Here is a 56,886-nt window from a genome sequence, read left to right on the forward strand (position 1 = left end):
CTGATCGGGAACCGAGTCGACGATCGCGATGTGGAGCGTGTCGAGGTAGACGTCGCCCGTCGCGGCCGCGGTGGGGTCCTCTCCGCGCGGCGTGCCGACGTCCAGGCCTGCGACGTCCTTGAGCTCGCGCATCGCGGTGTCGTCGTCCACCGGGGCGAACGTGATGATCTGCCGGCCGGTCGGGCCCTCGGGAACCCGTCCGGCGGCGCTGTCAGTGTTCATGATCGGATCCTTCGATTGATCACGGGCGCCGACGGGATGCCCGGGGCTCGGGACACGTCGCCCGCAGTGGCCACAGTCTCGATCTGGATGGAGCGCGACGCATCGGGGGCTGCACTGAGGCAACCTCATATTAGTGCTCGCACGGGTGCGCGGTCACGTCGATTTGGACGCGCCCGCGGCATCCGCTACCCTTGTCGGAGCCGAAGACCGTTGGTCGTCGCGCCCGGAGTGATTCGGGCCGACCGAAGTCTTGCGAAAGCAAGAGCCCACGCAGGTGTGACGAAGACTTCCCGATCGAATCGGGCCGAGCTCCGCGCGTCTGCGCCGGAGCTCTTTTCTTTCCTCCGAATTCTTCCAGCGCTCCGAGGCCGTGCACCGCCACCGCGATGCACGTTGAAGACACAAGGAGTGGCCATGGCGAACAAGGAAGCCGCGGTTGCCGAGCTCACGGAGAAGTTCGAGGGCTCGACCGCCGTTCTGCTGACCGAATACCGCGGCCTCACTGTTGCGAAGCTCAAGGAGCTGCGCAAGTCCATCAGTGGGGACGCGAGCTACGCCGTGGTGAAGAACACGCTGACCAAGATCGCGGCGAACAACGCCGGGATCACCGCCTTCGACGACGAGCTCAAGGGCCCGTCGGCGATCGCGTTCGTGCACGGCGACCCGGTCGCCGTCGCGAAGTCGCTGCGTGACTTCACCAAGGCGAACCCCCTCCTCGTGGTCAAGGGCGGCTATTTCGATGGCAAGCCCCTGACCGCTGAAGAGGTAGGCAAGCTCGCCGACCTCGAGTCCCGCGAAGTGCTCCTGGCGAAGCTCGCCGGTGCCTTCAAGGCCTCGCTGTTCGGAGCCGCATATCTGTTCAACGCACCGCTGTCGAAGGCCGTTCGCACGGTCGACGCGCTGCGTGAGAAGCAGGAGTCCGCTGCGTAGGCGCGAGCCTCTCAAGCGGTGAGTAACGAGAAACCAAGGAGAAGAAATAATGGCGAAGCTGTCCACTGAGGAGCTGCTCGAGCAGTTCAAGGGCCTGACCCTCATCGAGCTCTCGGAGTTCGTCAAGGCGTTCGAGGAGACCTTCGAGGTCACCGCCGCCGCCCCCGTCGCGGTTGCCGCTCCGGCTGCCGGTGGCGCTGGCGCTGCTGCTGAAGAGGTCGAGGAGAAGGACTCCTTCGACGTCGTCCTCGAGGCTGCCGGCGACAAGAAGATCCAGGTCATCAAGGTCGTCCGCGAGCTCACGTCGCTCGGCCTCGGCGAGGCCAAGGCCGTCGTCGACGGTGCTCCCAAGGCCGTGCTCGAGGGCGCGAACAAGGAGACCGCCGAGAAGGCGAAGGCCGCCCTCGAGGAGGCCGGCGCGACCGTCACCCTCAAGTAGTGGCCGCCCTCGAGGAGGGCAGCACACACTGAGTGCGACCGTCACCCTCAAGTAATCGCGGCGCCCGCTCGGGCGCAGCAGCTTGAGGTGACCCGCGTCACCTGAACACACGGATGCCCCGTGCCGATTCGTTCGGCGCGGGGCATCCGTCGTTCACCTGTTCGACGGCCCGGAACGCTGATACCGTGGCCCTCGTGGCTGTTCGCGCGGGCGAGTTCCGCGGCGCCGGTCCAGTCGGGGCTCGATCATGAGGTCTCCACGAGCGTTCATCGGGGCGGCCATCGTCGTGGTGTCGTATCCACTCGCCATCGGGGTGCAACTGCTGTTCGGTGGCGGTGCCGACACCGTCATCCACTTCGTTCTGGGCGCGGGCTTCGTCGTCTTCGCCACCTCGGTCTTCGACTTCGGTCTGCCGCGATGGATCAACGTGATCGGCGCGGTTGCGGCGGGTGCGTTCGGCCTGATCTTCATCCTGCAGGGCGTCGCCGACGTGACGCGCCTCGAAGGCATTCGGGACATCGCCTTCGGCGTCTTCGGGCAATGGCCGGAACGGATCCTGCCGTACTTCGTCTACGTCTGGTTCATCGCATTGCTGCTGCTCGACAGCAGGGGGAAGTCGCGCATCCTGGGCTGGGTGATCATGCCGATCGTCGTGGTGGTCGAGCTCGCCACCCTGGTCAGCCTCCTGCTCGCGATTCCGATGGTGAACCTGAAGGTGGTCCTGCTCCTGCCATTCGTGTGGCTCCTCTTCGAGAGCGCCGAGCGGGAGCCCGCGCCGTCGTCGGACCCCTCAGTCGTGCTCGCTCCGAACCAGGAGCGCCGCGAGTCCTGAATAGGTGTTGGGGCCCGGCACGCCGTCGACCGGCCCGGCGTAGCCGCCTCGCTGGGCGATGCGCTGCAGCGCCTTCCAGGTGTTCGGCCCCGGGACGCCGTCGATCGGGCCCGTGTACCCGGCGCCGGCGAGCACGGTCTGCACGCCCTTCCAGGAATTCGGGCCGAGGACGCCGTCGTACGGGCCGAAGTACCCGCCGATGCGGGCCAGGACCTGCAGCGCCGCGTTCGTGGCGGGTCCCGGGATGCCGTCGATGGCGCCGGCGTAGCCGAAGCCAGTGAGGATCTGCTGCACGCCCTTCCACGACGCGACCGTCATCACGCCGTCGATCGGCCCGGTGTACCCGCCCTTGGACGCGAGCCGCTGGACGGCCTTCCACGTGATCGGTCCGGGCAGGCCGTCGATGGCGCCGGTGTAGCCGTAGCCGGTGACGAGCTGCTGGAGGCCCTTCCAGGTGTTCGCGCCCGGGACGCCGTCGTTCGGGCCCTGGTAGCCGCCGCCGCGTGCGATTCGCTGCAGCGTGATGCCGTCGGCGGAGCTGATCGCCGCGCTCGGGGCGGCGGCGGATTCGGTGGTCATGATGTCCTCCCTCGTCGATGCGGGCCGCCCTCGATCGGCATCCGCGCCGCAGGGCCGCCGATGCGGAGGCTACGACTGCGCCCCACCGACCGTCACCGGGCTGGCACTGAGTCGCACCGACACGCGGATGCCCCGTGCGGGTCGTCGGCACGAGGCATCCGTCGTCACTGTGCGGAACCGCACGCCTCAGCGATCGAACCGCGCGCCCTCGGGCTTCGGCTCCATCAGGAAGAAGACGAGCAGGATGATGGGGCCCACGATCGGGATCAATCCGATGAACCACCAGCCGCCCGACCGGTTGGTGTCGTGGAGCCGGCGCCACGAGAGGGCCAGCCACGGGATGAACGTCGCGAGGCCCCAGAGCACGGACGGGAGGTACGCGACGCTCCAGACCGGCGTGGGAACGCCGTTCTCGTTGACCATCATGGGATTGCCCATGGTGTACGTGAGGCCCGAGAGCACGCCGCTGATGATGGCGTTGGCCAGGAACCACCACCAGAACTCGCTGCGGCTCGCGCGGCCGTGGAAGGTCGCGTACTTCTTGAAGAATCGACTGAAGGCCTGTCCGAAGGTCGCTCCGCGGAGCGGGGCGTCCAGCGGCACCTGTGCGCTGTCGGCGGTGACGTCGGTCACGATGACTCCTTGCATCGAGTGGATACGCGCCCCGACGTGGCTCGCGGAGCTCAGGGTCATGATGGCGCTGATCGGTCGGCCTGCGCCAGATCGGCGCGCCGATGGACCGCAGTGCTCCCGATTCGTTACATAGCCAAGCTATGTATAATCGACGGGTGCACGAAGAACTTCAGCTCCACTCCGTCCTCGGCGACCTCGTCTCGGTGAACCACCGGCTCACGAGGCTCGCGGCATCCGTCACCGGCAGCACCGAGTCGCCCGCGGTCTGGCGCACGATCGCCGTGCTGCGCGACCTCGGCCCCATGCGCCTCGGCGAGCTCGCCCGGGTCAGCCGCGTCTCGCAGCCCACGATGACGAAGCTCGTGCACACGCTCGACGAGCGCGGGTGGATCCGGCGCATCGTCGACGCCAGCGACTCGCGCGCCTGGCTCATCTCGGCCGATCCGTCGGGGCTCGCGGCGCTCGACGCGTGGCGCGAGGAGCTCGCGGCCGCGCTCGAGCCCACCTTCGCCGGCCTCGCCGACGACGAGCTCGCCACCCTGGCCGCCGCCGTCGACATCGTGCGCGGCCGCCTCGAGCTGGTGCGCGCCGCCGCCTCGACCGGAGCGGTCGCGTGAGCGCCGGCCACGGCGCGTCCGGTTCGATCCTCCGGCAGCCGAAGGCCGTCTGGGCCGTCGCCTTCTCGTGCGTCATCGCGTTCATGGGCATCGGGCTCGTCGACCCGATCCTGCCCGCGATCGCCGCGAGCCTGCAGGCGACGCCCACCGAGACCGAGCTGCTCTTCACGAGCTACCTGCTCGTCACCGGGCTCGCGATGCTCGCCACGAGCTGGGTGTCGAGCCGCATCGGCGCCAAGAAGACCCTGCTCATCGGCCTCGGACTCATCGTCGTGTTCGCTGCCGCTGCCGGCCTGTCGCAGAACGTCGAGTCGGTCATCGGCTTCCGCGCCGGCTGGGGCCTCGGCAACGCCCTCTTCATCTCCACCGCGCTCGCCACGATCGTGGGCGCCGCGGCCGGCGGCTCGGGCTCGGCGATCATCCTCTACGAGGCGGCGCTCGGCCTCGGCATCGCCATCGGCCCGCTGCTCGGCGGCCTGCTGGGGCACCTCAGCTGGCGCGGCCCGTTCTTCGGCACGGCCGCGCTCATGGCGATCGGCTTCGTCGCGATCGTCGTCTTCCTGAAGGACGATCCCACGACGGATGCCGCGACTCGCCCCGAGCCGACCCGGCTCTCCGCGCCGCTGCGCGCTCTACGGCAGCCGGCGCTCGCCGTGCTCGCCGGCGCCGCGCTGTTCTACAACATCGGGTTCTTCGTGCTGCTCGCGTACTCGCCGTTCCCGCTCGGGTTCGATGCGATGGGCCTCGGCCTGACCTTCTTCGGGTGGGGCGTCGCCCTCGCGATCACCTCGGTGTTCGTCGCACCGCTCCTCACCGCACGGATGCCGCGCACCCGCGTCCTGTGGATCGCGCTGCCGCTCCTGGCCGTCGACCTGGCGGTCGCCGGGATCGTGATCGACGATCCCGCGCTGCTCGTCACGTGCATCGTCGCGGGCGGACTCGTGCTCGGCGTGCTGAACACGGTGCTCACGGAGTGCGTCATGGAGGCGACCGACCTGCAGCGCTCGGTCGCGTCGAGCGCCTACTCCGCCGTGCGGTTCCTCGGCGGTGCGATCGCGCCGCCCGCCGCCGCCGAACTCGCCCGCCTCATCTCGCCCGAGGCGCCGTACTACGCCGCGGCGGGCTCCGTCATCGTCGCGCTCGCGGTCGTCGTGATCGGGCACCGCGCGCTGCGGCGCGTGGACGGGCCGGCCGAGCCCGCCGCCGTCGAGGCGGAGTCGATCGCGGTCGGCGACGCGGCCTGAGGCATCCGCTCGGCCGCGCTGCGGTGCGTCACCGCTCGCTCAGCGCGGCGCGCTCGTGGTCGCTCGAACCACCAACCGAGTGGGCAGGGGGGCGCCCGAGTCGGGCAGCGGATCGGCCGCGCCCTCGTCGAGCAGCAGCGCCATGACGACGTCGACCGCGAGCCGGCCCTGTTCGCCCGGGTACTGCTCGATGGTCGTGAGCTCGAACATCTCGGCGTACTCGTGCCCGTCGACGCCGATGATCGAGAGGTCGCCGGGCACGTCGATGCCGAGCTTCTCGGCGGCGCGGATGGCGCCGATGGCCATCTCGTCGGATGCCGCGAACAGGGCGGTCGGGCGTGCGGCCGGATGCCCCAGCAGTTGCAGCGCGCCGGTGTACCCGCCCGGCAGGCTCACGTCGGCCTCGAGGATGACCGCCCGGTCCTCGGGCGGGATCCCCGCCGCCGAGAGCGCGTCGAGGAACCCCTGGCGGCGCTGCCCCTGCACGCTCAGCGGCAGGTCGCGCGCGCCGAGGCCGGCGAGATGGGCGATGCGCGTGTGGCCGAGGTGCAGCAGGTGCTCGGTCGCGAGCTGGCCCACCGCGCGGTCGTCGACCGAGAGTCGGGCGTCGGCGCCGCCGCTGCCGCCGAGCGCCACGAGGGGCTTCTCGCGCTTCTCGAGCGCCGCGACCTCGTGGTCGTCGAGGTCGACGCCGACCGCGATGACGGCGTCGACGCGCTTGCGCGCGAGGAAGAAGTCGAAGACCCGCGCCCGGTCGGGGCCGGGCTCCGAGAGGTTGTAGAGCGTGAGGTCGTATCCGGCGGAGAGGAGGGCGCGCTCGATGCCCTCGAGCACCTCGCCGAAGAACCATCGGTTCACGAACGGGATGATGACGCCGACGTTCTTCGTGCGACCGGTGACGAGGCTCGCGGCATCCGGCGAGGCGATGTAGCCGATCTCCTTGGCCGCGGCCTCGACCCGGCGGCGCGTGTCGTCGGCGACGTAGCCGCCGCCGGAGAGCGCCCGCGACGCGGTGGCCTTGGAGACGCCCGCCAGCCGAGCGACGTCGCCGATGGCTGCCATCGCCGCCTCCCTCCGTCGGGCTGCTCCGATGCAGAGTGTAGTGCGCGCGGGAGCGAATGTGGAACCGTTTCCCGGTGCGGTCCTCGCGTGTCGGTGGTGCCCGGTATGCGGATGTGGGAGCGCTCTCCCACAGATGCCCCGGCGATCGTCCACGGTGTCCGAACCGTGACCTCGGGTGTCTTGTGAGGAATCGCTCCGGTGTCATACCGTGGGTGCTGGAACCGGTTCCCGGTCCCCTGCCTGCACCACACTCAATGAGGAGAAGACATGAGACTCACACGGCATCGCCGCTGGGCGGTCCCCGTCGTGGCGGCCGCGGCGGTCGGCCTGGCGCTCACGGCCTGTACTGGCGACATCGCGAACGAGACCGCGGCCGACGTCGACTGCGGCCCCTACGAGGAGTACGGCACCTTCGACGGCGCCGAGGTCACGGTGGCCGGCACGATCCTCGACCTCGAGGCCGACCGGCTGAACGAATCCTGGGCCGACTTCGAAACCTGCACCGGCATCTCGGTGGAGTACCAGGGTTCGAGCGAGTTCGAGGCGCAGATCGCGGTCCTCGCCGAGGGCGGCAACGCCCCCGACGTCGGCATCGTCCCGCAGCCGGGTCTGGTTCAGCGGCTCGCCGACGGCGGCTGGCTCATCCCGGCCTCCGAGCCGGTCGAGGCCAACGTCGATGAGTTCTGGTCCGAGGACTGGAAGAAGTACGGCACGGTCGACGACACGTTCTACGGAGCCCCGCTCATGGCGAGCATCAAGGGCTACGTCTGGTACTCGCCGTCGGAGTTCGAGGAGAAGGGCTACGAGATCCCCAAGACCCTCGACGAGCTGAAGACGCTCTCCGAGAAGATCGCGGCCGAAGGCGACCACAAGCCGTGGTGCGTCGGCCTCGAGTCCGGTGACGCCACCGGCTGGCCGGGCACCGACTGGGTCGAGGACTACATGCTCCGCCTGCACGGCGCCGACGTGTACGACCAGTGGGTGACCCACGGCATCCCGTTCAACGACCCGCAGGTCGCCGAGGCGTTCGACGCGGTGGGCGACTACCTGAAGAACCCCGACATGGTGAACGGCGGCATCGGCGACGTGTCGACGCTGGTCACCGAGGCGTTCCAGACGGCCGGTCTCCCGATCCTCGACGGCGCGTGCTCGCTGCACCACCAGGCCTCGTTCTACGAGACCTTCTGGAACCCCGAGGGCGGCGACGAGGTGAAGGTCGCCTCCGACGGCGACGTGTTCGGCTTCCTGCTCCCGCCGGCCAACGCGGATGACCCGCTGTCGGTCACGGGCGGCGGCGAGATCGTCGTGGCCTTCCGCGAGGCCGACGAGGTCGAGGCGTTCCGCGCGTACCTGTCGAGCGACACCTGGGCCAACAACCGGGTGAGCCTGGGCGGCGTGATCAGCGCCAACCGGGGCCTCGACCCCGAGAACGGCTCGAGCGAGCTGCTCGTGCAGTCGATCGAGATCCTGCAGGATCCCGAGACGACGTTCCGCTTCGACGGATCCGACCTGATGCCCGGTGCCGTCGGCGCCGACTCCTTCTGGAAGGGCATCGTGGCGTGGGTCGGCGGGCAGAGCACCGAGCAGACCCTCGACGCCATCGAGGCGAGCTGGCCCGCCAGCTGACCGTCCGCGCGTCGCACGCGGCGTGAGCCGGCGAGGCGACACAATCGAGGGGCGGGGTTCGACACCCCGCCCCTCGGCACCCCAGCTTCAACGACGAACCCGGGAGGCACGATGACCACGGCCGATCTGCTCGGCAAACTTCTGCAGGTGGTGATGGGCCTCGCGATCCTCGCGGCGGTCGTCGGCCTGCTCGTCTTCTTCATCGACAAGGCGCCGAAGAAGGGCCGAGACTACTGGCAGCTCGCCGGCTTCCTCGCGCCGGCGATGCTCTTCGTGCTCGTCGGACTCGTCTATCCGGCGATCCGCACGAGCATCCTCGCGTTCCAGAACTCCAGCGGCGACTGGACGATGGACAACTTCATCTGGACGTTCACGCAGCCCGCGGCGATCCGCACGCTGATCAACACGATCGTCTGGGTGCTGCTGGTGCCGACGATCGCGACGGGCATCGGCCTGGCGTACGCGGTCTTCATCGACCGGTCACGTGGGGAGAAGTACTACAAGGTCGTGCTCTTCATGCCGATCGCGATCTCGTTCGTGGGCGCCGGCGTGATCTGGCGCTTCGTGTACGAGTACCGCTCCGGCGATCGCGAGCAGATCGGCCTCCTGAACGCGATCATCGTCGCGTTCGGCGGTGATCCCGTGCAATGGATGCAGACCGATCCGATCAACACGTTATTGCTGATCATCGTGATGATCTGGATCCAGACCGGCTTCGCGATGGTCCTGCTGAGCGCCGCGATCAAGGGCGTCCCGACCGAGCAGATCGAGGCCGCGCAGCTCGACGGCACCAACGGGTGGCAGCGGTTCGTGAACGTCACGGTGCCCGGCATCCGAGGAGCCCTCGTGGTCGTGGTCACGACGATCTCGATCGCCACGTTGAAGGTCTTCGACATCGTCCGCACGATGACCGCCGGAAACTTCAACACGAGCACGATCGCGAACGAGATGTACACGCAGGCGTTCCGCGCCAGCGAGATCGGACGAGGGTCGGCGCTCGCGTTGATCCTGTTCGTGCTGGTGCTGCCGATCGTCATCTACAACGTCAACGTCCTCCGGAAGCAGAGGGAGATCCGATGAGCAGCGTCGCCCCGGCCGATCTTCCCGTCGGCAAGGACATCGGCTCGATCGAGCAGGCCGAGCAGGTCACGTACGGCGACAACACCAAGGCCGGACGAGTCAAGAAGCGCCTCACGTCGCGCACCGCGACGATCGTGTCGCTCATCATCGCGGTCCTCTGGACGATCCCGACCTTCGGACTGTTCCTCTCGTCGTTCCGACCGGCCGAGCTCATCCGCACGACCGGTTGGTGGACGTACTTCGCGAACCCCGGGCTCACGCTCGAGAACTACTCGTCCGTGCTGTTCTCGACCTCGTCGTCGTCTCCACAGCTGGGCGCGTACATCGTGAACTCGATCGCCATCGCGCTGCTCGGCACGCTCATCACGCTCGTCTTCGCGTCGATGGCGGCCTACGCGTTCGCGTGGATCAAGTTCAAGTGGGTGAGCTGGCTGTTCATCTTCGTGTTCGCTCTGCAGATCGTGCCGCTGCAGATGGCCCTCGTGCCGCTGCTGCAGGTCTTCTCGACCTTCCTGCGGCCGCTGCAGGCGTGGTTGCACGACGTGGTCCCGATCATCCCCGAGCAGAACTACGCACCCGTGTGGCTCGCGCACGCGATGTTCGGCCTGCCGCTGGCGATCTTCCTGCTGCACAACTTCATCGCGGAGATCCCGGCCGACGTGATCGAGGCGGCTCGCGTCGACGGTGCGACCCACGGCCAGATCTTCTTCCGGATCGTGCTGCCGCTCGCCACCCCGGCGCTCGCGTCGTTCGCGATCTTCCAGTTCATCTGGGTGTGGAACGACCTGTTGGTCGCCCTGATCTTCTCGGGCGGCACGCAGGACGTGGCACCACTCACCCAACGATTGGCGGAGCTGGTCGGCACGAGAGGCCAGGACTGGCAGCTCCTGACGGCCTCGGCGTTCATCTCGATCGTCATCCCGCTGATCGTGTTCTTCAGCCTGCAGCGCTACTTCGTGCGCGGTCTCCTGGCGGGGGCGACGAAGGGGTAGCTGCAACCGGCCCGAACGGGGCGGGGACACGGATGCCGCGTGCTGGGGGGCGCGCGGCATCCGCCTGTCTGGGGGGTTGCGCGGCGTCAGCCGCGGGCGGCGGCGCGGCGCCGTCTCGGCGGATTCGGTTCGGTTCTCGTGCGCAATTCAGGTGCGGAGGTGTGTCGCGCCGCGGTCGCTCGGCGTGTCGGAGCGACGCGCCGGGTGCGCACCTGAATTGCAGACGACGCGGGCATGCGAGAGTGACGATGCGGACGTCGGGCGAACGGATGCCGCGAGTCAGGGCCGCGCGAGCGCGGTGCGGATGGCGGCGATGACGATGTGCCACTCGTCCATGACGAGGCGGTAGCCGAAGCGCAGCACGTGGTACCCCATCGAGGTGAGCAGTGCGTCACGCCGGCAGTCCTCCTCGTGCGAGGACTCGTGCTGGCTGCCGTCCCACTCGATCACGATGCGGCCATCGAGCACGAGATCGACTCGCCCGACACCCGGGATCTCGACTTGGTGTTCCCCATCGATGCCGGCCCGCTCGAGGCGGATGCGGCCGATCGTCTCGAGGAAGCTCTCGCACAGTGCCGAGCGTGATGCGAGGAGCGCGAGGACATGCGCCGGAAGCGACGTGAGCCAGGCTTCGAGCTGCTTGGAGCGTGCGGGGTCGGAGTGCAGGAACGAGTCCAACGCCGCGACGGCGTGTTCGGGGTCGAGGCAGCTCACGAGGTGAGCGACGGTCTCGAAACGAGAGGTGATGAGCCGATGGACGACCGTGCCGAGGCACGGGCGAACCCCAGTGCAGCACCGGCGCACATGATCCAGCCGTTGTGGAATCGGGCTGCGCGGGTCGACGCAGACGACTCGCGTTCTCGGCGACGCAGACATGCACGCCGTGCCGCTCGGGCGTCGCCCAGCCGTACTGCGCCGCGGCCGAGACGCACGCCAGTCGTCCGCCGATGCGCACCGCGGTGAGGAGATCTGGATTCGTGGTCGGAAGCGCGTACCAGCCGCGCCGCACTCGGATCACGTCCCCAGCGTGGACTGCGGCTGCCAACTGGGTCGGTCGTCTGCCCCGGACCCGGAGCTCGCGGGTCTCGGCGACGCCCCCGACGCGGTGAAGCGCGGGGACGAGGAGCGGCATCCCCCAGAAGTAGCCGCCCTCGCGGCATCCGGGCGCCCCTGGAGTCTCGATGTGAGCCCTCGAGCGCCCCAGGTACGTGTGGAGGACGAGTCCCCGACCTCTCGTCGTGCGCAATTCAGGTGCGGAGGTGTGTCGCGCTGCCGGAGTCCCGTGTGTCGGGACGACACGCCGTGTGCGGACCTGAATTGCACACGAACGCGAGGAGCGCGACTGCGCCCAACGAGAACGCCGGTCAGCGCGGCGGGCGGTCAGCGAGGCGGAGAGGCGCCGGCGCAGCGACAGCGCCGCACGGCGTAGGAGCCGCGGCGGCGCGGCGTCAGCCGCGGGCGGCGGCGCGGCGCCGGCGCAGCGACAGTGCCAGCAGCGCCGCACCCGATCCGGCGAGGAGCAGGCCGGCGAGCAGCGCCGGACCCGTGCCGTCGGGGCCGGTCGCCGGGAGCGTCGTCGGGGACGACGCCGGCGTCACGGGCGCGGCCGGGCAGGCCGCGAGCGAGACGTCGGCGCTCGTCGTCAGGTCGACCGTCGTGAGCGGCACGAAGTTGCCGCCGCCGAGGAAGGGCGGCTCCTCGTAGGGCTCCGCGGTCCACGTGCCGTCGACCCAGACCGTGTAGCTGCGCCCACCCGGCAGTGACGCGAACGAGGCGCTCGCCTCGGCGAACCCGTCGCCGGTCACGATCTGCGGGTCGCCATAGGGCGTCCCGCCGGCGTCGCCGGCGTCGGTCACCCAGACCGCGTACTCGACACCGGCGACCAGGCGCGACAACGTCACGTCGACGCCGCCGGTGCCGCCCGCCACGGTGCACTGCGTCACGGCGACCTCCATCGCCGGCTGGCACGGCTCGACCGCGAAGGCGATCCAGTCGTAGTTCGGCACCGTCTCCTCTTCGGGCGGGAAGCTCTCCTGGACGTACACGTAGTAGTTGCCCGGCGGCATGCCGACGAACTCGCGCTCCTCGACGTCGCTCTCGGCCTCGAACGGCGCGCCGACGGAGAAGGCGGGTCCCTCGACATCGAAGAGGTACTGGTTGCCGGGGATGAGGTTCGTGAACGACACGAACGTCACGCCGTCGCGGCTCGTGCTGCAGCTGAGCGGCGTCACCTCGACGCCGATGTCGGAGGTCACGACCGCGGCGACCTCGACGGGGTCCTCCTCTGCCGATGCGGGACCGGCGGCGAGCCCGGCGAGCCCGCCCGCCAGCACGACGGCGATGGTCGTCGCCGCCGCTCGTCGGAGGACGTCTCGCCAACGTCCGTCGCGGTCGCGGGTCTCGGGCACGCTGGATCGACGCATGGCGGTACTCCCTCGGGTTGGAAGCCGAACAATGCCCAAGCTACTGGCCGTCACGCCCGTGGCGAACGTCCCCGTTCGGGGCGGCGCATCCGGCCGGGCCGTCGCACCCCCGGCTTAGGCTTGAGCGCGTGACCATGCACGCCAGCGCGCCGGGCGGTCAGTCCGGCAGGATGGGCAAGCCGCGCACGCGCATCAGCGGAGCCGACGAGAACGCGCAGCGCGCGGAGAACGCCGACGCGCCCAAGATCCCGCACCTCCTGCGCCGCATCTCGGAGCTCTTCACGCCGCACAAGGCGGCGCTCACGACGACGGTGATCCTCGTCCTCGTGGGGGCGGCGCTCAGCGTCATCCCGCCGCTGCTGACGGAGCGGGCATTCGACGACGGCCTGTTCCCGGTAGGGGCCAACGGAGAGCTGCTGCCGCCGAACCTGCCCGTGCTCACCTCGATCGTGATCGCCATGATGGCGGTCTTCATCGTGTCGTCGCTGCTCGGCGTCTGGCAGACGTGGCTCACCGCGAACGTGGGCAACAAGGTCATGGGCGCGCTCCGTGTCCGCATGTTCACGCACCTGCAGGGCATGGAGCTCAGCTTCTTCACGCGCACGAAGACCGGCATCATCCAGTCGCGCCTGCAGAACGACGTGGGCGGCGTGGCATCCGTGCTCACCAACACCGTCTCGAGCGTGCTCGGCAACACGGTCACGGTCATCTCGGCGTTCGTCGCCATGCTCATCCTGAACTGGCAGCTCACGATCATCGCGCTCATCCTGCTGCCCGTCATGGTCATCGCGCAGCGGCGCGTCGGCCAGGTGCGTGCGCGCATCGCGGCCAAGACGCAGGAGTCGCTGTCGGAGATGACCGCGATCACGCAGGAGACCCTGTCGGTGTCGGGCATCCTCCTGTCGAAGAGCTTCACACGGCAGGGCAGCGAGATCGGCCGTTACGCCGACGAGAACGCGAACCAGATCAACCTGCAGGTGCGCCAGCAGATGACCGGCCAGTGGTTCTTCGCGATGGTCGGCATCTTCATGTCGGCGATCCCCGCGATCGTCTACCTCGTCTCGGGCTGGCTCATCCAGGGCGGCACCACCGACATCACGGCCGGCACCATCGTCGCGTTCACCACGGTGCAGGCGCGACTGCTGTTCCCGCTCATGGCGCTCATGCGCGTGGCGCTCGACCTGCAGACCTCGGGCGCGCTGTTCGCGCGCATCTTCGAGTACCTCGACCTGAAGCCCACGATCACGGATGCCCCCGGAGCCCGCGACGTGCGCGACGGTGCAGCCCTCGGGCGCGTCGAGTTCGACGACGTGACGTTCCGCTACCCCGACGCCGACGGCGAGTCCGCGCCCACGCTGGACGGCGTGAGTTTCACGATCGAGCCCGGCCAGTACGCGGCGTTCGTCGGCCCGTCGGGCGCCGGCAAGACGACGGTGTCCTATCTTGTGCCGCGGCTGTACGAGGCATCCGACGGCTCGGTGCGGTTCGCCGGCGACGACGTGCGCGACCTGCGCCAGGAGTCGCTCATCTCGAACATCGGCATCGTCAGCCAGGAGACGTACCTGTTCCACGCGTCGATCGGCGACAACCTGCGGTACGCGAAGCCCGACGCGACCCCCGACGAGCTCGTCGCCGCAGCGCGGGCGGCCAACATCCACGAGACGATCATGTCGTTCCCCGAGGGCTACGACACCGTCGTGGGCGAGCGCGGCTACCGGCTTTCGGGCGGCGAGAAGCAACGGATCGCGATCGCCCGGGTGCTGCTCAAGGACCCGCCCGTGCTCGTGCTCGACGAGGCGACGAGCGCCCTCGACACGATCTCGGAGCGCGTCGTGCAGCAGGCCCTCGATGACGCCGCGCGCGGCCGCACGACCATCGCGATCGCGCACCGGCTCTCGACGGTCGTGGCCGCCGACGTGATCTTCGTGGTCGTCGCCGGGCGCATCGTCGAGCGCGGCACGCATGCCGAGCTCGTGCTCGCCGACGGCGTCTACGCCTCGCTCTACCGCCAGCAGGAGGAGCGCCCCGTCCTCGAGGCCTGAAGACCGGGCGGCAGACGCCCGGAGGCCATGCCCCCAGTTCAGGGCTGACCATGTGGTCCTGAGGCTTCCTCGGACAATACGATGTGGCTCACCGGGCGTTCCGGGGCGCGACCGCGCCGGAATTCGGGGGAGGTGCTCGTGTCCCACGCTGCGGCGATGAAGCCCAAGGAGGGCGGCCGCCTCTCCGCGCGGTTCGCGGGCCTCAGCATCTTCTCGATCCTGCTGATCGTGCTGCTCGCGTCGACGGTCGTGGTGAGCATCGTCGTCGGCCTGATCGGCTACGTGAACGGCGCCGCGTCGCTCACGGATGCCGCGGCGAGCCGCCTCGTCGAGGTGCGCGACGCGCGCGCCGACCGCATCGACGACCTCTTCGGCTCGATCGACAGCGCGGTCGCCCTGGCCGCGTCGGGCGCCGGCACGAAGGCGGCGCTGCGCGACTTCTCGGCCGCCTACGACGAACTCGACGAGCAGGGCCAGGACACCGATGACGAGACCCTCGTCGACGACTGGTACCGCGACAGCTTCGGCCCCGAGCTCGCGGCGGCGATGGGGGAGACGAGCGTCGCCGACGTGTCGACGTTCCTGCCGACGAGTCCCGCCGAGCGCTACCTGCGGGCCCATTACACCGTGCCCGTCGACTCGTTCGAGGCGGCGATCGCCGTCGACGACGCGGGCGACGGCAGCACCTGGTCGGCCGTGCACCGCGAGGCGCACCCGTACTTCCGCGAGATGACCGAGCGCATGGACTACGAGGACGTGCTGCTCATCGACCGCGAGGGCCGAGTCGTCTATTCCGCGTTCAAGGGCGTCGACCTCGGCACCGACCTCGTCGAGGGCCCGTACCGCCTCTCCGACCTGGCCGACGCGTTCCGGCGCACGATGAACCGCAACGTGCCGGGCGACGTGGCGTTCACCGACTTCGCGCCCTACGTGCCGTCGCTCGGCGTGCCCGCGGCATGGGCCGTCGCGATGGTCGCCGACGAGGGCGAGGTCCTCGGCGCGATCGCGGTGGAGATGCCGATCGAGGCGATCAACGACGTCATGGCGGTCGGCGACGACGAGGCGACGGGACTCGGCATCCAGGGCGAGACCTACCTGGTCGGGCCCGACAAGCTCATGCGCTCGAACTCCCGGCAGCTCACCGCCGACCCCGAGGTCTACGTGCAGCGCGCGGTCGACGCGGGCACGCTGCCCGAGGTCGCCGAGCTCGCCGCGGTGAACGGCGACACGATCATGCTGCAGCCCGTGACGACAGCGGCCGTCGCCGCTGCGCTTCGCGGAGAGTCGGGCGTGATGCCCGCCGAGGGATACCTCGGCGGCGAGCAGCTCACCGCGTACGCACCCGTTCGCGCGGGCGGGCTCGACTGGGTCGTGATCGCGCAGGTCGACCGCGCCGAGGCGCTGCGGCCCGTCGACGACTTCACGCGCGGACTGTTCCTCTCGACGGCGGCGATCGTCATCGTCGTGAGCCTGCTCTCGGTGTTCCTCGCGCGGCTCATCGTGCGTCCGCTGCGGCACCTGCGCGACGGCGCGCTCGCGATCGCCCGCGGGGAGGAGGGCGTGCAGGTGCGCGCCGGGTTCGGCGACGAGCTCGCCGACGTGGCATCCGCGTTCAACGAGATGAGCCGGAGCCTCGAGGCGAAGTCGGCCGTGATCGCCGAGAAGGAGCGCGACAACGAGCGCCTCATGCTCGCGTTCATGCCCGAGGAGATGGCCGAGCGGTACCGCAACGGCGACCACGACATCGCCGCCGACCACCAGGACGTGACGGTGGTGTTCGTCGACCTCGTCGGCTTCGAGAAGGCGAGCTCCGATCTCGACTCGACCGCTGCCCTGCACCTGCTGAACGACATCTTCCGCGACTTCGACGAGGTGGCCGAGCGCGTCGGCGTCGAGCGCGTGCGCACGACCCGGCAGGGCTACCTCGCCAGCTGCGGCCTCGCCGTGCCGCGCGTCGACCACGCGCGCCGCGCCCTCGAGTTCGCGCTCGCCCTCTCGGAGGTCGTCGACCGGTGGAACGACCGCAACGGCACCGAGCTGTCGGTGCGCGCGGGGCTCGACTCGGGGCACGCGACGAGCGGCCTCGTCGGCCAGGCTCGCGTCGTCTACGACCTGTGGGGCGACGCCGTGAACCTCGCGTTCCGCGTGAGCGGCGACCAGGGCGGCTCGGGCGTGTTCGCGACCGACCGGGTCATCCAGCGGGCGCGCGGGCACTACGACGTCGAGCCCGCCGGCGAGGTCGAGACGACGGCCGGCACGCAGCGCGTGTGGCGCGTGGAGGCGACATGAGCATCGTGCAGGAGCCGTGGTTCTGGCCGACCGTCCTCGTCGTCGTCGGCCTGCCGATCGCGATCGTGATCCTGTCGGAGGCCATCGTCATGCTCGACCGGCGCGGCAGCCGCGCGGTCGGCGTGCTCACGCTGGTCCGCAACTGGGTGCTCCCGACGGGCGCACTGCTCATCCTGCTGTGGCAGGTCGAGGACCCCGAGCTCGAGCTCAGCTGGGGTCGCATCGTCGCGACCGTGTTCGGCTTCGTCGTGATCCTCGTGCTCGTGAACGGCATCAACCACCTCATGTTCACGCGCGCCGCGAAGGGCACCTGGCGGGAGCGGATCCCGTCGATCTTCGTCGACATCGCCCGGGTCGTCGTGGTCGTCGTCGGCATCGGCCTGCTCATGTCGTGGGTCTGGGACGCCGACGTCGCCGGACTCTTCACCGCCCTCGGCGTGACGTCGATCATCGTCGGCCTCGCCCTGCAGCACGCGGTCGGCGGCGTCATCTCGGGGCTGCTCCTCCTCTTCGAGCAGCCGTTCGAACAGGGCGAGTGGATCGACACGGGCGACGTGCGTGGCCGCGTGGTCGAGGTGAACTGGCGCTCGGTGCACCTCGAGACCGGCGACGGCCTGCGCATCGTCCCGAACGCGGTGCTGGCGGATGCCCCGTTCACGAACCTCTCGCGCACGCCCGGACCGCAGTTCGCCGAGGCCACGGTCGAGTTCGACCCGTCCGACCCGCCGAACGACGTCAAGCGCCTGCTCGTCGCGACCGCCGCCGACCTGCCCGACCGCCCGGCCGATGCCGTGCCCGAGGCGACGACCGACGGCGCGGGGGCGTACAGGGTCGCCATCCCGGTGCATTCGCCGGGCGAGCGGTCGGGCGCGGTCGAGCTGTTCCGCACGCGCCTCTGGTACGCCGCCCGCCGTGCCGGCCTGACCCAGTCGGGCGTCCCGCCGGTCGACGAGGGTGCGGCAGCCGATGTCGCGGCGGCGCTCCGCGGCGAGGCATCCGTGCTCAACCTCGACCCGACGCAGGCCGAAGCGCTGGGCGGCAGCGCCCGCCTCGAGCGGTACGCCGCGGGCGAGACGATCCAGGCGCACGGGGTCGTGCCCGACGCCGTGCGCATCGTGGTGGAAGGTCGCGTCGTCATGCGCGCCGCGCCCGAGGGCGACTCGGGGGCGCTCGCCCTGTTCGAGCTCGGCCGCCACGATCCGATCGGCCTGACCGCGATCATGCGGCGTCCGATCGACGCGAGTGCGGCCGCGCTGACGGATGCCACGATGCTCGTGATCCCCGGCGACGTCGCCGCCGGCCTGGTGCACGACGACCCCGACCTCGCCCGCGAGTTCGGCGAGGAGCTCGAGCTGCGGATGCGCCGCGCCCGCACCGCGTTCGCCGGCGCGGGCGTCGAGGCGCCCATCGCGCTGCGCGTCGCCGGCTGAGCGCCTGGGCCCGCCCGAGCTCGGCCCGAGCCCGAGAGGGCGACCGCGTCAGCTCCGCTCGGCGAGCATGCCCTCCATGAGCTCGATCTCCGCCTGCTGCGAGTTCACGATCGACTGCGCGAGGCTCAGCACCACGCGCGACTCGGCGCGCGCGAGCACGGCGTCCGCCATCTCCACGGCGCCCTGATGGTGGGCGATCATGAGCTCCAGGAACTGCCGCTCCGCCTCGACGCCCGTCGAGGCCTGCAGAGAGGCGATCTGCTCGGCCGTCGCGAGGCCGGGCATCGGGGCTCCGGGCTCGTGCGCGGATGCCGCGGCATCCGTGCCCGTCGCGTCGTGCCCGCCGTGCTCGTCGGCGCCCTCGAGCGGCGGTCGCGTCATCCACGTCATCGACGGCTCCGAGCCCGCCTGCGAGATGTCCCACTCCTCGAGCCAGCCGTACATCTGGCCGGCCTGCTGCGACTGGGTCGTCGCGATGTCGTACGCGAGGCGGCGCACGTCGGGATCGTCGGTGAGGTCGCGCACGATCATAGCGAGCTCCACGCCCTGCAGGTGGTGCACCTGCATGTCGCGCGCGAAGCCCGCCTCGGCGCTGTGGTCGCCAGGGGTCGGCTCCGCGAGCGTCGAGAGGCGTCCGAGCGAGAACGCGACGACGGCGACGACGACGAGCGCGAGGCCGGCGGCCACGAGCACCGCGATCCGGCCGGCACGCGACGGTGCGCGCTCGGCGGCGACGTCGGGGTCGGGGTCGGTGCGTTCCATGTCGTCGTCGTGCCCCACGGCGTCGGCCGCGTCCAGCGTCGGATGTCCCGAGGTCACGCCTTGCCCGGTGCGTCCACGCCGCCCGTGCACAGGGCGCCGGGCTCGGGCACGAGGTCGCTCTTCCAGTACTCCTCGAAGAACTGGGCGATGCGGGGGTCGTCGGCCTCGTCGACCTGGAGCTGCACGTTCCAGCCGCTCAGCACGATGGGGGAGGGGAGGCCGTCGAACGGCGAGAGGATGACGTACGTCGACGGCAGCTTCGCCTTCAGTGCGTCGAGATCGGACGACGAGAGCGACGGGTCGTACGTGACCCAGAGGGCGCCGTGCTCGAGCGAGTGCACCGCGTTCTCGTTCGGCACCGACTCCGTGTAGACACCGCAGTTCAGCCAGGCGGGGTTGTGCTCGCCGCCGGCGGGAGGGGTCTGCGCGTAGTCGACCGCGCCCGTGACGTGCGCCGACGTGTTCTCGAAGGTCTCGACGCCCTCGACATCGGCACCCGAGCCGCCCGCCGAGTACGACGCCGGCTGGGGGATGAGCACGAACGACACCACGAGCAGCGCCACGACGACCACGCCGCCGACGATGGCCGACCCGATCGCGATCGTGCGATTCCGCTTGCGGCGCGCCTCCTGCTTGCGGAACTCGGCGAGCTTGCGCTCCCGCTCCGCCGCTCGCTGCTGCTTGATCGTGGGCTTGCCAGAACTCACGTGGGGGCCTTCCGGTCGCGTCGAGTGCGCAGGGAGCGCGCAGGGGCAGCATCAATACGAGCGCATGCACCTGTGAAAGCACCGTACCGAGGAACCTTCGACCGCGCGAACGCGGGCGTGAGTAGAGTGAGCACCAGTTGCCGGGGGCCAACGGGGGCGGCCCGGTCCAGCGCGAGGGGGCGAGCGCGATGACGAACGCGGCAGGCGATCCGGCGGGCGGAAGCGAAGCGGGCGGAGTGGTCGACGGCGGGCCGCCGTCGGCGCCGCCGAAGCACGTCACCGGGCGCGTGATCGGCCTCGCGGCCGCCGGCGCGGTCGGCGGCTTCCTCTTCGGGTTCGACTCCTCGGTGATCAACGGCGCGGTCGACGCGATCCAGCAGGAGTTCGCGCTGTCGTCGGTCGTGACCGGCTTCGCCGTCGCGAGCGCCCTGCTCGGCTGCGCGCTGGGCGCGGAGCTCGCCGGCCGTCTCGCCGACCGGTTCGGGCGCATCCCCGTCATGGTCATCGGCGCGATCCTCTTCCTCATCTCGTCGATCGGGTCGGGCCTCGCGTTCAGCGTCGTCGACCTCATCGTCTGGCGCGTCATCGGCGGCGTCGGCATCGGCATCGCCTCCGTGGTCGCGCCCGCGTACATCGCGGAGATCTCGCCACGGCTCATGCGCGGGCGACTCGCGTCGCTGCAGCAGCTCGCCATCGTCTTCGGCATCTTCGCGGCCCTGCTGTCGGACGCGTTGTTCGCGAACGCCGCGGGCGGCGCCGCCGAACCCTTCTGGCTGGGTCTCGAGGCCTGGCGCTGGATGTTCATCGCGTGCGTCGTCCCGTCGGTCGTGTACGGAGTGCTGGCCCTGACGCTGCCCGAGTCCCCGCGCTACCTGGTGAAGGTGGGCAAGGAGGACCAGGCGCGGACGGTGCTGGCGCGCATCCAGCCCGGCGAGGAGGACCGCGCGGTCCGCGACATCCACGCGTCGATGGAGCAGGACGAGCTCGGCAAGAAGAAGGGTGCGCTGCGTGGGCCGGTGTTCGGCCTCCAGGGCATCGTCTGGATCGGCATCCTGCTGTCGGTGTTCCAGCAGTTCGTCGGCATCAACGTGATCTTCTACTACTCGACGACCCTCTGGCAGGCCGTCGGCTTCGACGAGTCCGACTCGTTCACGATCAGCGTGATCACGTCGATCACGAACATCGCGGTGACCTTCATCGCGATCGCGCTCGTCGACCGCGTCGGGCGTCGTCCGCTGCTGCTCATCGGCTCGGCGGGCATGGCCGTGAGCCTCGGCACCATGGCGTTCGCGTTCGCGAACTCGGTCGAGGTCGACGGCGCCGTGACCTTGCCCGGCGCCTGGGCCCCGATCGCCCTCGTCGCCGCGAACCTGTTCGTCGTGTTCTTCGGCTTCTCGTGGGGCCCGCTCGTCTGGGTGCTGCTCGGCGAGATCTTCCCGAACCGGTTCCGGGCGCGTGCGCTCGGCCTCGCGGCGGCGGCCCAGTGGATCGCGAACTTCCTCATCACGGTCACGTTCCCGTGGCTCGCCGACCTGTCCCTCTTCTTCACCTATGGCATGTACGCGTCGTTCGCGGTGCTCTCGTTCCTGTTCGTCTTCTGGAAGGTTCCCGAGACGAACGGCATGTCGCTCGAGGAGTCCGAGGTGGTCTTCGCGCGCAAGGGCTCGGCCAAGCGCCCGGCCGTGCAGTCCGGCTAGGCTGGGCGCGTGAGCGCACCCATGCTGTGTTGTCGTCGCTGAGACAGGCGACCCCTTCCGACGCGTCCGCGCAGCATCCGCTCGCTGTTCGACGCACTCCACCAGAGGAATGAACACGGCATGAAGTACGCAGAGTCGATCGTCGACCTCGTCGGCGACACCCCGCTCGTCAAGCTCCAGCACGTCACCGAGGGGGTGACGGATGCCACGGTGCTGGTGAAGCTCGAGTACTTCAACCCCGGCGGTTCGGTGAAGGACCGCATCGCGAGCCGCCTCATCGACGCCGCGGAGCGCGAGGGCAAGCTGAAGCCCGGCGGCACCATCGTGGAGCCGACCTCGGGCAACACCGGGGTGGGGCTCGCCCTGATTGCGCAGCAGCGGGGGTACAAGTGCATCTTCGTCTGCCCCGACAAGGTCAGCGAAGACAAGCGCAACGTGCTCATGGCCTACGGCGCCGAGGTCGTCGTGACGCCGACCGCGGTCGCGCCCGACAGCCCCGAGTCGTACTACGGGGTCTCCGACCGACTCGCACGCGAGATCCCGGGCGCCTTCAAGCCCGACCAGTACTCGAACCCCAACGGCCCGCGCTCGCACTACGAGACGACGGGTCCCGAGATCTGGCGCGACACCGACGGAACGGTCACGCACTTCGTGGCCGGCGTCGGCACTGGCGGCACCATCACGGGCACCGGGCGCTACCTGCGGGAGGTGTCGGGCGACGCCGTGCGCATCATCGGCGCCGACCCCGAGGGTTCCGTCTACTCGGGCGGCACCGGCCGTCCGTACTTCGTCGAGGGCGTCGGCGAGGACTTCTGGCCGAAGGCGTACGACCCCGCGGTGCCGCACGAGATCATCGCGGTCTCCGACGCCGAGTCGTTCGCGATGACGCGCCGGCTCGCGCGCGAGGAGGGCATCCTCGTCGGCGGGTCGAGCGGCATGGCCGTCGTCGCGGCGCTCAAGGCGGCGGCATCCGCCGGACCCGACGATGTGTTCGTCGTACTGCTGCCCGACTCGGGCCGCGGCTACCTGGGCAAGATCTTCAACGACAAGTGGCTGCGCGCCTACGGCTTCGGCAACGCGCCCGCGGGTCACACCGTGCGCAACCTGCTCGACGCGAAGGCCGACCGCACCGCGCCGCTCGTCTACGTGCACCCGAGCGACACCGTGAAGGACGCGATCGACCGCATGGCGGCGACGGGCGTCTCGCAGCTCGTCGTGCTGTCGGCCGAGCCGCCGGTCGTGCTCGGCGAGGTCCTCGGCGCGCTGCATGAAGAGGAGCTGCTCGACCTCGTGTTCTCGGGGCGGGCGAAGCTCACCGACGACGTCTCGACCGTGGTCGGCGACGCGCTGCCGCTCATCGGCGTGAACGAGCCCGTCGCGACGGCGCGAGCGGCCTTCGGCGACGCCTCCGCGATGCTCGTCACCGACGGCGGCAAGGCGCTCGGCGTCATCAGCCGCACCGACCTGCTCTCGTACCTCTCCTCCTGATCCATCGGATGCCGCCGCGGCATCCGTCATGAAAGGCCCATGCACCATGCACGACGACGCGCGCTTCGACACCCGTGCCATCCACGCCGGACAGGCGTTCGACCCGACCACCGGCGCGGTCATCCCCCCGATCTACCAGACCTCGACCTACGTGCAGGACGGCATCGGCGGACTCCGCGGCGGCTATGAATACTCGCGCGGCGGCAATCCCAGCCGCACGGCGCTCGAGACGCAGCTCGCGGCGCTCGAGGGCGGCATCCGCGGCCTCTCGTTCGCGTCGGGCCTCGCGGCCGAGGACGCGCTGCTGCGCACGGTGCTCGCGCCCGGCGACCACGTCGTGATCGGCAACGACGTGTACGGCGGCACCCACCGCCTCGTGCGTCGCATCTTCGGCGCGTGGGGCATCCGGCACACCACCGTCGACACGAGCGACCTCGACCAGGTGCGCGCCGCCGTCGAGCTCGGCACGACCAAGGTGCTCTGGGTCGAGACGCCCTCGAACCCGCTCATGAAGATCTCGGACATCGCCGCGCTCACCGAGCTCGGCAACGAGGCCGGCGTGCTCGTCGTCGTCGACAACACGTTCGCGTCGCCCGCGCTGCAGCAGCCCATCGGGCTCGGCGCCGACGTCGTGATCCACTCGACGACGAAGTACCTCGGCGGCCACTCCGACGTGGTCGGCGGCGGCCTCGTGTTCGCGGCCGGGCAGGAGGAGCTCGCCGAGCGGGTGACGTTCACGCAGTTCGCGGCCGGTGCGGTCTCGGGGCCGTTCGACGCGTTCCTCACGACGCGCGGGATCAAGACCCTCGGCATCCGGATGCAGCGGCACAGCGAGAACGCCCTCGCGATCGCTCGGCGGCTCGAGGAGCACGACGGCATCGCCCGCGTGCTCTACCCGGGCCTCGAGTCGCACCCCGGACACGAGCTCGCGGCCCGGCAGATGTCGGCGTTCGGCGGCATGGTCTCGATCGACCTCGAGGGCGGAGCTGCTGCCGCGCGCCGGTTCGCGGAGTCGACGGAGCTGTTCCAGCTCGCGGAGTCGCTCGGCGGCGTCGAATCGCTCGTGAACTACCCGTCGGAGATGACGCACGCGTCGGTCCGCGGTACCGAGGCCGAGGTGCCCGAGTCGATCGTGCGCCTCTCGGTCGGCATCGAGGACGTCGAGGACCTGCTCGAGGACATCGACCGGGCGCTCGCGCGGCTGTAGCTCCCGGTCGTCGAGTAGCGCCCGGCGGAGCCGGACGCGTATCGAGACGCGGCCGTCCCTTCGAGGACGCTGAGCGCCGGGCCTCCGCCCGGATCGCGGTGTCACAATTGAGGTGACGGCGCGCGGCACGTCACCGGCGCCGAGGAGATGAGCGCCATGGTCTGGCTCTGGGTCACCATCATCATCGTCGCCATCATCGCCATCGTGCTGTTCTTCATGTCGGTGAAGATCGTGAAGCAGTACGAGCGCGGTGTCGTGCTGCGGTTCGGACGGCTGCACCGCGTGCGCGATCCCGGCATCCGCTTCATCATCCCGTTCGTCGACGTGATGACGAAGGTGTCGTTCCGCATCGTCACGCTGCCGATCCAGTCGCAGGGCATCATCACGCGCGACAACGTGAGCGTCGGCGTCTCGGCCGTCGCCTACTACCGTGTCGTCGATGCGGTGAAGTCGGTGATCGCCATCGAGAACGTGCAGTCCGCGATCGACCAGATCGCCCAGACGACGCTGCGCAAGGTCGTCGGGCAGCACCACCTCGACGAGGCGCTGTCCGACACCGCGACCCTGAACGCCAACATCCGGCAGATCCTCGATGTGACGACCGCGGAGTGGGGCGTCGAGGTGACGCTCGTCGAGCTGAAGGACATCCTGCTGCCCGACTCGATGAAGCGGGCGATGGCCAGGCAGGCCGAGGCCGAGCGCGAGAAGCGCGCGAAGATCATCGCCGCCGAGGGCGAGGCGATGGCCGCGGCCCAGCTCGGCGCCGCGTCGGACACGATGATGTCGCATCCGCTCGCACTGCAGCTGCGGACGCTGCAGAGCATCGTGGAGGTGGGCGTCGACAAGAACACGCTCGTCGTGTTCCCGGCGCCGCTCATGACCTCGATCGGCGAGCTCACGTCGTTCATCGACCGCGAGGCGGCGGTGTCGCAGGTGCGCGGGCACTGACTCCGGGGAGCGCCGCGGCGGACCGGCACAGCCCGCCGCGGCCCGGACGATGCCCGGCGTCGGCTCGGGTCGTGCCCGTTGTCGCTCGGTGGCAGGAATTCGATGAAGTGTGTCGATCCTGCCATCGCACGTGTCGGTGGGATGCCCCAGAATGAGCGGGTGACATCGAATCAGGCGGGCGCCGCGATCGGCGCGCAACCGGCGACCGCGCCGGGCGCTGCGGGCGCTCCCGCGACCGACGGCGGGCAGGCGCACCACGGCACGCTCGGGCTCGTGCAGGGCACGGCGCTCTACATCGCGAGCGTGCTCGGCACCGGCATCCTCGTGCTGCCGGGACTCGCCGCGGCGGCCGCCGGCCCCGCGTCGATCGTCGCGGTCGCCGCGGTGCTCGTGCTCTCCATCCCGCTCGCCGGCACCTTCGCCGCGCTCGCCGCGCGCTACCCCGACGCGGGCGGCGTCGCCAGCTACGTGCGCCGCGCGCTCGGCGCCACGGCCGCGCGCATGACGGGCTACTGGTTCTACTTCGGCGTCTGCGTGGGCGCCCCGGTCGTCGCGATCCTCGGCGGCGAGTACGTCGTGGCGGTGCTCGGCGTCGACCGCGCAGCCGTGCCGATCATCGGCTTCGCGGTCTTCGTGCCGCCCTTCATCGCGAACTGGTTCGGCGTGCGCGTGGCGGGCTGGGTGCAGTTCGTGCTCACGGGCCTGCTGCTGTCGGTCGTGGTCGGTGTCGTCGCCGTCACGTTCCCCGCGGTCGAGGCGTCGAACTTCACGCCGTTCCTGCCCAACGGGTGGGCCGGCGTCGGCCTCGCGATCAGCCTGTTCGTGTGGGCGTTCGCCGGCTGGGAGGTCGGCACCCACATCGCCGGCGAGTTCAAGAATCCGCGCCGCACGATCCCCATCGCCACGGCGATCGCGATCGTCGTCGTCGGCCTCGGCTACCTGGCCCTCCAGTTCGTGACCGTCGCGGTGCTCGGCCCGCGCGCAGGCGAGGGCCAGGTGCCCCTGCTCGATCTCGTCGAGTCGACGGCGCCCGGCATCGGGTCGGTGCTGGTGGCGATCGTCGCGGCCGTCGTGACGCTCGGCGTCGTGAACGCCTACCTGCCCGCGTTCGGCAAACTCGGCGCGGCGCTCGGCCGCGACGGCGACCTGCCGCGGTGGCTGGCCAAGGGTGCTGCCGACGGCGAGGTCCCGCGTCGATCGCTCGCGCTCACGGGTGTGCTCATCGTCGTCTACTTCGGCCTCATGCTGGTGAACCGGCTCGACCTCACCGGGTTCATCCTCATCCACACGAGCAACATGGTCGCCATCTACGCGGCCGGCATGCTCGCCGCCACGCTGCTGCTCAAGCGCTGGAGCCTCGGCTGGTGGCTCGCGGTCGTCGCGACCGTCATGACGGCCGGACTGCTCGTGCTCGCGTGGGCCAACCTCATCGTGCCGCTCGTGCTCGCCTTCGCCGCGGTGCTCCTCACCCTGGTGCGCCGGGTGCGGCGCAGGCGGGCCGCCGTCCGGGCCGGTCGTGCCGCCCGGGCCGACGGCGATGCGGCCGACGCCGATGGCGACGATGCCGACGCCGACGCCCGCGTCTCCGAACCCGTCCTCACCGCCACCGCCCGACAGGAGCCCCGTTGACCGAGTACCGCGCTGCCTTCGACGCCGACATCGACTTCGTGAACGGAGGCGGGCTGCAGGCCCAGGGCTTCCGGCTCGACCTTCCGTCGGCCGCCCTCACCGAGACGCAGATCGGCGAGCTCTTCGTTCGGCACCTCGGCCTCGCCATGGTCGGCCGAGTCGCGCTGACGAACCTCGAGATCGTCGAGGAGGCGCACAAGGGGTCGCGCGGCGTGGCCGACACGGCGACGGATGCCGCGGCATCCGCTGCCCGCACCGGCGCCGCGGGCGCAACGCGAGGCGAGCTCGTCGACCTGAGCCACCCGATCCGGGCCGGGCTCGTGACGTATCCGGGCATCCCGGCGCCGACCATCACCCCGCATCTGACCCGCGAGGCATCGCGCGACCACTACGCGCCCGGCACCGAGTTCGCGATCGACATCATCACGATGGCCGGCAACACGGGCACCTACCTCGACTCGCCGTACCACCGCTACGCGGAGGGCGGCGACCTCGCGAGCCTCGACCTCGCGACGCTCGTGGGCGTGCCCGCCGAGGTCTTCCGGTTCACGGATGCCACGACGCGCGGCATCCCCGCCGAGGCCCTGCTCGACCGCGACCTCGCCGGCACCGCCGTGCTGCTGCACACCGGCTGGAGCCGCCACTTCGGCACGCCCGAGTACGCGCAGGGAGCGCCGTTCCTCACCGAGGCCGGCGCGCAGCACCTCGTCGACGCGGGTGTCGCGATCGTCGGCATCGACTCGCTGAACATCGACGACACCGAGTCGGGCGGCACGCGCCCGGCGCACTCGATCCTGCTCGCCGCCGGCGTGCACGTCGTCGAGCACCTCACGGCGCTCGACCGCGTACCCGTGCACGGCGCGCGCTTCACGGCGGTGCCGCCGCGGGTCGAGGGCTTCGGCACGTTCCCGGTGCGGGCGTTCGTGGAGCTGCCGGTCGGCTGAGCCGAGGGCCGGGGTCGGCGATCCGACGGTCGCGGCGGCCGACCCGTACCTGATAGGACACGTGGCGACCCACGGCGTCGTGCGGTGGCATCCGCCGAGTTCGTGCGTGAGGATAAGGGAATGATCGCTCCCGAGTACTCGCTTCGCGACGGCACGTCCCTCCCGGCGATCGGGCTCGGCACCTACGGGCTCAACGAGCAGGCCGGTATCGAGGCGATCGTCTCGGGCATCGCCGACGGGTATCGCCTGCTCGACACCGCGTACAACTACGGCAACGAGGACGTCGTCGGCGAGGCCGTGCGCCGCTCGGGCGTCGACCGCAGCGACCTCGTGATCACGACCAAGCTCCCCGGCCGCCACCACGGGTACGACGAGACGATCGCCAGCCTCGAGGAGTCGCGCCGGCGCCTCGACGTCGAATGGGTCGACCTCTACCTCATCCACTGGCCGCTGCCGCGCATCGACAAGTTCATCGACAGCTGGCGGGCGATGATCCGACTGCGCGAGCGCGGAGTCGTCCGCTCGATCGGCGTCTCGAACTTCACGGCCGACATGCTCGACCGCCTCGACCGCGAGACCGGGGTCGTGCCGTCGGTCAACCAGGTCGAGCTGCACCCGTACTTCCCGCAGGAGGAGCTGCGCGCCTACCACGACGAGCACGACATCCGCACCGAGAGCTGGAGCCCGCTCGCGAAGCGCTCCGAGCTGCTGCAGGAGGGGGTCATCACCGAGCTCGCGGCGGAGAAGGGCGTGTCGCCCGCGCAGATCGTGCTGCGCTGGCACGTCGAGCTCGAGGCCGTGCCGATCCCGAAGTCCGCGGATGCCGAGCGCCGCCGCGCGAACCTCGACGTGTTCTCGTTCACCCTGGAGCCCGAGGAGGTCGAGGCCGTCTCCGCGCTCTCGCGCGGTCGCCTCTGGGGGGCCGACCCCGACACGCACGAGGAGTTCTAGCCCGAGGTCCGACGGGGCGACCGCGCTCGTTCGCCGGGAGGTCGCCGGGGCGACGATCCGTCGGTGGCCGGGGATAGTCTGAATCGAGTGAGCGACTCGACGACGAACCCCGGACCCGACACCTCCGGGCATTCGGTGGAGCCGGTCGTCGAGACGGTCGCGTCGGCCGAGGCATCCGCTCGAGTCGGGTCGGATGCCGCGGCGAGCACCGAGCCCGACGCCCTCCATCGGGTCGACACCGGCGCAATGGCCGAGGCCGGCGCCGCCGCGGCCGCACCGCCGGCGCGCAGCACGTTCTCGCTGCCCTACCGGTGGCTCTCGATCGGCATGTACTCGATCATCTTCCTCGCGGCGTTCGAGGCCATGGCGGTCACCACGATCATGCCGCTCGTCGCGCGCGACCTCGACGGCCTCGAGTTCTTCGCGCTGGCGTTCGCCGTGCCGCTCGCCGCGGGCATCATCGGCATGGTGCTCGCCGGCAACTGGACCGACCGATCGGGCCCACTGCCATCGCTCATCACGTCGGCGGTGCTGTTCGTCGTCGGCCTGCTGATCGCCGGCACGGCCGTGACCATGCCGATGTTCATCCTCGGGCGCTTCGTGCACGGCATCTCGGGCGCCGCGGTCATCGTGCCGCTCTACGTCATCGTCGCGCGCATCTATCCAGAAGCGCTACGGGCGCGGGTGTTCGCCGGCTTCGCGGCGGCCTGGGTGATCCCGTCGATCGTCGGTCCGGCCCTCGCAGGCCTCGTCGCCGAGACCGTGAGCTGGCACTGGGTGTTCCTCGGGGTGATCGCCCTCATCGTGCCGGCCGCGGCCATGATGCTCCCGCCGATCCTGCGCGTGCGCGACCAGGTGCAGGGCGATCCGGCGGTGCGCTGGAGCGTCGCCCGGGTCGCGTGGGCCGTGCTCGCGGCGGCGTCGGCGCTCACGCTGTCGCTCTCGAAGGAATTGCCCGACCCGTGGCAGTGGGTCGTCGCGATCGCGTCGATCGCGCTCGTGGCCGTCGCCGCCCGACCGCTCATGCCGGTCGGCACCCTGCGCGCCGCGCGGGGGATGCCCGCGACCGTCCTGCTCCGGCTCATCGTGGCGGGCGCGTTCTTCGGCAGCGAGATCTACCTTCCCTACCTGCTCATCGAGCGCTACGAGTTCTCGCCGAGCCTCGCCGGCGCGGTGCTCACGGGCGCGGGCGTGACGTGGGCGGCGGGCTCGTGGCTCCAGGGTCGCCTCGGCGATCGGATGTCGAACACGCAGGCGGTGCAGCTCGGCGCGAGCGTGCTCGCGGCGGCGCTCGTCGTGGTGCTGCTCGTGTCGGCGTTCACGTTGGCGCCGGCCATCGCGTTCGTGGCCTGGACGATTGCCGGCGGCGCGATGGGCATCATGTACCCGCGCTTCTCGGTCGCCGTGCTGAAGCTGTCGCCCGTGTCGTCGCAGGGCTTCAACAGCGCCGCGCTCTCGATCGGTGAGTCGCTCGGCGCGGCCGTCGCGCTCGCGCTCACCGCGCTCGTGTCCAGCTCGCTCGCGGCGGGTGCGTTCACCGCGGACTTCGCCGTGACCGTGGCGATCGCAGTGCTCGCGGTCGTGCTGGCGCCCCGGGTACGCCCTCGAGGGGCCGTCGCGGCATCCGAATCGGCCTGAATCCAGCGCGACGGCGCCGTCGCGGCATCCGAGTCGGTCTCTGGGCGTTGTCGGTCGTGTGACGGCACACGCATACGGGTCGTGGCCCGTGCCCTCGCGGATGTGACGTCACATCTGTGACCGTCACATTCCGGCGGAGTTGTGCATAATTGGAGTCGACGAAGCATGTGACCGTGCACATGCCGGGACCCGATCGAGGACGCCGTGCCAGAGGAGCCGCAGCGGGGGAGAGCCCCGAGCATCCGCGATGTCGCGCGCCTGGCGGGCGTCTCGCACCAGACGGTGTCGCGCGTGCTCAACAACCACCCGAGCATCCGGCCCGAGACGAAGCAGCGCGTGCTCGACGTCATGGCCGAGCTGCAGTACAAGCCCAATCGCGCCGCGCGGGCGCTCGTCACGAGCCGATCGCGCACCATCGGGATCCTCTCGGCGTCCAGCACGCAGTACGGCCCGGCGTCGAGCATCGCCGCCATCGAGGAGGCCGCGCGCGCGGCCGGCTACTGGGTCAGCACGGCGAACATCGACACCGCGGACCCCGGCTCGATCTCCGACGGGCTCGCCCATCTCGCGGCGCAGGGCATCGAGGGCCTGGTTGTGATCGCGCCGCAGGTGCGCGTGTTCGACACGCTCGCGCAGCTGTCGATCGACGTGCCCTACGTGTCGCTGCAGTCGACCGGACGGGACCCCGACCACGCGCTCTCGGTCGACCAGATCGCCGGCGCCCGCATGGCCACGCGGCACCTGATCGAGCTCGGACACCGCGGGATCTACCACCTCGCGGGGCCACAGGACTGGATCGAGGCCGAGGCCAGGATGCGCGGGTTCCTCGACGAGATGAGCTCGCAGGACGTGCCGACGACCGCGCCGATCCTCGGCGACTGGACGGCCGACTTCGGCTACTGGGCCGGGCGCGAACTGCTCACCGTGCGGGACTTCACGGCCATCTTCGCGTCGAACGACCAGATGGCGCTCGGCCTCATGCACGCGGTCCGCGACTCGGGGCTCGAGATCCCGCGCGACATCTCGATCATCGGGTTCGACGACATCCCCGAGGCGCCGCACTTCTGGCCGCCGCTCACGACCGTGCGGCAGGACTTCGCCGAGCTCGGACGCCGCTGCGTGGCGCTGCTGCTGGGCGACCTCGACCCCGCCGCGGCCGACTACCACGGGACGATCGTGCCCGAGCTGATCATCCGCGGGTCGACGGGCGCGCCGCCGTGGTGAGTCGTCGGCTCGCCACCGGCCCGGTCACGCGCTGTTACCGATCCGTGACCTCCGTGAGTTGACAGCACGATCGTTGGTGCGGTTAGCATGTGTGACGTTCGTGTGAACGGTCACATCACCGTCACACGAACCGGTTCCATCCAGATCGACGAAGGAGTCCCGCGTGCTCATCACCGAGGTTGCGCACGTGCCCGCCCAGGGCCGCAGCGCGTTCGCCGGTGCCCGCGGAGGTGTGCGATGAGCTCGTTCGGCCCGCAGGTCGAGGTCGCCATCGCCCGGGTCCGCGCCGAGGTGGCCAAGCTCCACGCCGAGCTCACGCGCTACGGCCTCGTCGTCTGGACGGGCGGCAACGTCTCGGGTCGCGTGCCCGGCGCCGACCTCTTCGTGATCAAGCCGTCGGGCGTCTCGTACGACGAGCTGGCCCCCGAGAACATGATCCTCTGCGACCTCGACGGCAACGTGATCCCGGGCACGCCCGGCGCCGACCGCGCCCCCTCGAGCGACACCGCGGCGCACGCCTACGTGTACCGCAACATGCCCGAGGTCGGCGGCGTGGTGCACACGCACTCGACCTACGCCACCGCCTGGGCGGCGCGCGGCGAGGAGATCCCGTGCGTGATCACGGCGATGGCCGACGAGTTCGGCGGACCTATCCCGGTCGGTCCGTTCGCGATCATCGGCGACGACTCGATCGGTCGGGGCATCGTCGAGACGCTGAGCGGCCACCGCTCGCGCGCCGTGCTCATGCAGAACCACGGCCCGTTCACGATCGGGTCGAGCGCGAAGGACGCCGTGAAGGCCGCGGTCATGGTCGAGGACGTCGCGCGCACCGTGCACCTCGCCCGCGAGGCCGGCCCGCTCGTCCCCATCCCGCAGGACGCGGTCGACCGCCTCTACGACCGGTACCAGAACGTGTACGGGCAGCAGGGCGACGCCCGGCGTGCCGGCACCCCGAAGACCTCCCCGCGGGCGAAGGCCGCCCGCCGCACCACCAAGGTCGGATCATGATCCGGCGACCCCGAGAGCTTGCGACCGTCGGCACAGCACGACCGGCGCGAGGGAGGCGGCTGACATGGACGAAGCCGGCTCCGACTGTCACCAAGACAACGACGTCCATGACTGACAACACAGTGAAAGGAAACACCGTGAAGAACACGAAGAAGGTGCTTCTCGCCACGCTCGCGGCCGGCTCGATGCTGGCTCTCGCCGCGTGCTCGGGCGGCAGCGGCGGTGGCAGCGGCGACGGCGGCGGAGACGGCGGCCTCATCGGCGTCGCGATGCCGACGAAGAGCTCGGAGCGCTGGATCCAGGACGGCGACGCCGTCAAGGAGCAGCTCGAGGAGCAGGGCTTCACCGTCGACCTGCAGTACGCCGAGGACGACATCCCCACCCAGGTCTCGCAGATCGAGAACATGATCACGAAGGGCGCCGAGGCGCTCATCATCGCCTCGATCGACGGCACCACGCTGTCGCAGGTGCTGCAGGACGCGGCCGACGCCGACATCCCCGTCATCGCCTACGACCGCCTCATCCGCGACTCGGAGAACGTCGACTACTACGCGTCGTTCGACAACTACAAGGTCGGCGTGCAGCAGGCGACGTCGCTCCTCAACGGCCTCGGCCTCACCGACCTCGAGGGCGAGCCCGCCGCGGACGCCCCGGCCGGCCCGTTCAACATCGAGCTGTTCGCCGGTTCGCCCGACGACAACAACGCCACGTTCTTCTGGAACGGTGCGATCGACACGCTCCAGCCGCTCATCGATGACGGCACCCTCGTGGTGAAGTCGGGCCAGACCGACTTCGAGCAGGCCGCCATCCTCCGCTGGGACGGCGAGGTCGCGCAGGAGCGCATGGAGAACATCCTCACCTCGACGTACTCCGACGGCTCGACGGTCAACGCGGTGCTCTCGCCGTACGACGGCCTGTCGCGCGGCATCATCTCGGCGCTCACCGACGCGGGCTACTCCGTCGGCGAGGGCTGGCCGATCATCTCCGGCCAGGACGCCGAGCTCGACTCGGTCAAGGCGATCAACTCGGGCGAGCAGTTCGCGACCATCTTCAAGGACACGCGTGAGCTCGCGAAGGTCGCCGTCGACATGGCGTCGGCGATCCTGAACGGCGAGGAGCCCGAGGTGAACAACACCGAGGACTACGACAACGGCGTGAAGGTCGTGCCGTCCTACCTCCTCGAGTCGCAGATCGTCGTCAAGGACAACATCACCGAGGTCCTGGTCGACAGCGGCTACTGGACCGAAGAGGAAATCAACGGCTAGTCACCACCGGAGCATGCCGGCCGGATGACGCTTCGTCCCGCGTGTCGGGGCCTGGGCGGGAGTACTCTCGCCTCAGGTCCCGGCCGCAGGGGCATCCGTCGTCCGGCCGGCCCCACCCGGCAATGAAGCAGGAGCAAGGATGACCACCAACATTCTCGAGATGCGCGGCATCACGAAGACGTTCCCGGGCGTGAAGGCCCTGTCGAACGTCACCCTCGGGGTCGAGCGCGGCGAGGTGCACGCGATCTGCGGCGAGAACGGCGCCGGCAAGTCGACCCTCATGAAGGTGCTGTCGGGCGTGTACCCGCACGGCAGCTACGACGGCGACATCGTCTTCGAGAACGAGACGGTGGCGTTCAAGGACCTCACCGACAGCGAGGCCAAGGGCATCGTCATCATCCACCAGGAGCTCGCGCTCAGCCCTTACCTGTCGATCGCCGAGAACATCTTCCTCAACAACGAGCTGAAGGGCCGCGGCGGCCTCATCGACTGGAACAAGACGAACTTCGAGGCATCGAAGCTCCTCGCCCGGGTCGGCCTGCGCGAGAACCCCACGACGAAGATCATGGACATCGGCGTCGGCAAGCAGCAGCTCGTCGAGATCGCGAAGGCGCTCTCGAAGGAGGTCAAGCTGCTCATCCTCGACGAGCCCACCGCCGCGCTCAACGACGAGGACTCCGACCACCTGCTCGACCTGATCCTGCACCTCAAGGGGCAGGGGATCACGTCGATCATCATCAGCCACAAGCTGAACGAGATCAAGAAGGTCGCCGACTCCGTCACGGTCATCCGCGACGGCAAGACCATCGAGACCATCGCCAAGCAGGACGTCACCGAAGACCGCATCATCAAGGACATGGTCGGCCGGGACCTCGAGCACCGGTACCCCGACCACACGCCGAACATCGGCGAGGAGCTCCTGCGCGTCGAGGACTGGACGGCGCACCATCCGCAGGACACCTCTCGAGTCATGGTCGACAACGTGAACCTCCACGTTCGAGCGGGCGAGATCGTGGGCATCGCGGGCCTCATGGGCGCGGGGCGCACCGAGTTCGCGATGAGCCTCTTCGGCCAGAGCTACGGGTCGAAGATCACCGGCAAGGTGTTCCTCCGCGGCAAGGAGATCAAGACCCGCACGGTCGCCGAGGCGATCGACCAGGGCATCGCCTACGCCACCGAGGACCGCAAGACGTACGGCCTCAACCTCATCGAGGACATCAAGCGCAACATCTCGATGGCGTCGCTGAAGAAGCTCGAGAAGTACGGCCTCGTGCACGACAACGAGGAGTACGCGGTCGCGAACGAATACCGCAAGTCGATGAACATCAAGGCGCCGAGCGTGCTGGTGAAGACCGGAAAGCTCTCGGGCGGCAACCAGCAGAAGGTCGTGCTGTCGAAGTGGATCTACTCGGACCCCGACGTCCTGATCCTCGACGAGCCGACGCGCGGCATCGACGTGGGCGCCAAGTACGAGATCTACACGATCATCAACCGCCTGGCCGCGGCCGGGAAGGGCATCATCGTGATCTCGTCGGAGCTGCCCGAGCTGCTCGGCATCTGCGATCGCGTCTACGCCCTCTCGGAGGGCCGCATCACCGGTGAGCTCCCCGTCGAAGAGGCCACCCCCGAGGCGATGCTCAAGCTCATGACCATGGAAAAGCCCCGCTAGCCGGCGCTGGCGGATACACCAGGAGACACCATGTCGAATCCGAACCCCCCGACCACCGAGGAAACCCACGTCGGCGGCGGCAACATCAACCCCGTCGAGAACAAGTTCACCGACCGGCTGAGCCACGTGCTCTCCGACCTCGGCAGGAACGGCATCTTCATCGCGCTGATCGCGGTGGTCGTGCTGTTCTCGATCCTGACCAACGGCATCCTGCTTCGCCCGCAGAACATCTCCAACCTGGTCGTGCAGAACGGGTACATCCTCGTGCTCGCGATCGGCATGGTGATGGTCATCATCGCCGGCCACATCGACCTGTCGGTCGGATCCGTCGCGGCCTTCGTCGGTGCCTGTTCCGGCGTGTTCGCGGTGCAATGGGGGCTGCCGTGGTGGCTCTCGGTCCTCCTCTCGCTCGGCATCGGCGCGCTCGTGGGCGTGTGGCAGGGATTCTGGATCGCGTTCGTCGGCATTCCAGCGTTCATCGTGACCCTGGCGGGCATGCTCATCTTCCGAGGGCTCGCCCTCGTCGTGCTGGGCAATGCGAACATCGGCTCGTTCCCGGCCGAGTACCGCGCATTGGGCAACGGCTTCCTCACCGACGTGTTCGGGGAGTTCGAGCTCGATCCCCTCACGCTCGGCGTCGGCGCCCTCGCGATCCTCGCCATCATCGTGCAGCAGGTGCGCACGCGTCGCGGCCGCCAGAAGTACGGCCAGGACGTCGAGCCCATGGCGTGGTTCATCACGAAGCTCGTGCTCGTGTCGGCCGCGATCGGCTTCTTCGCCTATTCACTCGCGGGCTACAAGGGCATTCCGATCACGCTGATCCTCCTCGCGGTGCTCGTGCTCGTGTACGGGATCGTGATGAACCGCACGGTGTTCGGCCGCCACATCTACGCGATCGGCGGCAACCGCCACGCTGCGGAGCTGTCGGGCATCAAGACCCGCCGCGTCGACTTCTGGCTGTTCGTGAACATGGGCACCCTCGCGGCGCTCGCCGGCCTCATCTTCACCGCACGACTGAACCTCGCGGGGCCGAAGGCCGGTGACGGCTTCGAGCTGGAGGCGATCTCGGCGGCATTCATCGGCGGTGCAGCCGTGCAAGGCGGCGTCGGCACGATCGGAGGGGCCATCATCGGTGGCCTGATCATCGGCGTGCTCAACAACGGCATGTCGATCCTCGGCATCGGCATCGAGTGGCAGCAGGTCGTCAAGGGCCTGGTGCTGCTGCTCGCGGTCGCGTTCGACGTCTACAACCGACGCCGCTCCGGCAGCTGACGCGTCGGTCGACCCGAGGGGGCGGATGCTGCGGCATCCGCCCCCTTCGCCGTCTTCGGATGCCGCGGCATCCGTGCCTTCGGCGGTCTCGCGCTGTGCGCAATTCAGGTCGCCGCGGCGCGAACCTGAATTGCACACCCTGGCGAGCGGATGCCGCGGCATCCGTGCCCGCGTTCGGCGCCAGCGTGATGTGCGCAATTCAGGTCGACGCACCGCGTGTCGGGCCGACACGCCGGGGAACCCGGGCGACACGCCGGCGCGGACCTGAATTGCACACCCGGGCGAGCGGATGCCGCGGCATCCGTGGCTCACGCCAGCCCCGCGGCCCGACGGCAGCCATCCACCCGACGACACCCACCCCGCCGCCCGCCAGCAGCCATCCGCACCCGACGGGATTGCAGGAACTTCTCGTGGTCGCGCCGCGCGTCGGAGCGCGTCGAGCGGCGTGTCGCGCGGATCTTCCTGCATTCGGACCGGGCCGCGAGGAACGGTGAGTCGCACGGGTTGAGACTCGGCTTCGTTAGCGCTAACATCGTGCTTCGTTAGCGCTAACGAACCACCCACGACGAAGGAGTCCCCGTGTCCGACCAGCAGTACGTGACGGGCACCGCGCTCGACGAGTTCGCCGACTTCGTCCGGGGGCCGCAGTCGTCGGAGGACGGCGCCGAGGTGGCCGAGCGCATGGACCGCTGGTTCGAGGCATCCGGCGGGACGGCGGTGGCGTGAGCCCCGCGGCACCCGCCTTCGCGCCCGAGGTCGAGGCGGCGATCGCGCAGGTGTGCGAGGACGTCGCGAGCCTGCACGCCGAACTGACCCGCTACGGGCTCGTCGTCTGGACGGGCGGCAACGTCTCGGGTCGCGTGCCCGGCGCCGACCTCTTCGTCATCAAGCCCTCTGGCGTGAGCTACGACGACCTCGCGGCCGAGAACATGATCCTCTGCGACCTCGACGGCAACGTGATCCCGGGCACGCCCGGTTCGGAGCGCGCGCCCTCGAGTGACACCGCGGCGCACGCCTACGTGTACCGCAACATGCCCGAGGTCGGCGGGGTCGTGCACACGCACTCCACCTTCGCCGTCGCGTGGGCGGCGCGTGGCGAGGAGATCCCGTGCGTGATCACGGCGATGGCCGACGAGTTCGGCGGGCCGATCCCGGTCGGCCCGTTCGCGATCATCGGCGACGACTCGATCGGCCGGGGCATCGTCGAGACGCTCGCCGGCCACCGCTCGCGCGCCGTGCTCATGCGGAACCACGGCCCGTTCACGATCGGGTCGAGCGCGAAGGATGCGGTGAAGGCCGCCGTCATGGTCGAGGACGTCGCCCGCAGCGTGCACTTCGCCCGCGAGGCCGGGCCCCTGGTCCCGATCCCGCAGGATGCGATCGACCGGCTCTACGACCGCTACCAGAACGTCTACGGACAGAGTGGAGATGCACGCCGATGAGCGACACCCAGCACACGACGGATGCCGCGCGCGCCGCGATCCTCGACGGACGCACGTCGCTCGGCATCGAGTTCGGCTCGACCCGCATCAAGGCGTGCCTCGTCGGCGAGGACCCGACGCAGGTGCTCGCGGTCGGCAGCCACGAGTGGGAGAACGAGTTCGTCGACCGCCGCTGGACCTACTCGCTCGAGTCGGTCTGGTCGGGCCTGCAGGCGGCCTACGCCGACCTCGTCGCGGACGTGCGCCGCCGCTACGACGCGCAGCCCGAGACGTTCGGCGCGATCGGCGTCTCGGCGATGATGCACGGGTACCTCGCGTTCGACGCCGCCGACGAGCTGCTCGTGCCGTTCCGCACGTGGCGCAACACGTCGACGGGACCAGCCGCGGCGGAGCTCAGCGAGCGGTTCGGGCTCAACATCCCGCTGCGCTGGTCGATCGCCCACCTGCACCAGGCCGTCCTCGACGAGGAGCCGCACGTGCCGCAGCTCGCGTTCGTCACCACGCTGGCAGGTTACGTGCACTGGAGGCTCACGGGCCGCAAGGTGCTCGGCGTCGGCGACGCATCGGGCATGTTCCCGATCGACTCGGCTGCGAACGACTACGACGCTCGCCTGGTCGAGGTCTTCGACGGGCTCGTCGGCGACCGCGCACCCGGCCTGCAGCTCACCGAGCTCCTGCCCGAGGTGCTCCCCGCGGGCGCGCCGGCCGGAGAGCTCACCGCCGAGGGTGCCGCCCTGCTCGACCCGACGGGCGCGCTTCTCCCGGGCGTCGTGCTGTGCCCGCCCGAGGGCGATGCCGGCACCGGCATGGTCGCCACGAACTCGGTCGCCCCGCGCACGGGCAACGTCAGCGCCGGCACGAGCATCTTCGCGATGGTCGTGCTCGAGCGCGCGCTCTCGCACGCGCACCACGAGCTCGACCTCGTCACGACGCCGGCCGGCGATCCCGTCGCCATGGTGCACTGCAACAACGGCGCGAGCGAGCTCGCCGCCTGGGCGGGACTGTTCGCGCGGTTCGCGGCGGCATCCGGCGCCCGGGTCGACAACGACGCCGTGTTCGAGGTGCTCTTCCGCGAGGCGCTCGACGGCGACGCGGATGCCGGCGGCCTCCTCGCCTACAACCAGCTCGCGGGCGAGCCGATCGCCGGGCTCGAGGAGGGGCGGCCGATGGTCGTCCGCACGCCCGACAGCCGGCTCACGCTCGCCAACTTCATGCGCGCGCAGCTCTACGGCGTGTACGGCACGCTCGCGCTCGGCATGCGCGTGCTCGCGAGCGAGGGCGTCGAGCTCGACCGGATGTTCGCCCACGGCGGCATCTTCCGCACGGCCGGCGTCGCGCAGCGCTTCCTCGCCGGGGCGCTCGACGCGCCCGTCGCGGTCGGCGAGACTGCATCGGAAGGCGGCGCCTGGGGCATCGCGGTGCTCGCGTCGTACCTGCCGTCGGCCGGCGAGCTCGACCTCGGTGCCTACCTGAACGACCGGGTCTTCGCGGATGCCGCGTTCGAGACCGTCGAGCCCGATGCGGCGGATGTCGCCGGCTTCGCCGCCTTCCTCGACCGCTACCGCGACGGCCTCGCCGCGGAGGCCGCGGCCGTGCAATCCATCTGACCCCGAGTGGGCGAAGTCAGCGGACACAACGACGCCGGATTCGCCAACATCGCCCACTCGCCAAGACCCTCCGGCGCACCCGCACCCGCACCCCCACCCGCACCCGCGCGGCACGCCACATGAACGCATCGCAGAAGAAGTAAGGACATCGCATGACCCGCACCCCGCTCCAGACCTCGCTCGACGCCTACGAGGTGTGGTTCCTCACCGGCAGCCAGCACCTCTACGGCCCCGAGACGCTCGCGCAGGTCGCCGAGCAGTCGCAGCGCATCGCCGAGACGCTCGACGCGGCATCCGACGTGCCCGTGAAGATCGTCTGGCTGCCCGTGCTCACCGACTCGGCCGCGATCAAGCAGGTCGCCCTCGAGGCGAACGCGACGAAGAACGTCATCGGCGTCGTCGCCTGGATGCACACGTTCAGCCCTGCCAAGATGTGGATCGCCGGCCTCGACGCGCTGCAGAAGCCGCTCGCGCACCTGCACACGCAGGCCAACGTGGAGCTGCCCTGGGCCGACATCGACTTCGACTTCATGAACCTGAACCAGGCCGCCCACGGCGACCGCGAGTTCGGCTACATCCAGACCCGCCTCGGCGTGCCGCGCAAGACGATCGTCGGCCACGCGTCCGACCCGGTCGTGCAGCAGCAGCTCGGCACCTGGCAGCGCGCCGCCGCCGGCCTCGCCGCCTCGCGCGACCTGAAGCTCGCCCGCTTCGGCGACAACATGCGCTTCGTCGCCGTCACCGAGGGCGACAAGACCGAGGCCGAGCTGCGGTTCGGCGTGCAGGTCAACACGTGGGGCGTGAACGAGCTCGCCGAGGCGGTCGCCGCGGCGTCCGAGGCCGAGATCGACCAGCTCGTCGCCGTCTACGAGGACGAGTACGACGTCGTACCCGAGCTCCGGAAGGGCGGCGAGCGCCACCAGTCGCTGCGCGACGGCGCCGCGATCGAGCTCGGCCTGCGCTCGTTCCTCGAGGAAGGCGGCTTCGGCGCCTTCACCACCTCGTTCGAGGACCTCGGCGAGCTCAAGCAGCTGCCCGGCCTCGCGGTGCAGCGCCTCATGGCCGAGGGCTACGGCTTCGGCGCGGAGGGCGACTGGAAGACCGCCGTGCTCGTGCGCATCGCGAACGTCATGGGCGCGGGCCTGCCCGGCGGCGCCAGCCTCATGGAGGACTACACCTACGATATGACCCCGGGCGACGAGCTCATCCTGGGCGCGCACATGCTCGAGGTCTCGCCGTCGCTCAGCTCGACGAAGCCCACGCTCGAGGTGCATCCGCTCGGCATCGGCGGCAAGGACGACCCCGTGCGCCTGGTCTTCACCGCCGACCCCGGCCCCGCCGTCGTCGTCGCGATGAGCGACATGCGCGACCGCTTCCGCCTCACCGCGAACGTCGTCGAGAACGTCGCGCCGCGCGAGTCACTGCCGAAGCTGCCCGTCGGCCGTGCCGTCTGGAAGCCGGCGCCCGACTTCCGGACCTCGGCCGCCGCGTGGCTCACCGCCGGTGCCGCCCACCACACGGTCATGTCGACCGCAGTCGGCATCGAGGTGTTCCGCGACTTCGCCGAGATGGCCGAGGTCGAGCTGCTCGTCATCGACGAGGACACCACCCTGCCCGGTTTCACGCACGAGGTGCGCTGGAACCAGGCGTACTACCGACTGGCGCAGGGCCTCTGAGCGGCGAGCGCATGACCGACCCGGATGCCCCGACCGACGCGGATGCCGCGAGCGGGGCGTCCGTGGCGGGCTCACCCGAGCCGGCTGCGTCCGAGCCGGCTGCGTCCGAGCCGGCTGCGACGGATGCCGCGGCCGAGCCCGCCGGCGTGCCGACCATGTTCGACGTGGCACGCCGCGCCGGCGTCTCGCACCAGACGGTCTCGCGGGTGCTCAACGACCTCTCAGGGGTCGCGGCGTCGACGAAGCTGCGCGTCGAGCAGGCCATCGCCGACCTGAACTACACGCCGTCGCCGGCCGCGCGCGCCATGGCGAAGCGGCGCTCGGGCTCGATCGGGCTCATCCAGGCCGGACGCCCCGACTACGGCCCGTCGAGCGCGGCGCTCGGGTTCAACGAGGCGGCGCGCGACGCCGGCTACACCGTGAGCCAGGCGAGCATGCGCACGCTCGACGCCGACACGCTCACGCAGGCCGTGCACCGGCTCGCGCTCCAGCGGGTCGAGGCGATCGTGCTGATCTCGGGCGAGCGCGAGGGAGTCGAGGTGCTGCACGGCATCGACGCCGGCGTGCCCGTGGTCGCCGTGGCATCCGAGCTCGAGCCCGGCCTGCACCGCGTCTCGCTCGACCAGTACACGGGCGCGCGCCTCGCGACCGAGCACCTCATCGGGCTCGGTCACCGCGAGGTCCGGCACGTCGCCGGCCCGGCCGACTCGATGGATGCCGCGGAGCGCCGCCGGGGGTTCGTCGACGCGATGCGCGAGCACGGCCTCGACCCGCGCGAGCCCATCGTCGGCGACTGGCTCGCGGCCTCGGGGCACGCGGCGGGGGAGCGTCTCCTCGACGACCCGACGGTCACCGGGGTGTTCGTCGCGAACGACCACATGTCGCTCGGACTGCTCGCCGCGTTCCGTCGTGCCGGGCGTCGCGTGCCCGACGACATGAGCGTCATCGGGTTCGACGACATCCCCGAGGCGGCGTACTTCGCGCCCGCGCTCACGACCATGCGCCAGGACTTCGACGGCCTCGGCCGCGACATCATGGCCACGGTGCTCGACGTGCTGCAGGACGAGCCGAGCGCGCCCGACCGCACGGCGCGCGTGCCCGAGCTCATCGTGCGGGAGAGCACTGCGGCGCCGCGCGGCTAGGTTGCCGCGCGGCGCCGGCGGTCCGCTCAGCGCCAAGCGGGAAGCTGCTGCAGGGTCCAGCGGTTCCCGTCGGGGTCGCGGAAGGTCACGAACCGGCCCCACGCCTGCTCGTCCACGCCCTCGGCGTCGACGCCCTTCTCCCGCAGCTGCTCGAGCGCGGCATCCGCGTCGTCGATGACGACCTGGATCACGTCGAGCGAACCGGGCGCGAGCGTGGCGCCCAGGCCCTCGCCGAACGCGATCGAGCATGCGGATCCCGGCGGGGTCAGCTGCACGAACCGCAGCTCGTCGCTCACGCGCTGGTCGTGATCGAGGTTGAAGCCGACCTTGTCGACGTAGAACTCGATCGCGCGATCGACGTCGCTGACGGGTACGTGGATGAGCTCGATCTTCCAGTCCATGGGATGCCTCCTCTGGCGTGTTCGGTTCGACCAGTCTGGCGCGGCATCCGGTCACTTCTTGACCGCTATCCGACGGATGCCGCGAACTGCCCTCGATGCGAGGATAGGACGCATGGCACTGCACATCACCGGGGATTCCGCGGCAGACGAGCTGCTCAGCACCGACGCGTTCGCGCTCCTGGTCGGCATGCTGCTCGACCAGCAGGTCGCGATGGAGACCGCGTTCGCGGGTCCGCTCAAGATCTCGCAGCGGGTCGGATCGATCGATCCCGAGACGGTTGCGGCCTATGATCCCGAGCGCTTCATCGAGGTGTTCAAGCAGCCGCCGGCGGTGCATCGGTATCCGGGCTCGATGGCCGGACGAGTGCAGGCGCTCGCGAAGGCGGTCGTCGACGACTGGGGCGGCGACGCATCCGCCATCTGGACGCAGGGCGACCCCGACGGCGCCGAGGTGCTCGAGCGGCTGAAGGCGCTGCCCGGATTCGGCGACCAGAAGGCGCGCATCTTCCTCGCCCTCCTCGGCAAGCAGCTCGGCGTGCGGGCGGATGGATGGCGCGAGGCCGCCGGACCGCACTACGGCGCGGAGGGCGGCTTCGCCTCGGTCGCGGACATCACGAGCGCCGAGTCGCTCGCCAAGGTGCGGGCGACGAAGCAGGCGGCGAAGGCGGCGGCCAAGGCCTCGAAGGGCTAGCGGGCGCCGGCTGGCGGGACGGCGCTGGGGTCGCCGTCAGCGTGCCATCGCGCGCTCGTGCCACGCCGGCGCGGTCGCGTCGAGGAGTGCGTCCCAGTCGGTCGGCTCGATCCCGAACGTCGCCGTCGTCTCCGTGGCGTCGACCTCGAACGGCCGCTCGAACTGGTACAGCACGCCGGAGACCTCGCGGAGGATCGGCACGACGAGTCCGAGTGATGAGAGGGCCCAGCGCGGCATCCGTCGCAGCTTCGGCTCGCCCGTGCCGGCGCGCCCGCCGAGGGCGCGCAGCACGTCGCGCACGCTGCGCGGCGGATTCGAGGGCACGAGCCACGGCGAGCCCCACGCGCGCTCGTCGCGGCCGAGCACCGCGAGCGTCGCCGCGATGTCGTCCACGGCGGTCCAGCTGTGCGGCGCGTCGGGGTCGCCGAACACGGTCGCCGGGCGTCCGGCGAGGGTCGCGTCGGCGTACCGCGGCAGGAGTCCGTTCGCGACCGGCGCCGTCGGGCCGAGGTAGTCCGAGGCTCGGGCCTCGGTGGCTCGGACGCGTCCCGCCTCGTTCGCGGCGAGGGCGTCGCGCCACATCCGTGCGCGGAGCTCGCCCTTGTGGTCGGTCGGCCGCAGGGGCGTGTCGCGCCGCATCGGCCCGTCGACGGGCCCGTAGGCGTAGAGGTTGCCCATGGTCACGAGCACGGCACCGGATGCCTCGGCGGCATGCAGGATCGACGCGGCGAGCGGCGGCCACACGCGTTCCCACTGCGGATAGGCGCCCGGGTTCGCGCAGTTGTACACGACCTCCGCGCCGAGGGCGGCCTCCTCGAGGCGGTCGGGATCGCTCGCGTCGACGGCCAGGCGTGCGATGCGCGGATGCTCCGGCCCGCCGCCCGAGCGCGTGACGAGGCGCACCGGCGTGCCGGCGTCGGCCAGCTGCACGGCCAGGGATCGGCCGACGGGGCCGGCGCCGACGATGAGGTGGAACGGCTCGCTCATACGCCGAGTCTGCCGCGATCCGGTTACGCCCGCGTGAACCGCGGGCCCGTGGCCGCGGCGGAATCCCGCTCGCACGTCGGAATCCCGCTCGACCGGGATTCCACCCGAGCCAGTCGGCGCAGAGTCCGCCAAGTTGAGCGCTCACATTTCTGAAACGATCAAGCGCCAGTGCGCAACGCGAGTCGCAACCGCACGCCAGCAGAACACCGTGATCAGCGCGAGAGAGCGTGCTCACGCCACCGTGCCTCGACCGTGATGCATCCGTTACCAAACTCGTACTTGTGAGCGCTCACAAGTGAGCGCTAACATCGCGAGTGCCGCCAGAATGGACTGGCGACCCGGCGCACCAGGAACGCAGCAACGCAGGCTTCGCCGGCACCACTGAACAAGGAGGTTCACGCTGATGAAGAAGCTCATCGGAATCGCCGCAGCGGGCGCGATGCTCGTCGCGCTGGCCGGCTGCGCGAGCGGTGGCGGCGGTGCCGCGGCCGAAGGTCCCAAGCCCATCGACGAGCTCGTCGTCGGATTCGCCCAGGTCGGCGCCGAGAGCGGTTGGCGCACCGCGAACACGAAGGACATCCAGGCCTCGTTCGAGGACGCGGGCATCGAGCTCAAGTTCTCCGACGCGCAGCAGAAGCAGGAGAACCAGATCAAGGCGATCCGGTCCTACATCCAGCAGGGCGTCGACTACATCGCGTTCTCGCCCGTCGTCGAGACCGGCTGGGACGCCGTGCTCAACGAGGCCAAGGCCGCCGGCATCCCCGTCGTGCTCACCGACCGTGCGGTCGACAGCAAGGACACGTCGCTCTACGTCTCGTTCCTCGGGTCCGACTTCATCGAGGAGGGCAAGAAGGCCGGCCTCTGGGTGCTCGACGAGTACAAGGACACCACCGAGCCCGTGAACATCGTGCAGCTCGAGGGCACCACGGGCGCCGCGCCCGCGATCGACCGGGCCGAGGGCTTCGCCGACGTGATCCGGCAGAACCCGAACCTGAAGGTGGTCGAGAGCCAGACCGGCGACTTCACGCGTGCCGGCGGCAAGCAGGTCATGGAGGCCATGCTGAAGTCGAACCCCGACATCGACCTGGTCTACGCGCACAACGACGACATGGGCCTCGGTGCGATCGAGGCGATCGAGGCGGCGGGCCTGAAGCCCGGCGAGGACATCAAGATCGTCACGGTCGACGCGGTGCACGACGGCATGCAGGCGCTCGCCGACGGCAAGATCAACTTCATCGTCGAGTGCTCGCCGCTGCTCGGCAAGCAGCTGGTCGACATCATCAAGACCCTGAACGACGGGGGCTCGGTGGAGCCGCGCATCATCACCGAGGAGACGACCTTCAACCAGGAGCAGGCGATCGAGGCGCTGCCCGACCGCCAGTACTGATCCGCTTCGCGGGTTGAGGAGCGCCGCAGGCGCGTCTCGAAACCCAACCGGTTTCGAGACGCCGCCTTCGGTGGCTCCTCGACCCGCGAGATCCTGCCCTACCCTCGACCAACGGCAACGCACGAGCGGATGCCGCCACCACCCTCGATGGAGAGACACGTGACCCAGGCATCCGCTGTCGCCCCAGTCGTCGAGATGCGCGACATCTCGATCACGTTCCCCGGCGTGAAGGCGCTCGACGGCGTCGACTTCCGCATGTTCCCCGGCGAGGTGCACTCGCTCATGGGGGAGAACGGCGCCGGCAAGTCGACGCTCATCAAGGCGCTCACCGGCGTGTACGGCATCGATGCCGGCACGATCACGCTCGCGGGCGACGAGGTGTCGTTCAGCGGGCCGGCGCAGGCGCAGGCCGCGGGCATCTCCACCGTGTACCAGGAGGTCAACCTCCTGCCGAACCTGTCGGTCGCCGAGAACATCATGCTCGGCCGCGAGCCGCACCGGTTCGGCTCGATCGACTGGCGCGCCATGCGCCGCCGGGCGGCTGTGCTGCTCGAGAGCCTCAACCTCGAGATCGATCCCGGGTCGCTGCTCGGCGACCACTCGCTCGCCGTGCAGCAGCTCGTCGCGATCGCCCGCGCGATCGACGTGCAGGCGAAGGTCCTCATCCTCGACGAGCCCACGTCGTCGCTCGACGCCGACGAGGTCGCCGAGCTCTTCCGCGTCATCCGCTCGCTGAAGGAGCAGGGCGTCGCGATCCTCTTCGTCTCGCACTTCCTGGACCAGGTCTACGAGATCTGCGACCGCCTCACGGTGCTGCGCAACGGCAAGCTCGTGGGGGAGTACCTCACCGAGGAGCTGCTGCGCATCGACCTCGTGCAGAAGATGATCGGCAAGGAGCTCACGGCACTCGACGACCTCGAGCAGCGCGCTCGGGCGTCCTTCGCCGACGACTCGGATGCCACGACCTTCGTGAGCGCCGAGGGCCTCGGCCGGCGCGGCGCCATCCACCCGGCGGACCTCCCGATCGCCGCCGGCGAGGTCGTCGGCCTCGCCGGCCTGCTCGGCTCCGGACGCACGGAGTTCGCGCGCCTGCTCGGCGGCATCGACCGCGCCGACCAGGGCGAGCTCGAGATCCGCGGCAAGGCCACGAAGCTCCGCACGCCGCGGCAGGCGATCTCGCACCGCATCGCGTACTCCTCCGAGAACCGTCGCGACGAGGGGATCGTCGGCGACCTCACGGTGCGCGACAACATCGTGCTCGCGCTCCAGGCCGATCGCGGGTGGTTCCGCCCGATCCCCAAGAAGCGGCAGGACGAGCTCACGCAGAGCTACATCCAGGCGCTGAACATCCGGCCCGGCAACCCCGACGCGCTCGTGCGGAACCTGTCGGGCGGCAACCAGCAGAAGGTGCTGCTCGCCCGCTGGCTCGCGATCGCGCCGCACCTGCTCATCCTCGACGAGCCGACGCGCGGCATCGACATCGGGGCGAAGGCCGAGATCCAGAAGCTCGTGTTCAACCTCGCCGAGAACGGCATGAGCGTCCTCTTCATCTCGGCCGAGCTCGAGGAGGTGCTCCGCCTCAGCCACCGCATCGTCGTGCTCCGCGATCGCCACGTGGTCGCCGACCTCGAGAACGACGGCCTCACGGTCGACTCGCTCCTCGCGCTGATCGCCGACGGCTCGGTCGCCGAAGAGGGCGACGAGGGCGAGGGCAGCGCGGATGCCGCGCGGCTCGAGCCCGTGGCATCCGTCACCGCACCCGAACCCACCACCGACCCCGCCCAGGGAGGCGACCGATGAGCGCCCTGCTCGCCCGGCTCGTCGCGCATCGGCTCTTCTGGCCGATCGTGATGCTGCTCGTCCTGTTCGCGATCAACCTCATCGCGTTCCCCGGCTTCTTCACCGTCACCGTGCGCGATGGGCACCTGTTCGGGAGCCTCATCGACATCCTGCGCAACGGCGCGCCGACGCTCATCATCGCGGTCGGCATGACCCTCGTGATCGCCACCCGCGGCATCGACCTGTCGGTCGGCGCGGTCGCGGCCATCTCGGGCGCGGTCGCGTGCTCGATCATCCTCGGCTCGCCCGCGCCCGAGAGCCCCGCGACGGTCGCCGTCGCCGTGGCCGTGGCGCTGCTCATCTCGCTCGTGCTCGGCGTCTGGAACGGCTTCCTCGTGGCGGTGCTCGGCATCCAACCGATCATCGCGACGCTCATCCTCATGACGGCCGGACGCGGCGTCGCGATGCTCATCACCGAAGGCCAGATCATCACGGTGAACAGCCCGCCGTTCAAGGCGCTCGGCTCGGGGTTCTGGTTCGGCATCCCGATCGCGGTCATCATCGCGGCCGTCGTCTTCGGCGCCGCGGCGCTCATCACGCGGCGCACCGCGCTCGGCATGTTCATCGAGTCCGTCGGCATCAACCCCGAGGCGAGCCGCCAGGCCGGCGTGCGCGCACGTGGGCTGCTGTTCGCCGTCTACACGTTCTGCGCGTTCTGCGCGGCGATCGCGGGTCTCATCCTCACCGCGAACACCGCCGCCGCCGACGCGAACAACACGGGCCTGTTCATCGAGCTCGACGCGATCCTCGCGGTGGTCATCGGCGGCACCTCGCTCGCTGGCGGGCGGTATTCGCTCCTCGGCACGCTCGTGGGCGCGCTCGTCATCCAGACGCTCGTGACGACGGTGTACACCGTGGGCATCCCGCCGATCGCGACCATGGTCTTCAAGGCCGCGGTCGTGACCGTGGTCTGCCTCCTGCAGTCGCCCACCACCGCCGAGGCGCTGAGCGGGTTCCGACGACGACTGGCCGTTCGCGCCGGAAAGGGGGCCGCCGCATCATGACGAAGCTCCTCGACGCCCCCGCCCGCCCCGGCCGCGCCAAGCGCCCCGCCGGCCCCGGCCAGACCGGCCCCTCGCGTCGCGGCATCGGCGGCGGCATCCGTGCCCTGCTCACCAGCCCCAAGTACGGACCCGTCACCGTGACCGCCGTGCTGTTCCTCGCGATCTTCGTGATCGGCGGCGTGCGGTACCGCGGGTTCTTCTCGGGGCAGGTGTTCCTCAACCTGCTCGTCGACAACGCGTACCTGATCGTGCTCGCGGTCGGCATGACGTTCGTGATCCTCACCGGCGGCATCGACCTGTCGGTCGGCGCGGTCGTCGCGCTGAGTGGCATGATCGCCGCGAGCCTGCTGCAGACCGGCTGGTCGCCGTGGACGGTGATTCCCCTGATCCTCGTGCTCACGAGCGTGCTCGGCCTGCTCGTCGGGCTCATGATCCACGTGTTCAAGGTGCAGCCGTTCATCGCGACGCTCGCGGCGATGTTCCTGGCGCGCGGGCTCTGCTACGTGATCAGCCAGAGCTCGATCTCGATCACCGACGAGACGTTCGTGCAGCTCGCGGTGGCGCGCATCCCGCTCGGCGGCGGCATGTCGATCACCCCGAGCGTCATCATCGCGCTCGTCGTCGTGGCGGTCGCGGTGTGGGTGCTGCACGCCACCCGGTTCGGCCGCACGGTCTACGCGATCGGCGGCGGGGAGCAGAGCGGCCTGCTCATGGGCCTGCCCGTGGCGCGTACCAAGGTGCTCGTCTACGTCGTCTCGGGGTTCTGCTCGGGCCTGGCCGGCGTGCTGTTCACCTTCTACACGCTGTCGGGGTATCCGCTGACCGCGATCGGCACCGAGCTCGACGCGATCGCCGCGGTCGTCATCGGCGGCACGCTGCTCACCGGCGGCTACGGGTTCGTGCTCGGGTCGGTGCTCGGCGTGCTCGTGCTCGGGGTCATCCAGACGATCATCACGTTCGAGGGCACCCTTTCGTCGTGGTGGACGAAGATCTTCATCGGCCTGCTGCTGCTCGTGTTCATCATCCTGCAGAAGGTGCTCACGGCCAGGCGGCGCTGAGGCGGGGGCGGGAGCGGCGGAGCGTCGGCGAGCCGGCGCCGGGGAGCCTCGGCGGGGGCGAGCCGGGCCGGGGCATCCCGGGCAGGATAATCAACGAGAAGGATCGCGCGGAGGCGCGGGGCAGGAGCGCAGCGCGGGTGAGCGACCGGGACGACAAGGCGAGGGTCGCGACGATCTTCGACGTCGCGCGACTAGCCGGCGTGTCCCACCAGACCGTCTCGCGGGTGCTCAACGACCTGCCCAACGTGCGTCCGGCGACGCGCGCCCGGGTCGAGCAGGCGATCAAGCAGCTGCGGTACGTGCCGTCGCCCGCCGCCCGCGCGCTCGTGACCCGGCGCACGCGCACGCTGGGCCTCATCGTCACGGGCGCGCCCGACTACGGCCCCTCGTCGACGGCGCTGCACTTCAACGAGGCCGCGCGCGACGCCCGGTACTCGGTCATCACCGCGAGCATGCTCGAGACGGATGCCCCAAGCCTCCGCTCCGCGGCCGAACTCCTCGTGCGCCAGAACGTCGAGGCCATCGTGCTCATCGCCGCGCAACGGGCCGCGCTCGACGCACTCGACGGAGTCGAGCTCGGCGTGCCGATCATCGCCGTGGCCTCCGAGGACCGCGGCGGCATGCACCGCGTCTGGCTCGATCAGTACGGCGGCGCGCGCCTCGCGGTCGAGCACCTCATCGGGCTCGGCCATCGCGAGGTCCGGCACGTCAGCGGACCCACCACCGCCATGGACGCCGCCGAGCGCGTCCGCGGCTGGTCGGCCGCGCTCGGCGAGCACGGACTGCCCGCCCGCGAGCCGCTCGCCGGCGACTGGTCGCCCGGCAGCGGCTACGTGCACGGGCGAGCGCTCGCGCGCGACGACGAGATGACCGCCGTGTTCGTCGCGAACGACCAGATGGCGCTCGGCGTGATGCACGCGCTCGCCGAGGCCGGACGCTCGGTGCCGCACGACGTCAGCGTGGTCGGCTTCGACGACATCCCCGAGGCCGCGTACTTCGCGCCACCCCTCACGACCGTGCGCCAGGACTTCGACGCGCTCGGCCGCGACGCGATGGCGGGCGTGCTCGCCGTGCTCGGCGACGACGACCGGCTCATGCCCACGCCGGCGCTGCCCGAGCTCGTGGTGCGGGCGAGCACGGGGGCGCCGATCCACGATCGGGTCGTGGTCGGGTCGTAGGGCGGCGCGCGAGGTGCGCGCCGGCTCAGCCGACCAGGAACTCCGCGATCACGAGTGCGAGCGTCCGCGGCTCCCAACGGTGATCGGATGCCGCGATCGCGCGCTTCTCCGCGTGCGGGAGGTTCGCGACGAGCGAGTCGGCCGCCGCCTCCATGAAGTCCATCGTCTCGGTGCCGACGAGCACGAGGGTCGGCTGGGTGATGCCCGCCCAGAGCTCGCGGCGGGGCGCCGACTGCGTCCACGCGAGCGACTCGGCATCGGGCTCGAGGCTCGGGCCGATCGCGCTCACCATCGGCCAGGCGCCGCTCGACTTCAGGCCCGCGAGCCACTCGGGCGGCATGTCCGCCATGTAGAGCTCGATCCCGGCCTCGCTGCCGCCGTCGGCCAGCGCCGTGCGGAGTGCGCCGAGGTACTCCGCACCCTCGGTGCCGAGCTCCACGTCGAGCGGCGCCTCGAACAGCACGAGCTTCGACACGGGCAGGCCGGCCGCCGCTGCCGCGAGGGCGATCGTCGCGCCCGACGAGTTGCCGAACAGCGCGACGGCGTCGTCGGCGCCCTCGGTGAGCTCGTCGATGAGCCCGCAGAGATCCTCGAGGGTCTGCGCGAGCGTGATCGGCGACTCGGCCGGACTGTCGCCGCGGCCGCGCCGATCGTAGTTCACGACCTCGAAGCCGTGGCTCGCCAGGTGCCCGGCCATCTCGGTCGTCGAGGGGTCGAACGCGCGGAACTGCATCGCGCCGCCGACGAGCACGACCGGCGGGCCGGATCCCACCCGGTCGAACCCGATGCGCGTGCCGTCGGCCGAGGTCACGTAGTCGGTCATCGCTGATCCTTCCGTGTGCCCGTCAGGCTAGCCGCGCGCGCCGGCGGCGTCACCCCGTGGCGCGGACCTGCGCGCGTCATCCCGTGGCGTGATCGAGAAGCTCGTCGGGCTTGCGACCCGTCTCGGCGACCGCGATGATCCCCTCGAGGAACGCGCGGTACGCGGCATCCGTCACCGGAGCGAGGAGGAACGACGACTCGTCGACCGGGACCACGCCGAGCTCGACGGGCTGCCCGTCGACCCGGCAGACGATGAGCACCGCGCGATCGGTCCATTCGGTGAACGTCGCAGTCCCGACCTCGACGTGATCGATCGACGAATACGGGAGCACCGTCGCTCCGGTCCGTCCGCCGATCGGTCGCTCGCGGAGTTCGATGCCCGCCTCCGTGAGCGAGAGGAGCTGGTGGCGCCGTCCGGGCTTGCGTCCGTCGTCCCTCTCGGATGCCGGGACGGGTCGGCCGTCCTCGATCCAGGCCGTGCTCGTGACCGCCACCCCGTCGGCGCCGACGGCCTCGTGCAGGGCGGCGTAGCGGGCTCGGCCGCCCGACGCCGAGACGGCGGCCGAGATGAGGCAGGCGATCAGGAAGACCGCAGCGAGGAGGGCCGGGAAGCCGACCGTGGTGGGTCGTTGCCGGTGGCGAGGAGGAGCACGCCCATCCCGCCGCAGACGGGCACCACCGTGAGCACGCGGTACGAGGGCCGCCGGCGGAGGGGGAGACCCGGCCGGCGTCGCGACGTGAGGCGGAGGCTTCGCCCGAACGCGTCGCCGAATGGGAACTGCATGCGCTCAACCGTAGTGGCGACTCCGCTGCGAACGAGTTGCAGGAAGGATCGGGCGACGCGCCGTGTGGGGCCGCCTGACTCGCCGAGGCGGAGTCGATTCTTCCTGCATTCGCTCGCTGCGAGGTGGTTGGGGTGCCCGACTCAGGTGAACGGATGCCGCGACCGTGCGACACGCGCGGCGCACCCGCGGCGATGTCGGTGGGTGGTGGCAGCATGAATGACACAACACCATATGTAGGGGTAGTGGCATCCGATGGCCCCAAGATGTCGCACTGCACTCATCGAGGGCACAGGGCGACACGCCGGGGATTCCGTCCACAGGAGAAAATCCGAACTCCCCACAGGCTGTGGATAACCGCGAGCGAGTCCGCGGGAATCCGCGGATCACCGGGGCATCCGGTTGGGGATGAACAGTGGATAACGCGGTGGAAAACTACAGGGATGTAACTACAGCATGTTGTGGCGGTTCAGTTCCGCAGACACAAGATGTAGTATTGAAGAAGCGAAATCAGCAGTACGGGGGCGGGCTCCTCCGGAGCTCGAGTACACGAAGAGAACGAGGGGAAACCATGACGGTCACGGTCTACACGAAGCCTTCCTGCGTCCAGTGCAACGCCACCTACCGCGCCCTCGACAGCAAGGGCATCGAGTACGAGGTGTTCGACGTCTCCGAAGACGAGCAGGCGCTCGCCCACGTCAAGGAGCTCGGCTACCTGCAGGCCCCGGTCGTCATCACCGACGAAGACCACTGGTCGGGCTTCCGCCCCGACAAGATCGCCGAACTCGCCTCCCGCCTCGCGTAGATCGACTGGGTCGACCGGGCAGGTTCGACTCGGGTCTCGAGACGCGGCCGACTCGTCGGGCGCCACTCGACCACCGGAAGAACGCGGCGAAGGAAGCATCATGACGAATCTCGTCTTCTTCTCCAGCGTCTCGGGCAACACCAAGCGCTTCATCGAGAAGCTCGGCCGCCCTGCGGCCCGCATCCCGCTGCATGCTCGCGACGACGCCCTGCACGCTGAGGAGCCGTTCGTGCTCGTCGTCCCCACCTATGGCGGTGGGGACGGCAAGGGAGCTGTGCCGAAGCAGGTCATCAAGTTCCTGAACGACCCGCAGAACCGCGCACTGCTGCGCGGCGTGATCAGCGCCGGAAACACCAACTTCGGGAACGCCTACGGCCTCGCCGGCGACATCATCGCCGCGAAGACGGGCGTGCCCCATCTGTATCGATTCGAAGTATTCGGAACACCAGACGACGTTCGCGCCGTCGACGAGGGATTGGACGCATTTTGGTCACGACAAGCACAGCGGCGAACTCGGCAGCAGCAGACGGCGTAGCCCTCATGGACGCTCCGCGCACCACCGTCGCGATGGACTACCACTCGCTGAACGCGATGCTCAACCTCTACGGTGCCGACGGTCGGATCCAGTTCGAGAAGGACCGTGAGGCGGCGCGGGAGTACTTCCTGCAGCACGTCAACCAGAACACCGTCTTCTTCCACTCCCTCAAGGAGCGCCTCGACTACCTCGTCGAGAAGCAGTACTACGAGCGGGCGGTGCTCGACCAGTACCCGTTCGAGTTCATCCAGAAGCTCAACGACCTCGCCTACTCGAAGAAGTTCCGGTTCGAGACCTTCCTCGGCGCGTTCAAGTACTACACGAGCTACACGCTCAAGACGTTCGACGGCAAGCGCTACCTCGAGCGCTTCGAGGACCGCGTCGTCATGACCGCACTGGGCCTCGCCCAGGGCGACGAGCAACTCGCGACCGACCTCGTCGAAGAGATCATCGGCGGCCGCTTCCAGCCGGCCACGCCCACGTTCCTCAACACGGGCAAGGCGCAGCGCGGCGAGCTCGTCTCCTGCTTCCTCCTCCGGATCGAAGACAACATGGAGTCGATCGCGCGCGGCATCAACTCGGCGCTGCAGCTCTCGAAGCGCGGCGGCGGCGTGGCGCTCCTGCTCAGCAACATCCGCGAGTCGGGCGCCCCGATCAAGCAGATCGAGAACCAGTCGTCGGGCATCATCCCCGTGATGAAGCTCCTCGAGGACTCGTTCAGCTACGCCAACCAGCTGGGAGCCCGCCAGGGCGCCGGCGCGGTGTACCTGAGCGCGCACCACCCCGACATCATGCGGTTCCTCGACACCAAGCGCGAGAACGCCGACGAGAAGATCCGCATCAAGACGCTGTCGCTCGGCGTCGTCGTGCCCGACATCACGTTCGAGCTCGCGAAGAACAACGAGGACATGTACCTCTTCTCGCCGTACGACGTCGAGCGCGTCTACGGCAAGCCGTTCGGCGACGTGCCCATCACCGAGCACTACCGCGCCATGGTCGACGACCCGCGCATCAAGAAGACGAAGATCAACGCGCGCGAGTTCTTCCAGACCCTCGCCGAGATCCAGTTCGAGAGCGGATACCCCTACATCGTGTTCGAGGACACGGTGAACGCGGCGAACCCCATCAAGGGCCGCATCAACATGTCGAACCTGTGCTCGGAGATCCTCCAGGTCAACACCCCGACCACGTACAACGAGGACCTGAGCTACGACGCCATCGGCAAGGACATCAGCTGCAACCTCGGTTCGCTGAACATCGCCCTCACGATGGACGGCCCCGACTTCGGCAAGACCGTCGAGACCGCCATCCGCGGCCTCACCTCGGTGTCGAACCAGAGCCACATCTCCTCGGTGCGGTCGATCGAGGACGGCAACGACAAGTCGCACGCCATCGGCCTCGGCCAGATGAACCTGCACGGCTACCTCGCCCGCGAGCGCATCTTCTACGGCAGCGAGGAGGGCATCGACTTCACGAACATCTACTTCTACACGGTGCTGTTCCACGCGCTGCGCGCGTCGAACACGATCTCCATCGAGCGTGGCGAGGTCTTCGACGGGTTCTGGGACTCCAAGTACGCGTCGGGCGAGTTCTTCGAGAAGTACACGGATGCCGCGTGGGTGCCCGCGACCGCGAAGGTCACGCAGCTCTTCGCCGATGCCGGCGTGCACATCCCGACGCAGGAGGACTGGCGCGAGCTCGCGGCATCCGTCAAGCAGCACGGCATCTACAACCAGAACCTGCAGGCCGTGCCGCCCACCGGCTCGATCTCGTACATCAACAACTCGACGGCATCGATCCACCCGATCGCGTCGAAGATCGAGATCCGCAAGGAAGGCAAGCTCGGTCGCGTCTACTACCCGGCGGCGTTCATGACGAACGACAACCTCGAGTACTACCAGGACGCGTACGAGATCGGCTACGAGAAGGTCATCGACACCTACGCGGCGGCGACGCAGCACGTCGACCAGGGCCTCTCGCTCACGCTCTTCTTCAAGGACACCGCGACGACCCGCGACATCAACAAGGCGCAGATCTACGCGTGGAAGAAGGGCATCAAGACGATCTACTACATCCGCCTCCGCCAGCTCGCGCTGGAGGGCACGGAAGTGGACGGCTGCGTCAGCTGCATGCTGTAGCTCCGGTGGTCGAGTAGCGCCGCCGCAGGCGACGCGTATCGAGACCCACTCCCCGCGACATCCGCTCGAGACATCCGTTCAGAAGGAACCGACATGACCCTCACAGACCCGGTGAACTCGGCGAGCAACGACCCGGCACACACCGGCGGAAAGCTGAAGCTCGTCGATCACGTCAACGCGATCAACTGGAACAAGATCCAGGACGACAAGGACGTCGAGGTCTGGAACCGCCTCGTCAACAACTTCTGGCTGCCCGAGAAGGTGCCGCTGTCGAACGACGTGCAGTCGTGGAACACGCTCACCGCCGACGAGCAGCAGCTCACGATGCGCGTGTTCACGGGGCTCACCCTGCTCGACACGATCCAGGGCACGGTAGGCGCAGTGTCGCTCATCCCCGACTCGCTCACCCCGCACGAGGAGGCGGTGTACACCAACATCGCGTTCATGGAGTCGGTGCACGCGAAGAGCTACTCGTCGATCTTCTCGACGCTGTGCTCGACGAAGGAGATCGACGACGCCTTCCGCTGGTCGGTCGAGAACGAG

51 protein-coding genes (2 of these 51 running past the window's edge) are annotated in these 56,886 nt (G+C 69.9%); 39 read left to right on the forward strand and 12 right to left on the reverse strand.

Annotated elements, in window-relative coordinates; translation table 11 throughout:
• Positions 1 to 222, reverse strand: the 5' portion of a protein-coding gene (locus ACFVN5_RS14225; RefSeq protein ID WP_376955892.1) for a S8 family serine peptidase. 1,131 nt of this gene lie to the left of the window's left edge; the window shows 222 of its 1,353 coding nt (coding positions 1-222); the start codon lies at positions 220 to 222; the stop codon falls past the left edge of the window.
• A 414-nt stretch (positions 223 to 636) separates the two neighbouring features.
• On the opposite strand from ACFVN5_RS14225, the gene rplJ reads away from it, so the two are divergent.
• The 3 genes from rplJ (at position 637) to ACFVN5_RS14240 (ending at position 2,423) form a co-directional block, all read left to right on the forward strand.
• Positions 637 to 1,152 carry a 50S ribosomal protein L10 gene (gene rplJ / locus ACFVN5_RS14230; protein ID WP_376955893.1) on the forward strand — a complete coding sequence of 172 codons (516 nt, stop codon included), beginning with the start codon at positions 637 to 639 and terminating at the stop codon, positions 1,150 to 1,152.
• 49 nt (positions 1,153 to 1,201) lie between these two features.
• A complete protein-coding gene (rplL, locus tag ACFVN5_RS14235) occupies positions 1,202 to 1,591 on the forward strand; it encodes a 50S ribosomal protein L7/L12 (protein ID WP_376951855.1) in 390 nt (129 codons plus the stop codon).
• A 313-nt stretch (positions 1,592 to 1,904) separates the two neighbouring features.
• Complete coding sequence (locus ACFVN5_RS14240) at positions 1,905 to 2,423, forward strand: hypothetical protein (protein WP_376955894.1); 519 nt, start codon at positions 1,905 to 1,907, stop codon at positions 2,421 to 2,423.
• Here the strand turns inward: ACFVN5_RS14240 and ACFVN5_RS14245 are convergent.
• Together ACFVN5_RS14245 and ACFVN5_RS14250 are read right to left on the reverse strand one after the other, a co-directional pair.
• On the reverse strand, positions 2,382 to 3,002 hold the full coding sequence (locus ACFVN5_RS14245) for a peptidoglycan-binding domain-containing protein (RefSeq protein ID WP_376955895.1): 621 nt from the start codon (positions 3,000 to 3,002) through the stop codon (positions 2,382 to 2,384). The genes ACFVN5_RS14240 and ACFVN5_RS14245 overlap by 42 nt on opposite strands.
• 186 nt (positions 3,003 to 3,188) lie before the next feature.
• Entirely contained in the window at positions 3,189 to 3,635 is a 447-nt protein-coding gene (locus ACFVN5_RS14250) for a DUF805 domain-containing protein (RefSeq protein ID WP_376955896.1), read from the reverse strand.
• A 155-nt stretch (positions 3,636 to 3,790) separates the two neighbouring features.
• Between ACFVN5_RS14250 and ACFVN5_RS14255 the strand changes: the two genes are divergently transcribed.
• Complete coding sequence (locus ACFVN5_RS14255; RefSeq protein WP_376955897.1) at positions 3,791 to 4,252, forward strand: MarR family winged helix-turn-helix transcriptional regulator; 462 nt, start codon at positions 3,791 to 3,793, stop codon at positions 4,250 to 4,252.
• Positions 4,249 to 5,496, forward strand: coding sequence for an MFS transporter (locus ACFVN5_RS14260; protein WP_376955898.1), 1,248 nt, complete (start codon positions 4,249 to 4,251; stop codon positions 5,494 to 5,496). Before ACFVN5_RS14255 ends, ACFVN5_RS14260 begins: the two co-directional genes overlap by 4 nt.
• Before the next feature lie 39 nt (positions 5,497 to 5,535).
• On the opposite strand, the gene ACFVN5_RS14265 is transcribed toward ACFVN5_RS14260, so the two are convergent.
• On the reverse strand, positions 5,536 to 6,558 hold the full coding sequence (locus ACFVN5_RS14265; protein WP_376955899.1) for a LacI family DNA-binding transcriptional regulator: 1,023 nt from the start codon (positions 6,556 to 6,558) through the stop codon (positions 5,536 to 5,538).
• A gap of 267 nt (positions 6,559 to 6,825) precedes the next feature.
• On the opposite strand from ACFVN5_RS14265, the gene ACFVN5_RS14270 reads away from it, so the two are divergent.
• From ACFVN5_RS14270 to ACFVN5_RS14280, 3 genes are all read left to right on the forward strand, one after another.
• Complete coding sequence (locus ACFVN5_RS14270) at positions 6,826 to 8,184, forward strand: ABC transporter substrate-binding protein (protein WP_376955900.1); 1,359 nt, start codon at positions 6,826 to 6,828, stop codon at positions 8,182 to 8,184.
• Between the two features lie 111 nt (positions 8,185 to 8,295).
• Complete coding sequence (locus ACFVN5_RS14275) at positions 8,296 to 9,264, forward strand: carbohydrate ABC transporter permease (protein WP_376955901.1); 969 nt, start codon at positions 8,296 to 8,298, stop codon at positions 9,262 to 9,264.
• Positions 9,261 to 10,256 (forward strand): carbohydrate ABC transporter permease, encoded by a 996-nt coding sequence (locus ACFVN5_RS14280; RefSeq protein WP_376955902.1) that lies wholly within the window; start codon positions 9,261 to 9,263, stop codon positions 10,254 to 10,256. The genes ACFVN5_RS14275 and ACFVN5_RS14280 overlap by 4 nt, the downstream gene beginning before the upstream one ends.
• A gap of 279 nt (positions 10,257 to 10,535) precedes the next feature.
• On the opposite strand, the gene ACFVN5_RS14285 is transcribed toward ACFVN5_RS14280, so the two are convergent.
• Together ACFVN5_RS14285 and ACFVN5_RS14290 are read right to left on the reverse strand one after the other, a co-directional pair.
• Positions 10,536 to 10,970 carry an endonuclease domain-containing protein gene (locus ACFVN5_RS14285; protein ID WP_376955903.1) on the reverse strand — a complete coding sequence of 145 codons (435 nt, stop codon included), beginning with the start codon at positions 10,968 to 10,970 and terminating at the stop codon, positions 10,536 to 10,538.
• 734 nt (positions 10,971 to 11,704) lie between these two features.
• Positions 11,705 to 12,679, reverse strand: coding sequence for an LPXTG cell wall anchor domain-containing protein (locus ACFVN5_RS14290; protein WP_376955904.1), 975 nt, complete (start codon positions 12,677 to 12,679; stop codon positions 11,705 to 11,707).
• Between the two features lie 134 nt (positions 12,680 to 12,813).
• Here ACFVN5_RS14290 and ACFVN5_RS14295 point away from each other — a divergent pair, with 134 nt between their 5' ends.
• The 3 genes from ACFVN5_RS14295 to ACFVN5_RS14305 all read left to right on the forward strand — a co-directional run bounded on the left by ACFVN5_RS14295 (position 12,814) and on the right by ACFVN5_RS14305 (position 18,440).
• On the forward strand, positions 12,814 to 14,721 hold the full coding sequence (locus ACFVN5_RS14295; protein ID WP_376956815.1) for an ABC transporter ATP-binding protein: 1,908 nt from the start codon (positions 12,814 to 12,816) through the stop codon (positions 14,719 to 14,721).
• Positions 14,722 to 14,877: 156 nt separating this feature from the next.
• Positions 14,878 to 17,010 carry an adenylate/guanylate cyclase domain-containing protein gene (locus ACFVN5_RS14300; RefSeq protein ID WP_376955905.1) on the forward strand — a complete coding sequence of 711 codons (2,133 nt, stop codon included), beginning with the start codon at positions 14,878 to 14,880 and terminating at the stop codon, positions 17,008 to 17,010.
• Positions 17,007 to 18,440 carry a mechanosensitive ion channel domain-containing protein gene (locus tag ACFVN5_RS14305; protein ID WP_376955906.1) on the forward strand — a complete coding sequence of 478 codons (1,434 nt, stop codon included), beginning with the start codon at positions 17,007 to 17,009 and terminating at the stop codon, positions 18,438 to 18,440. The genes ACFVN5_RS14300 and ACFVN5_RS14305 overlap by 4 nt, the downstream gene beginning before the upstream one ends.
• Positions 18,441 to 18,488: 48 nt before the next feature.
• Here ACFVN5_RS14305 and ACFVN5_RS14310 read toward each other — a convergent pair whose 3' ends face one another.
• Both ACFVN5_RS14310 and ACFVN5_RS14315 read right to left on the reverse strand, forming a co-directional pair.
• Positions 18,489 to 19,202, reverse strand: coding sequence for a DUF305 domain-containing protein (locus ACFVN5_RS14310; RefSeq protein WP_376955907.1), 714 nt, complete (start codon positions 19,200 to 19,202; stop codon positions 18,489 to 18,491).
• A 53-nt stretch (positions 19,203 to 19,255) separates the two neighbouring features.
• On the reverse strand, positions 19,256 to 19,909 hold the full coding sequence (locus tag ACFVN5_RS14315) for a DUF3105 domain-containing protein (protein WP_376955908.1): 654 nt from the start codon (positions 19,907 to 19,909) through the stop codon (positions 19,256 to 19,258).
• A gap of 188 nt (positions 19,910 to 20,097) precedes the next feature.
• On the opposite strand from ACFVN5_RS14315, the gene ACFVN5_RS14320 reads away from it, so the two are divergent.
• From ACFVN5_RS14320 to ACFVN5_RS14405, 18 genes are all read left to right on the forward strand, one after another.
• Positions 20,098 to 21,606, forward strand: coding sequence for a sugar porter family MFS transporter (locus ACFVN5_RS14320; protein WP_376955909.1), 1,509 nt, complete (start codon positions 20,098 to 20,100; stop codon positions 21,604 to 21,606).
• 120 nt (positions 21,607 to 21,726) lie between these two features.
• Complete coding sequence (locus ACFVN5_RS14325) at positions 21,727 to 23,094, forward strand: cystathionine beta-synthase (RefSeq protein ID WP_376955910.1); 1,368 nt, start codon at positions 21,727 to 21,729, stop codon at positions 23,092 to 23,094.
• 46 nt (positions 23,095 to 23,140) lie between these two features.
• Positions 23,141 to 24,301, forward strand: coding sequence for a cystathionine gamma-synthase (locus ACFVN5_RS14330; protein WP_376955911.1), 1,161 nt, complete (start codon positions 23,141 to 23,143; stop codon positions 24,299 to 24,301).
• Positions 24,302 to 24,457: 156 nt separating this feature from the next.
• Positions 24,458 to 25,249 (forward strand): slipin family protein, encoded by a 792-nt coding sequence (locus ACFVN5_RS14335; RefSeq protein ID WP_376955912.1) that lies wholly within the window; start codon positions 24,458 to 24,460, stop codon positions 25,247 to 25,249.
• Positions 25,250 to 25,408: 159 nt separating this feature from the next.
• A complete protein-coding gene (locus tag ACFVN5_RS14340; RefSeq protein ID WP_376955913.1) occupies positions 25,409 to 26,878 on the forward strand; it encodes an APC family permease in 1,470 nt (489 codons plus the stop codon).
• Positions 26,875 to 27,822: a cyclase family protein gene (locus ACFVN5_RS14345; protein ID WP_376955914.1), complete on the forward strand. Its 948-nt coding sequence runs from the start codon at positions 26,875 to 26,877 to the stop codon at positions 27,820 to 27,822. Before ACFVN5_RS14340 ends, ACFVN5_RS14345 begins: the two co-directional genes overlap by 4 nt.
• Before the next feature lie 120 nt (positions 27,823 to 27,942).
• A complete protein-coding gene (locus ACFVN5_RS14350; protein WP_376955915.1) occupies positions 27,943 to 28,773 on the forward strand; it encodes an aldo/keto reductase in 831 nt (276 codons plus the stop codon).
• Between the two features lie 87 nt (positions 28,774 to 28,860).
• The gene (locus ACFVN5_RS14355) at positions 28,861 to 30,411 is read left to right on the forward strand and encodes an MFS transporter (protein WP_376955916.1); all 1,551 of its coding nucleotides are present in this window, start codon (positions 28,861 to 28,863) and stop codon (positions 30,409 to 30,411) included.
• Between the two features lie 204 nt (positions 30,412 to 30,615).
• Positions 30,616 to 31,635 carry a LacI family DNA-binding transcriptional regulator gene (locus tag ACFVN5_RS14360; protein WP_376955917.1) on the forward strand — a complete coding sequence of 340 codons (1,020 nt, stop codon included), beginning with the start codon at positions 30,616 to 30,618 and terminating at the stop codon, positions 31,633 to 31,635.
• Positions 31,636 to 31,872: 237 nt separating this feature from the next.
• Positions 31,873 to 32,643 (forward strand): L-ribulose-5-phosphate 4-epimerase, encoded by a 771-nt coding sequence (locus tag ACFVN5_RS14365; protein ID WP_376955918.1) that lies wholly within the window; start codon positions 31,873 to 31,875, stop codon positions 32,641 to 32,643.
• 185 nt (positions 32,644 to 32,828) lie between these two features.
• Entirely contained in the window at positions 32,829 to 33,908 is a 1,080-nt protein-coding gene (gene chvE / locus ACFVN5_RS14370; RefSeq protein ID WP_376956817.1) for a multiple monosaccharide ABC transporter substrate-binding protein, read from the forward strand.
• Between the two features lie 139 nt (positions 33,909 to 34,047).
• On the forward strand, positions 34,048 to 35,577 hold the full coding sequence (gene mmsA / locus ACFVN5_RS14375; protein ID WP_376955919.1) for a multiple monosaccharide ABC transporter ATP-binding protein: 1,530 nt from the start codon (positions 34,048 to 34,050) through the stop codon (positions 35,575 to 35,577).
• A gap of 30 nt (positions 35,578 to 35,607) precedes the next feature.
• Positions 35,608 to 36,849: a multiple monosaccharide ABC transporter permease gene (mmsB, locus tag ACFVN5_RS14380; protein ID WP_376955920.1), complete on the forward strand. Its 1,242-nt coding sequence runs from the start codon at positions 35,608 to 35,610 to the stop codon at positions 36,847 to 36,849.
• Positions 36,850 to 37,428: 579 nt separating this feature from the next.
• On the forward strand, positions 37,429 to 37,575 hold the full coding sequence (locus ACFVN5_RS14385; protein ID WP_376955921.1) for a hypothetical protein: 147 nt from the start codon (positions 37,429 to 37,431) through the stop codon (positions 37,573 to 37,575).
• On the forward strand, positions 37,572 to 38,291 hold the full coding sequence (locus ACFVN5_RS14390; protein ID WP_376955922.1) for an L-ribulose-5-phosphate 4-epimerase: 720 nt from the start codon (positions 37,572 to 37,574) through the stop codon (positions 38,289 to 38,291). Before ACFVN5_RS14385 ends, ACFVN5_RS14390 begins: the two co-directional genes overlap by 4 nt.
• On the forward strand, positions 38,288 to 39,898 hold the full coding sequence (locus tag ACFVN5_RS14395; RefSeq protein WP_376955923.1) for a xylulokinase: 1,611 nt from the start codon (positions 38,288 to 38,290) through the stop codon (positions 39,896 to 39,898). Before ACFVN5_RS14390 ends, ACFVN5_RS14395 begins: the two co-directional genes overlap by 4 nt.
• Before the next feature lie 152 nt (positions 39,899 to 40,050).
• On the forward strand, positions 40,051 to 41,574 hold the full coding sequence (araA, locus tag ACFVN5_RS14400; RefSeq protein WP_376955924.1) for an L-arabinose isomerase: 1,524 nt from the start codon (positions 40,051 to 40,053) through the stop codon (positions 41,572 to 41,574).
• An 11-nt stretch (positions 41,575 to 41,585) separates the two neighbouring features.
• Positions 41,586 to 42,716, forward strand: a complete 1,131-nt coding sequence (locus ACFVN5_RS14405) for a LacI family DNA-binding transcriptional regulator (protein ID WP_376955925.1) — start codon at positions 41,586 to 41,588, stop codon at positions 42,714 to 42,716.
• A 26-nt stretch (positions 42,717 to 42,742) separates the two neighbouring features.
• Here the strand turns inward: ACFVN5_RS14405 and ACFVN5_RS14410 are convergent, their stop codons facing one another.
• Positions 42,743 to 43,117 (reverse strand): glyoxalase superfamily protein, encoded by a 375-nt coding sequence (locus ACFVN5_RS14410; protein ID WP_376955926.1) that lies wholly within the window; start codon positions 43,115 to 43,117, stop codon positions 42,743 to 42,745.
• A 112-nt stretch (positions 43,118 to 43,229) separates the two neighbouring features.
• Here ACFVN5_RS14410 and ACFVN5_RS14415 point away from each other — a divergent pair, with 112 nt between their 5' ends.
• Entirely contained in the window at positions 43,230 to 43,808 is a 579-nt protein-coding gene (locus ACFVN5_RS14415) for an HhH-GPD-type base excision DNA repair protein (protein WP_376955927.1), read from the forward strand.
• A gap of 36 nt (positions 43,809 to 43,844) precedes the next feature.
• On the opposite strand, the gene ACFVN5_RS14420 is transcribed toward ACFVN5_RS14415, so the two are convergent.
• Positions 43,845 to 44,795 (reverse strand): NAD-dependent epimerase/dehydratase family protein, encoded by a 951-nt coding sequence (locus ACFVN5_RS14420; RefSeq protein ID WP_376955928.1) that lies wholly within the window; start codon positions 44,793 to 44,795, stop codon positions 43,845 to 43,847.
• A gap of 403 nt (positions 44,796 to 45,198) precedes the next feature.
• Here ACFVN5_RS14420 and ACFVN5_RS14425 point away from each other — a divergent pair, with 403 nt between their 5' ends.
• The 5 genes from ACFVN5_RS14425 (at position 45,199) to ACFVN5_RS14445 (ending at position 51,261) form a co-directional block, all read left to right on the forward strand.
• Complete coding sequence (locus ACFVN5_RS14425; RefSeq protein WP_376955929.1) at positions 45,199 to 46,182, forward strand: ABC transporter substrate-binding protein; 984 nt, start codon at positions 45,199 to 45,201, stop codon at positions 46,180 to 46,182.
• Positions 46,183 to 46,311: 129 nt separating this feature from the next.
• On the forward strand, positions 46,312 to 47,982 hold the full coding sequence (locus ACFVN5_RS14430) for a sugar ABC transporter ATP-binding protein (RefSeq protein ID WP_376955930.1): 1,671 nt from the start codon (positions 46,312 to 46,314) through the stop codon (positions 47,980 to 47,982).
• Positions 47,979 to 49,025 (forward strand): ABC transporter permease, encoded by a 1,047-nt coding sequence (locus ACFVN5_RS14435; RefSeq protein WP_376955931.1) that lies wholly within the window; start codon positions 47,979 to 47,981, stop codon positions 49,023 to 49,025. Before ACFVN5_RS14430 ends, ACFVN5_RS14435 begins: the two co-directional genes overlap by 4 nt.
• Positions 49,022 to 50,083 carry a galactofuranose ABC transporter, permease protein YjfF gene (gene yjfF, locus ACFVN5_RS14440; RefSeq protein ID WP_376955932.1) on the forward strand — a complete coding sequence of 354 codons (1,062 nt, stop codon included), beginning with the start codon at positions 49,022 to 49,024 and terminating at the stop codon, positions 50,081 to 50,083. The genes ACFVN5_RS14435 and yjfF overlap by 4 nt, the downstream gene beginning before the upstream one ends.
• A 137-nt stretch (positions 50,084 to 50,220) precedes the next feature.
• Positions 50,221 to 51,261 (forward strand): LacI family DNA-binding transcriptional regulator, encoded by a 1,041-nt coding sequence (locus ACFVN5_RS14445; protein ID WP_376955933.1) that lies wholly within the window; start codon positions 50,221 to 50,223, stop codon positions 51,259 to 51,261.
• Positions 51,262 to 51,286: 25 nt separating this feature from the next.
• On the opposite strand, the gene ACFVN5_RS14450 is transcribed toward ACFVN5_RS14445, so the two are convergent.
• Positions 51,287 to 52,084, reverse strand: coding sequence for an alpha/beta fold hydrolase (locus ACFVN5_RS14450; protein ID WP_376955934.1), 798 nt, complete (start codon positions 52,082 to 52,084; stop codon positions 51,287 to 51,289).
• Between the two features lie 76 nt (positions 52,085 to 52,160).
• Positions 52,161 to 52,577, reverse strand: coding sequence for a hypothetical protein (locus ACFVN5_RS14455; RefSeq protein WP_376955935.1), 417 nt, complete (start codon positions 52,575 to 52,577; stop codon positions 52,161 to 52,163).
• An 859-nt stretch (positions 52,578 to 53,436) separates the two neighbouring features.
• On the opposite strand from ACFVN5_RS14455, the gene nrdH reads away from it, so the two are divergent.
• The 4 genes from nrdH to nrdF form a co-directional block, all read left to right on the forward strand.
• Entirely contained in the window at positions 53,437 to 53,670 is a 234-nt protein-coding gene (gene nrdH, locus ACFVN5_RS14460) for a glutaredoxin-like protein NrdH (RefSeq protein ID WP_148732445.1), read from the forward strand.
• A gap of 100 nt (positions 53,671 to 53,770) precedes the next feature.
• Positions 53,771 to 54,205, forward strand: a complete 435-nt coding sequence (gene nrdI / locus ACFVN5_RS14465) for a class Ib ribonucleoside-diphosphate reductase assembly flavoprotein NrdI (RefSeq protein ID WP_376955936.1) — start codon at positions 53,771 to 53,773, stop codon at positions 54,203 to 54,205.
• A gap of 5 nt (positions 54,206 to 54,210) precedes the next feature.
• Entirely contained in the window at positions 54,211 to 56,343 is a 2,133-nt protein-coding gene (gene nrdE / locus ACFVN5_RS14470) for a class 1b ribonucleoside-diphosphate reductase subunit alpha (protein ID WP_376955937.1), read from the forward strand.
• A 93-nt stretch (positions 56,344 to 56,436) separates the two neighbouring features.
• Positions 56,437 to 56,886, forward strand: the start of a protein-coding gene (gene nrdF, locus ACFVN5_RS14475) for a class 1b ribonucleoside-diphosphate reductase subunit beta (RefSeq protein ID WP_376955938.1). It continues 573 nt past the right edge of the window; 450 of the gene's 1,023 nt are visible here — the first part of the coding sequence; it begins with the start codon at positions 56,437 to 56,439; its stop codon lies off the right edge, out of view.

Origin of the sequence: Agromyces sp. NPDC057865 (assembly GCF_042796995.1) — a bacterium.
Lineage (GTDB): Bacteria > Actinomycetota > Actinomycetes > Actinomycetales > Microbacteriaceae > Agromyces.

What these genes read in the sequence shown, in the direction of transcription:
- rplJ (WP_376955893.1), top strand. Translation starts at nt 637, where the DNA reads ATGGCGAACAAGGAAGCCGCGGTTGCCGAGCTCACGGAGAAGTTCGAG.
- rplL (WP_376951855.1), top strand. Translation starts at nt 1,202, where the DNA reads ATGGCGAAGCTGTCCACTGAGGAGCTGCTCGAGCAGTTCAAGGGCCTG.
- ACFVN5_RS14245 (WP_376955895.1), bottom strand. Translation starts at nt 3,002, where the DNA reads ATGACCACCGAATCCGCCGCCGCCCCGAGCGCGGCGATCAGCTCCGCC.
- ACFVN5_RS14265 (WP_376955899.1), bottom strand. Translation starts at nt 6,558, where the DNA reads ATGGCAGCCATCGGCGACGTCGCTCGGCTGGCGGGCGTCTCCAAGGCC.
- ACFVN5_RS14270 (WP_376955900.1), top strand. Translation starts at nt 6,826, where the DNA reads ATGAGACTCACACGGCATCGCCGCTGGGCGGTCCCCGTCGTGGCGGCC.
- ACFVN5_RS14275 (WP_376955901.1), top strand. Translation starts at nt 8,296, where the DNA reads ATGACCACGGCCGATCTGCTCGGCAAACTTCTGCAGGTGGTGATGGGC.
- ACFVN5_RS14280 (WP_376955902.1), top strand. Translation starts at nt 9,261, where the DNA reads ATGAGCAGCGTCGCCCCGGCCGATCTTCCCGTCGGCAAGGACATCGGC.
- ACFVN5_RS14290 (WP_376955904.1), bottom strand. Translation starts at nt 12,679, where the DNA reads ATGCGTCGATCCAGCGTGCCCGAGACCCGCGACCGCGACGGACGTTGG.
- ACFVN5_RS14295 (WP_376956815.1), top strand. Translation starts at nt 12,814, where the DNA reads ATGCACGCCAGCGCGCCGGGCGGTCAGTCCGGCAGGATGGGCAAGCCG.
- ACFVN5_RS14300 (WP_376955905.1), top strand. Translation starts at nt 14,878, where the DNA reads ATGAAGCCCAAGGAGGGCGGCCGCCTCTCCGCGCGGTTCGCGGGCCTC.
- ACFVN5_RS14305 (WP_376955906.1), top strand. Translation starts at nt 17,007, where the DNA reads ATGAGCATCGTGCAGGAGCCGTGGTTCTGGCCGACCGTCCTCGTCGTC.
- ACFVN5_RS14310 (WP_376955907.1), bottom strand. Translation starts at nt 19,202, where the DNA reads ATGGAACGCACCGACCCCGACCCCGACGTCGCCGCCGAGCGCGCACCG.
- ACFVN5_RS14320 (WP_376955909.1), top strand. Translation starts at nt 20,098, where the DNA reads ATGACGAACGCGGCAGGCGATCCGGCGGGCGGAAGCGAAGCGGGCGGA.
- ACFVN5_RS14325 (WP_376955910.1), top strand. Translation starts at nt 21,727, where the DNA reads ATGAAGTACGCAGAGTCGATCGTCGACCTCGTCGGCGACACCCCGCTC.
- ACFVN5_RS14330 (WP_376955911.1), top strand. Translation starts at nt 23,141, where the DNA reads ATGCACGACGACGCGCGCTTCGACACCCGTGCCATCCACGCCGGACAG.
- ACFVN5_RS14335 (WP_376955912.1), top strand. Translation starts at nt 24,458, where the DNA reads ATGGTCTGGCTCTGGGTCACCATCATCATCGTCGCCATCATCGCCATC.
- ACFVN5_RS14350 (WP_376955915.1), top strand. Translation starts at nt 27,943, where the DNA reads ATGATCGCTCCCGAGTACTCGCTTCGCGACGGCACGTCCCTCCCGGCG.
- ACFVN5_RS14365 (WP_376955918.1), top strand. Translation starts at nt 31,873, where the DNA reads ATGAGCTCGTTCGGCCCGCAGGTCGAGGTCGCCATCGCCCGGGTCCGC.
- chvE (WP_376956817.1), top strand. Translation starts at nt 32,829, where the DNA reads ATGCTGGCTCTCGCCGCGTGCTCGGGCGGCAGCGGCGGTGGCAGCGGC.
- mmsA (WP_376955919.1), top strand. Translation starts at nt 34,048, where the DNA reads ATGACCACCAACATTCTCGAGATGCGCGGCATCACGAAGACGTTCCCG.
- mmsB (WP_376955920.1), top strand. Translation starts at nt 35,608, where the DNA reads ATGTCGAATCCGAACCCCCCGACCACCGAGGAAACCCACGTCGGCGGC.
- ACFVN5_RS14395 (WP_376955923.1), top strand. Translation starts at nt 38,288, where the DNA reads ATGAGCGACACCCAGCACACGACGGATGCCGCGCGCGCCGCGATCCTC.
- araA (WP_376955924.1), top strand. Translation starts at nt 40,051, where the DNA reads ATGACCCGCACCCCGCTCCAGACCTCGCTCGACGCCTACGAGGTGTGG.
- ACFVN5_RS14405 (WP_376955925.1), top strand. Translation starts at nt 41,586, where the DNA reads ATGACCGACCCGGATGCCCCGACCGACGCGGATGCCGCGAGCGGGGCG.
- ACFVN5_RS14410 (WP_376955926.1), bottom strand. Translation starts at nt 43,117, where the DNA reads ATGGACTGGAAGATCGAGCTCATCCACGTACCCGTCAGCGACGTCGAT.
- ACFVN5_RS14415 (WP_376955927.1), top strand. Translation starts at nt 43,230, where the DNA reads ATGGCACTGCACATCACCGGGGATTCCGCGGCAGACGAGCTGCTCAGC.
- ACFVN5_RS14420 (WP_376955928.1), bottom strand. Translation starts at nt 44,795, where the DNA reads ATGAGCGAGCCGTTCCACCTCATCGTCGGCGCCGGCCCCGTCGGCCGA.
- ACFVN5_RS14425 (WP_376955929.1), top strand. Translation starts at nt 45,199, where the DNA reads ATGAAGAAGCTCATCGGAATCGCCGCAGCGGGCGCGATGCTCGTCGCG.
- ACFVN5_RS14430 (WP_376955930.1), top strand. Translation starts at nt 46,312, where the DNA reads ATGCCGCCACCACCCTCGATGGAGAGACACGTGACCCAGGCATCCGCT.
- ACFVN5_RS14435 (WP_376955931.1), top strand. Translation starts at nt 47,979, where the DNA reads ATGAGCGCCCTGCTCGCCCGGCTCGTCGCGCATCGGCTCTTCTGGCCG.
- yjfF (WP_376955932.1), top strand. Translation starts at nt 49,022, where the DNA reads ATGACGAAGCTCCTCGACGCCCCCGCCCGCCCCGGCCGCGCCAAGCGC.
- ACFVN5_RS14450 (WP_376955934.1), bottom strand. Translation starts at nt 52,084, where the DNA reads ATGACCGACTACGTGACCTCGGCCGACGGCACGCGCATCGGGTTCGAC.
- nrdH (WP_148732445.1), top strand. Translation starts at nt 53,437, where the DNA reads ATGACGGTCACGGTCTACACGAAGCCTTCCTGCGTCCAGTGCAACGCC.
- nrdI (WP_376955936.1), top strand. Translation starts at nt 53,771, where the DNA reads ATGACGAATCTCGTCTTCTTCTCCAGCGTCTCGGGCAACACCAAGCGC.
- nrdE (WP_376955937.1), top strand. Translation starts at nt 54,211, where the DNA reads ATGGACGCTCCGCGCACCACCGTCGCGATGGACTACCACTCGCTGAAC.